The sequence below is a fragment of the Pseudonocardia sp. genome, from assembly GCF_029263155.1.
Classification (GTDB): Bacteria; Actinomycetota; Actinomycetes; order Mycobacteriales; family Pseudonocardiaceae; genus Pseudonocardia.
Genome location: NZ_JAJCYB010000120.1, coordinates 113356 through 168847, shown reverse-complemented (window position 1 = coordinate 168847; position 55492 = coordinate 113356). Strand labels below are relative to the sequence as shown.

Sequence of the window (55492 nt, the reverse complement as noted above, 5' to 3'; positions counted from 1 at the left end):
GCGCCCGGGACGAGTCCTTCTACGAGGGCAAGGTCGGTGTGGCCCGCTTCTTCGCGAAGACCGCGCTGCCCCTGCTCACCGCGCAGCGCGTGATCGTGGAGTCGGCCGACAACGCGCTGATGGACCTCCCCGAGGCCGCGTTCTGACCCGTGGGTTCGTGGCGGTGCTCCGGCACCGCGACGCTCCCACGGGCGCTAGCCCGCGATGTAGCTCTGCAGCTGCTCGCGCTCGCTCTCCAGCATGTCGATGCGGGCCTTCACCAGGTCTCCGATGCTGACGATCCCGGCGAGGGTGCCGTCGACCACCACCGGCAGGTGGCGGAACCGGCGTTGGGTCATGACTCCGGCGAGATCGGCCGCGTCGTCGGTGGGCCGGCAGGTGACCACGTCGGTGGTCATGATGTCGGCGACGGTCGCGGTGAGCACCGCCGCGCCGCCGGCGTGCAGGCGGCGTACCACGTCGCGCTCGGACACGATCCCGACCAGCTGCCCACCCCCGTCGACGACGGGCAGCGCACCCACGTTCCGCTCGGCGAGCGCGCCGATCAGGTCCGTCACGGAGGCGGTCGGGCCCATGGTCACCACGTCCGAGCCCTTGTTCCGCAGTACGTCCGAGATACGCATGGCCGTCCCCCGATCCGTCGACGACAGTGGCCTCCGAGGGTACGAAGTGTGGCCGCCATCACGGAAGACCCCGAGCGGATTACCCCTCGCAGACGACGATCGGTGATGGGTTGTAGCGCGTCGTCTCCGTCTCGGTGCGCACCTCACCGGTGTTGACGTCACGCAGCGTGCGGGTGTCGGTGATCGTGAACCCGCCCGAGCCCTGGCTGGGGCTGCAGGGCTCACCGGGCGGGATGGTCACGGTGTTGGGGCTGGTCGGGTTGGTCCGCGGTCCGAAGGCCCCGGTCACCTCGAAGCGCCGGGTGCCCAGCAGCCGCACGGTGACCGACGACGGCGTCCACTCGGTCTGGATGAGCACCGCGGTGGGGTTGTCGTTGCGGAACCGGTTGTCGATGGCCCCGGTGGCGATCGTGGCCTCGCGACCGGCCGGGTAGCGGCTGATGTAGAAGCTGTGGGCCCGGTGCTCGATGTCGGTCATGCCGGCGAAGTAGGCCGCGTTGTACAGCGTGGTGGACACCTGGGACACGCCGCCTGCGATGCCCCGGCCCGGGCGGCCGTCGTCGATGACGCCGGCCTCGATGTAGCCGTTGGCGGCCGTGCGGGGGCCGGTGGCGGCGTCGAGGGAGAACGTCTCGCCCGGCTCCACCACGATGCCGTTGATCAGCTCGGCCGCGCGCCGGATGTTCTGGCCGGAGTCGCGGGCGAACCCGCCGGTGGTGAACTCGCCGATCACCGAGGCCTGGCCGAGGCTCTCCAGGTCGGCGCTGGTCAGCTCGGCGGGCTGGTCGGCGTAGACCGCCGTGATCTCGCGCGGCCCGGTGCCGGTGAGGACGGTCAGCAGGTCGGTGAGCGTGGCCTCGTAGTCGACGCCGCGCCCGTCCTGCGAGGGCACGACCGACGGCGGGGAGGTCGAGAAGTCCAGCCGGGCGTCGACCGGCTCGCTCTCCGAACCCGCCAACTGGTCGGTGAGGGCGTCGGTGATCACGGTCGGGTTCAGCACGGGCGTGAGCCCGCCGTCGTCGCCGGGCTCGAACGTGAGCGCCTCGGCGATGGTCGCGGGCTCCAGCGTCCCGCGGGCGTCGCCCTCCCCGATCACGGTGATGGGGGCCGACACGGCCGGGACCGCGACCTCGTCGATGGCGGCGGCCACGTCGGCGGCGGTGGTCAGCGGCGGCAGCGGGGTCAGCGGGAGCGCGACCGGCACCCCGGACGCCCATTCCCGCTCCAGCACGCCGATGGCGGCCTGCTGGTCGAGCTGCTGGCCGGGCACCGGGTCGACGGGGACCGGCGTGGTGCCCTCGAAGCGGACCGTGCCCTCGGCCGGGAGCCGGTCGACGATCGGGCCCAGCTCGGCGATAGCGGGCCCGAGGGCCTCCCGGTCGACCGTGGTGGCCACCCCGATCTCGCGCTGGGTGAACAGCGAGGTGATCCGGGTGATCGGGTTGAGGGGCTGCTCGCCCGCCCGGGCCAGCGTGCCCGCCCAGTCGACGGCCAGGCCCGCGGTGGTCGGGTCGATCTGAGTGCTCACCTCGCCGACGGTGACTTCGACGGGCCGTGTGGAGCGCGGCTCGATCGCGGCACGCAGCTCCTGCTCGGCGTCGACGAGGTTGAGGCCGCCGACCGGGACGCCGGCGACCGTGACACCGCGCGGGACCGAGCCGGAGCTGAGCAGCAGGTCACCGACGTAGAGCAGCGCGAGCAGCGCGACCACGGCCGCCCCGACGAGCAGCGGAAGGCGCCGCCGCGGTCGGTCGGTCGACACCGTCTCCGAGCCGTCCGGCGGGGTGGGCGGCGGGGCGACGGCCGAGAGCGGGATGCGCTCGGTCGGCGGCTCGCCTGCCGGTGCGCCGGAGCCCGCCTGCACGGATGTGGCTCCGAGCGCCATGACCTGGGTCGTCTCGGCGTCGACGGAGCGCTGCCACGGAGGGGCGGCGGGCGACGGTGAGGCCGGCGGGGACGACACCGGCTGGGACGACACCGGCTGGGGCGACACCGGCTGGGGCGATGGCGGCTGGGGCGACGCGGGCCCGGGCTGGGGCCCCGCGGTGGGGGTCGGCGGGACCGGGACCGCGACCGTCGGGCTCTCCGCGGCGGGCGGCTCCGCGGTCGGGTCGGTGGGTCCGGGGTGGGGGGTCGGGCGGGTCGGGCTCTCCGCGGACGGCGTGGCCACCGGGGTGCGCGCCGGGCCCTCGGCTGCGGGCTTCTCCCCCGCGGGGGCCGGACGCGGGCGCGGGCGAGGGGACGCGGCAGGCCGGTCGGCGGGGGGCGGCTCGGGCAGGTCGGCAGCACCCAACGTCGGCGTGCCGGGATCGGCTGCCGCGCCCGACGGCTCGGCCGCGGGACCGTCCTCGGCGATGGCGACGGCGCGATCGGCGGTCATCGCGGGCTCGTCGCCGGAGGGCGCCTCGTCCCGGGGCTCGGCCGCGGCGGGCTCGGCGGCCGACGGCTCGGCCGCCACCTGCTCGGCGACCTGCTCCGCCACCGGGTCGGGTGCGGGCTCGGGGCGGGCGGGCGGAGAACCGCCGACCGCGCTGCCGTTGGCGGCCGAACCACCGTCGGGACGGCCGGCGCCGCCGTTCGTGGAACCGTCCGTCTCCGGACGTGCCGTCACCTCGCCGGGCGAGGACTGCCGCTCGGGCATGAAGTCCGACTTCCCCTCAAACATGTGACCGGGCCCCCACTGGCTCCGGTCGTCGCCGCCAGGTCGCGGCCTCGAACATGAGTGGCCTACAGGTACAGACCGGTTCCGTGTTCCGTCCGCTCGGTCGCGACGGCGTGCAGTTCCCGTTCCCGCAGCACGAGGTAGGTCGTGCCCTGGACCTCCACCTCGTACTGGTCGTCTCTGGCGAACAGCACGCGATCCCCCACCTTCACCGTGCGGACGTGGTTCCCGATGCCGAACACCTCTCCCCAGACCAGACGTCTGGCGACCGTCGCGGTTGCCGGGATGACGATCCCGGCGCTGCTGCGACGCTCGCCCGTGTCCTCTGCGTCCCGCACCATCACACGGTCGTGCAGCATCTGGATCTCGAGCTTGGGGTCCAGCACCGGCGTGATGCTACGGCCCGTGCCATGACGCGCTGCGCGGGCCCGGGACGAGGAAAACCTCGCGGTGCTGTCAGGTCGGGGGTCCGACAGCACCGCGAGGCTGTACTGGAATTCGGTCCCGGGACCCGATCCGTTAGCCCGCCGCCACCCGAGACCATGTTTTCACTCGTTCGGGCGAACGGGCTCACGCCTGCGCCAGCAGGTAGCGGCCGAAGTGGGGCACGGTGAAGGCGATCTGGCCGCGCTGGGCGGAGAACACCAGTCCCTTCTTGAGCAGGCTGTCGCGGGCAGGCGAGAGCGACGAGGCGCGTCGCTGCAGGTGTTCGGCGATGCCCGAGGTGCCCACCGGTTCGTCACGGCCCTCGGCGAGCTCGGCCATCGCCCGCAGGTACTCGCGCTCCGCCGGAGTGGCGCGCTCGAAGCGAGACCCGAAGAACCCGACCGCGAGCTCCGCCTCGGCGTCCGGAGCGGCCATCTTCACGTCCGCGGCGGAGATGGGGTCGCGCGGCGCGGCGTCCCATGCGGCCTTGCCGTAGGCCTGTACGAAGTAGGGGTAGCCGCCCGAGCGCTCGTAGAGCTCGTCGAGCGCGTCGGGGTCGAAGGAGGCGTTCTCGCGCTCGGCCGGGGCGAGCAGCGCGAAGTCGGCATCGGCGCGGTCGAGCTGACCGATGCGGGTGTAGCGGAACAGCCTCTCGGAGTAGGACTTGGATGCCGAGAGCACCGCGGGCAGGTGCGGCAGCCCCGCCCCGACGACGACGAGCGGGGCGCGCGACTGCGACAGCTCGTGGCAGGCGGCGCACAGGGCCGACACGTCGTCGGGGCTGAGGTCCTGCATCTCGTCGATCAGCAGCGCCACGCCCGTCTCCAGGTCCGCGGCGAGCGTGGCGACCTCGGTGAACAGCTCCACGAGGTCGATCTCGATGTCCCCGGAGTCGGCCTTCCCGGTGCGGACGGGCACGTCGATGCCGGGCTGCCAGCGCTCGCGCAGCTTCGCGCCCTCGGGGGCAGAACGCAGCGCGAAGGCCTTGAGCACGCCGAGCACCTCGGCGACCCGCTCGCCGTCGGGGTGACGCACGGCGAGATCGCGGATGGCGCGGTGCAGGGCCGCGGACAGGGGACGGCGCAGGTCGGCCTCGGGCCGGGCCTCGATCTTGCCCGCCCCCCAGCCGGCGCGGACCGCCATCGAGCGCAGCTCGCCCAGCAACACCGTCTTCCCGACCCCACGCAGCCCGGTGAGCACCAGGCTGCGCTCGGGTCGACCGCGGGCGACGCGTTCCAGCACGATCTCGAACGCGTCGACCTCGCGGTCGCGTCCGGCGAGCTCGGGCGGTCGCTGGCCTGCCCCGGGGGCGAACGGGTTGCGCACGGGATCCACGGATCGGACAGTATCCGGGTTTCTTCACCGAACCGTAGACATCGCTAGCGAACGCGATGGCGTGTCGTCGATCGGGCTCTATCGCCGTCTATGTCTGCTGCGGTAGAGATGCGTAGAGAACGCTACGCGCGCCGAGTGGCCGCGTCGGCCAGGCAGAACAGCCCGAACGCGCCGATCCCGGCGGCCACCAGCGTGAGAACCGCTGAGCCCGGTGCTGCCGACCCCAGCGCCCGCAGTGCCGCATCGAGACCACCGGCCCGCGCCGGGTCCCCGGTCAGTGCCGCGACACCGGTGAGCACCCCGACCACGGCCAGCACCAGGGCTCGTGACAGGTGCCCGGCCACACCCAGCCCGGCGATGACCGCACGGCCTGCGGCCGGTACGGCGTCGAGGTCGAGGTCGCCGAGGAACGTCCGCCGGACACCGGTGTAGGTCATCATCACCGCCAGCACCATGATCGTCACGGCTGCACCGCCGAGCAGCCACCGACCGGCCTGCTGCTCGAGCAGCGCCGCGGCGAGGCTGCGGGCGGCGCTGTCGCCACCGGGCCGGGCCGGGCCGAGCAGGTAGTCGACGGTGATCACGGCGAGCCCGCCGGTCGCGATCGACTTGGCGACGGCGCCGAACCGCTTGCGGACGCGCTCACCACCGTGCACCCACCGGAAGCCGACGGCGGCGGCGGCGAGCTGCCAGAGCGCGAAGGCCGTGAGCCCGGCCGCACCGACCGCCAGCGCGGCGAACCCACCGGGCAGGCGCGAGATCGCGCCGACCGCGCCCGCCGCGTCCGCGGGCGCGTCGGGCATCCGGAGCGCGAGCTGCAACGCCAGCCAGGCCACCATCAGGTGCACCAGCCCGTACCCGACGAGTCCGACCCTGCCGAGCGCGTCGACGACCCGGCCCGGGGAGTCGGAGGGGCCCCGCCGGACCAGCCGACGCAGGCGCTGGAGGGGACCGGGCACGGCCGAGTTCTACCCGGTCGGCACGGCCGCCACCGCCGGGGGCCGCGACCTGGTTGGCTGGCGCCATGACCGAGATCGTGACCGAGGGCAACGGTTGGCACGAACGACCCGGCGACCGCGCCGAACTCGACGTGGGCTTCACGGCCACTGGTCGCACCCGCGCGGGCGCCGTGGCCGCGCTCGGCGAGCGGGTGGCGGCCGCGGCGACCGCCCTCGACACCGACCGGCTCACGATCCGCCACCGCAGGCTGTGGGTGCACAACGAATGGCGCCGGGAGCGGGTGGTCGGCTGCCGGGCGGGCGAGGACATCGGCCTGCTGCTCACCGACGTCGGCGCGCTCGAGGAGATCCTGTCCGCGCTGATCGCGGCCGAGCCCACGGCGCTCACCGGGCCGCGCTGGACACTCGCCGATCCCGCCGGCGCCCGCCGGGAGGCCCAGCGCCGCGCGGTGACCGATGCCCGCGACCGTGCCGAGGGCTACGCCGCGGCCCTGGGCCGCACGCTCGGGCCGCTGCTGCGGCTGTCGGAGACCGGCGTCCCCGAGCACCACCCGGCGATGTTCGCCCGCACGGCTGCCGACGACTCGAACCGGCCCCCGGACGTCCGCGATCTGGGGCTGGAGCCCGAGCCGGTGCGCGTGACCGTCCGCTGCACCACTGCGTGGCGGCTCACGTAACGCCATCGGGTCGCGCGCGACATGCTGGATGTGGACGTACCACCCGCGGCCGCACCGCTGCGCCGACCCACCGCGCACGCCCGTCGCGCGCTCGTCGCGGCCCAGATCGGCCTCGCCTGCCTCGTCGTACTGGCCGCGGCCGCGGTCGGCGGCGCCGTGCAGGACCGGGTCGACGACCGCGCCGGCCTGCGGCCCGCACCGGTCGGGACGCAGCAGGCCGTCGTGCGGGACGAGTCCCGGCCCGCATCACGTACGGCCGGGCTGGATGACCCGCCGCGGGGCCGCGGTGCAGCGCCGGGCGAGATCGGTCGACCGGCGACCCGTGGCGGGAACGAGGGTCCGCTCGCGGCCCTCGGCACGCTGCTCGTCGGCTGGACGCTGACCGCAGCCGCCGGCACCGTGGGGCGCCGCCGGCTGGAGGAGTGGGAACACGACCGGTGGGCCGCCGAGTGGGCCGGTGTGGAGCCGGTGTGGAGCGGGCGGGTGTCGTAACGCCCGCTCAGCCGGCCTTCCGGTCGGGCGGGTCGACGATCGACCCCTCGATGACCGGTGGGGACCGGTCCGGTCGCCCGGTGTCCGGCCGTCCCGTGTCGGGTCGGACGTCCGGCCCGTCGACCACGGTGCCGTCGACGATCGGGCCGTCGGCCCGGATGCGGGCGGTGCGCAGGCCCGGAGCCCGGCGCTCCGCCGCGCCCACCAGCCGCCTGCGCACCAGCGACCGCGTGGGCGGCAGCACCAGCAGCAGCCCGGCGAGGTCGGTGACCAGGCCGGGGACGAACAGCAGCACCCCGCCTGCGGCCACCAGCAGGCCGTCGGTGACTTCGGCCGTCGCCACCCGCCTGCTGTTCATCGCCTCGGCGATGGCCTGGGCGGCGCGCACCCCCTCCCGGCGGGCGAGCCACAGCCCGAGCAGGGACCCGGCCAGCAGGACCACGAGCGTCCAGCCGAGTCCGATCACCGAGCCGAGCGCGACGAGCGCGACGATCTCGACCACGAGGTACAGGAGCACGAACGGCATGTACAAGTAACGCACGAGACGCCGCCCGTGCTCCCGTGACCGCATCACAACTCGGTGTCACCTCCCGGTCACCGGACCAGGGCGTGCCCGCAGGAGAACATGGTGGTGGGGTCGAGCCGGTGCTTGACGGCGAGCAGCCGGGCGCGGTCGGCGTCGTCCCACAGCCCGAGCACGCGGTCGGGGCCGGCCGCACCGAGGAAGTTCAGCAGCGCGCCGCCCGCCCACGGGGCCATCCGGTCTACCAGGGACTGCGTGATCGCGGGCATCGTCTCAGCGAGCGGCCCGGCCATCGGGCCCAACGCGAGCAGCGTGAACGCCGCGTCGCGCCCGGCCACCGCGTTGGGCACCCGCGCCGGGCGAGCGGCCGCCCCGCCCAGGTGCCGCACCTCGACCATGACCAGTGGCACGTCCACGTCCGGCCCCGCGACGGCGAGCAGCTCGTCCACGGCCTCGGCCGGCAGCGCGCGCAGCGTGGCACCCCGTTCCCACGCCGGCATCGGGTCGGTGGGGTCCATGTGGATGGAGTCGACCGCCGCATAGGGCATCTCGGCGACCAGGTCCATGACGGTGGGTGCCGCGGCGCGCATCGGGGCGAGCAGCGCGGCCCCTTCCTGCGGAGATCCGAGGTGCGCGTAGCGCAGGTGCACCACGAACTGCCCGCGCAGCGGTTCGGGCAGCTCGGGCAACGGCGGCATCCGCAGCAGTGCGATCGAGGTCGTCGTCTCCTCGGGCAGCGACTGCACCCAGGTGCGGTAGGTGTGCAGCACGTCGGCCGCCGCGGCACCGGGGAAGAAGATGCCGCCGCCGTACAGGCTCGTGACCGGCACCAGGTCGAACTCCAGCTCGGTGACGATCCCGAAGTTGCCCTTCCCGCCGCGCAGCGCCCAGAACAGCTCGGGATCGGTGGCCGCGTCGACCGACAGGATCTCGCCCCCGGCGCTCACGAGCTCGGCGCGGCGGACGTGGTCGGCGGCGAAGCCGTACCGACGCGCCATCGGGCCCAGACCGCCGCCGAGCGGGTAGCCGATGACGCCGACCCGGCTCGACGAGCCGTTCAGCGGCGCCAGGCCGAACGGCGCGGCGGCCTCGATCACCTGGGCCCAGCGGACGCCGGCGCCGACCCGGGCGGTGCGGGCCACCGGGTCGACGGCGACGGTGGACATCCGGCCCGTGGTGACGAGGACGGTGTCGGCCAGGTCGGAGAGCAGACCGTGGCCCGTGGACTGCACCGCCACGGCGCGGCCACGCGCGGCCGCCCAGCGCACCGCGGCGGCGACGTCGGCGGCGCAGGTCGCGCCGACCACGACCGCGGGGCGCGGCGTGTGCGTCGTGTTGAAGGCCGCGACCTCGTCCGCGGTCCGCGGGTCGTCGCCGGTCAGTACCGGCCCCGCCACCAGCGGCGCGAGGTCCTCGATCAGGTCGGGGGTGGAGAAGGTGGTCATCTCGGGTCTCCGGGAATCGGGGGCGGCCCGGGTCGGGCCGCCGTGGCGGGACCACGGTGCGGGGACCTGCTTGCGCGGCGCTGGCGCCGACTTGGGTCCCGCTACCCGTCGACTTGGGCCAGGGCGGCCCGGGCCCGCTCGGCCCACGGCCGGGCACCCAGCGCGGTGTCGATCCGGATCGCGTCCGCGAGGTGGGCACGTGCGGCCGCGACGTCGCCTCGCCGCGCGGCGAGGCGTGCCCGCACGCCGGGCACCGAACCCCCCCTGGCGTTCGCCGTGCCGGCCACGACCAGCTCGTCGGCCTGCGGCAGCAGGTCGCGGTAGAGCGCGGCGGGATCGGGGGAGCCGAGGGCCGCGGCCACCTCGCCCCATGCGCAGAGCAGGAAGTCGGTGCTCCAGTCGACCGGCAGGATCACCTCCGAGCGCTCCAGCAGCCGGCGCGCCGCGGGGAGGTCCCCGGACTCGGCGAGCGCGAGCACCGCGATCGGCCGCAGCCCCGCGAAGTCACCGACGGTGCCGTCCACGAGTTCGGACACGACCTCGTCGAGCCGGCCCCGGCCGCGACGCACGGTCATCCGCTGCACGAGCCGACACCACCGGGCGCCCCACAGGCCGGTCTGCTGCTGGAGCGCGAACGCCTCGTCGGCGTGCCGGTCGGCGAGGTCCCAGTCCCCGTGCAGGGTGGCGTGCCCGGCCTCCTGGTAGCTGACCTGCGCGCGCAGCTCGGCGAGTCCCAGGTCGGTGACCAGCCGTCGGGCCCGAGCGAGGTCGGCGCGCGAGAGTTCGAGCTCGGCGAACCGCATCGCCAGCGCGCCGCGGTGCAGCCGGGCCACCGCCTCGGTGTGCGCGGGCAGCCCGGCCAGCGCGAGGGACTCGTCGAGCAGCGCTCGCCGTTCGGGCTCTCCGCCCGGCACCCAGCCGGCGAGGTAGGCGTTGTTCAGGACCCGGCCGAGCAGCGGGACGTCGTCGATGCGGCGCGCGATCCGCGCGGCCTCCCGAGCCGCCTCCATCCCCTCCGGGCGCCGCCCGGTGTAGCAGAGCTCGCAGGCCAGCGTGCCCAGCAGCTCGGCGCGACGGCGCGGCGACCGCTGCCCGTCGGTCGCGGTGAGCAGCTCGTCGAGACGCTCGATCACGACCTCGTCGCTCGTGCCGTAGGGCCGCCAGTTCCACAGCGCGACCCCGCCGAACACGCCTGCCGCCTCGGCGGCCCGGTCGGGGTCGCCGAGCTCCCGGGCCAGCTCGATGGCCTGCGACAGCGCGGCCTGCGCACCGACCAGGTCACCGGCGGCCCGCCGGTCGCGGCCCAGAGCGACCAGCAGCTCCTGGGTGCGCGCGGTGTCCTGGCCGTCCGCCAGCTCGACGGCACGGGCGCCGTGCTCGGCCGCGGTGGCGAACGCGAAACGCTGGCGGGCGGACCCGGCGGCGGCCACGGCGTGCCGCAGGGCCGTGCCGGGGCCGGCGAACGGCCCGGCCAGGTAGGAATGGTGGGCCAGAGCGTCCAGGCGGGCCGCGCCGGGCAGGCCCTCGAGAGCGTGGGCGATCTGGCGGTGCATCCGGGCCCGCTGCGAGCGGGTGAGCCCGGCGACGATGGTCTCGCGCACGAGGTCGTGACTGAACCGCCACGCCCAACCCGTGCCCTGCTCCAGCACCACCCCGGTGATGACGGCCGCCTCCAGCAGCCCGACGATCTGCTCCCCGTCGACCTCCGCCGCGGCCTCGAGCACGTCGAGCGGGAACTCGCGGCCGACGACCGCGGCGAGGGTGAGCAGCGCCCGGGTGTCGGCGGGCAGCCGGCCCAGCCGACGCTCCAGCACGTCGCGGACCGAGGCCGGGATGTCGGCCGTCCCCGGGCGGGCGTCGAGGCGGCGCTCGCTGCGCAGCAGCTCGATCAGCTCCACCAGGAAGAACGGGTTGCCCTCGGTCCGCACCCGCAGCTCGTCTGCCAGTGTGGGGTCCGGCAGCCCCCGCGCCGCCAGCAGCTCCTGGACCTCCGCGGCGTGCAACCCGTCGAGGGCGACCCGGGTGACCGCACGCTCCCGGGCGAGGTCGGCGAGCGTGTGCACCAGAGCGTCGGTGCGTTCCTCGGCCGACTCGCGCAACGTGGCGATCACGAGCACCGGGACCGCGCCGATCCGGCCGACCAGGAAGCGCAGCAGGTGCAGCGACAGGGGATCCGCGCCGTGCAGGTCGTCGAGGACGACGAGCAGCGGCCCGCTCGCGGCCGCGGTGACGAGCGCCCCGCTGATCTGCTCGAACAGCTCGGTCCGGCGGGCGTCCGAATCGCCGGCGGTGCCCAGGGGCGGCTGGGTCCCGACCTCGGAGCCCAGCGCACGCAGCACCTGCGTCCACGGCCACAGCGCGGGTGCGGCCGCCTCGTCGGCGCACCTGCTCCACGCCACCCGGATCCCGCGTTGCGTCGCCACCGCGGCGACCTCCTCGGCGAGCCGGGTCTTGCCGATGCCCGCCTCCCCGCCGACCAGCACCACCGCCCCGGCTCCGGCCTCCGCGGCGGACAACCGGGCGGCGAGGGTGGACAGCTCGGCCCGGCGGCCGACGAACCCGCCACCCGTCGCGGCCGTCCCGGACGGCGCGGGGTGGGCACCCGAGGGGGCGACCGGGGCGCGCGGCCCCTCCACGGTGGGGTCCTGGGTGAGGATCGCCTGCTCCAGCCGGCGCAGTTCCGGGCCGGGATCGATACCCAGCTCCTCGCGCAGCAGCTCGCGGCAGCTGCCGAACGCCGCCAGCGCGTCGGCCTGCCGTCCGGTGCGGTAGAGCGCCAGCATCAACGAACCCCACAGCCGTTCCCGCAGGGGGTGTACGGCCACCAGGCGCTCCAGCTCGGCGACCGCGTCGTCGGGCCGTCCCGCGCCCAACATCGCCTCGACGTGCCGTTCCACCGCGACGGCCCGCAACTCCGCGAGCCGGGCCCGGTCGGCGTGCACCGCCGCGCCGCCGTCCCCGAGATCGGCGTAGGGCTCCCCGCGCCACAGGTCCAGCGCCGCGAGCAGTACGTCCTCGGCCTCCCGGTGCCGGCCGGTGGCGAGCAGCCGCTGACCGTCGGCCAGCAGGGCCTCGAAACGCGAGACGTCCAGCTCGTCGGCCTCGACGGCGATCAGGTAGCCGGGTGGCCGGGTCAGCAGCCGGGTCGGGGCAGCGCGCGGGGCTCGGTCGGGCTCGATCAACCGGCGCAGCTGGGAGACGTAGGACTGCAGGGTGCCCGTCGCAGTGGCGGGCGGCTCGGCGGCCCACAGCGTCTCGTTGATGCGGTCGAGCGGGACGACCCGGCCGTGGTCGGCGAGCAGCAGCGTGAGCAACGACCGCAGCTTCGGGCTACCGGGATCGATCGGCCTGCCGTCGGCCGTGGCGACCTCCAGCGGCCCCAGGACGCGGAACTGCACCCACAGAACACTAGGCACGCGCAGGACCTCGATCTAGAGCACGAGCTCCCACGTGTCGGCGTCGAGCCGGGCGTAGCCCAGGTCGACGAGCATGCGACGGCCCTGGTCGGTCCCCGGATCGGCGATCCGCGCGATCCGGCAGCCCTCCGCCCGCACCGCCGCCGTCACCTGCCGTGCGAGTCGCCGGCCGAACCCCTGGCCACGGTGCCGCTGCGGTACACCGCCACCGACGACCGTGGCGACGTCGCCCACCCGGCGCACCTCGATCACCGCCTTCGGGTCCTCGCCGGCGGGCCCTGCGACATCCTCCAGCGTGTACACGACCATCCCGCCCGGCCCGCGGCCCTGCCGCGGGCTGCGCCGCATGAGGTGCGACTCGGCCGCGGTCATGAGGACAGTGTGCCCGGGCGACTTGTGGCCGACTTGAGGCGTACCTGCGCCGGCGCGTGCAGCCGTCGGCAAGCGCCCGCCCGCACGCTCTGCGCCATGACCACCATCGACCCCGCCGCCGGCAACGACGTCCGGGGCTTCCTGCTCATGCACGACCAGATCCGCGCCGTCGTCCCGGAAGCGGCCCGCCATGTCCGCGCCCTGCGTCCCGGCGACCGCCGCGGCGCCCGCGCCCTCGTCCGATGGTGGGCCGTGTTCTCGCGGGCCCTGCACCACCACCACACCGCCGAGGACACCGAGCTGTGGCCGCGCGTGCTCGCCACCGCGCCCGAGGTCGCCGCCCAGGTGCGGCGCCTGGAGGCCGAGCACGCGCCGCTCGACGCCGACCTCGCCGACGTCACCGCCGGGCTGGAGGGTCTCGGCGCCCTGGCCGAGCCGGAGTTCACGCCCGCCGCCGCGCAGCTCGCCGCCGCCCTGTCCCGCCTGGACACCTACCTGCGCCGCCACCTCGCCGCGGAGGAGGACCTCCTGCTGCCCGTGATGCGGCACCGCATCCCCGCCGGCGACTGGGCGGCGCTGGAGGCCGCCCTGGCGAAGCAGGGCGGCTCCCGCGACACCGCGGTGCTCCTGCCGATGTTCCTGGCCTACTCCGAGCCCGACCGCGTCGCGTCCCTGCGCGAGCAGCTGCCGGCGCCCATCCGCGTGCTGCACGACCTCGTGCTCGGCCCGCGGTACCGGCGCCTGCTCGCCGCGCTGCCCGCCGGCGGGGGACCCACTACCAGGTGAGGGCCAGCCCCGGGTCGGTGAGCAGCGCCCCGACGTCGGCGAGGAAGCGCGACCCCTGCTCGCCGTCGACGAGGCGGTGGTCGAACGACAGAGCCAGCTGGCACACCGTGCGCACCGCCAGCTCGCCGTCGACCACCCATGGTGTCGGCTTGATCGCGCCGACGGCCAGGATGCCGGCCTCGCCGGGGTTGAGGATCGGTGTGCCGGTGTCGACCCCGAACACACCCACGTTGGTGATCGTGAACGTGCCGCCCGCCATGTCCGCGGGCGGCGTCCTCCCTGCCCGTGCCGTGGCCGTCAGCTCGCCGAGCGCGGCGGCCAGGTCGTGAAGGGTGAGCAGGTCGGCGTCGCGGATGTTGGGGACGATCAGCCCGCGCGGCGTCGCGGCGGCGATCCCCAGCTGCATACGGTCGTAGAAGACGATCTCGCCCGCGGCCTCGTCCCAGTGCGCGTTGACCGACGGCGTGCGCCGCGCGGCGAGGCACACCGCCTTCGCCACGAACGCCAGCGGTGTCAGCTTGACGTCGGTGTACTCGCGCGTGGCCCGGAGCCGGTCGCGCAGGGCCATCGTCTCGGTGACGTCGACGGCGAGGAACTCGGTGACGTGCGGCGCGGTGAACGCGCTGGACACCATCGCCGCGGCGGTGTGCTTGCGGACGCCCCGGATCGGCTCGCGACGCACCCCCGACCCGGTTGCAGCATGGCCACCTTCACGCAAGCCGGCTGCGGGAAGGTGGCCATCCTGCAACTCCGGCGGGGCCGCGGCGTGCGCCTGCACGTCCTCGCGCGTGATCACCCCGCCCGCGCCGGACGGTGTGACGGCGCGCAGGTCCACCCCGAGGTCGCGAGCGAGCTTGCGCACCGGCGGCTTGGCGAGCGGCACCGTGCTCCCGACGGCCGTGGGCTCCCGCTGCGGCTGTGACGGGGCGGCGGGCGCGGCGGGGGCAGGCGCGGCGGGGACGGGCTCGGCGGGGGTGGGCGCGGGGGCGGCCGGGGACGCCGCTCCGCGGCGGGGGCGGCGGGTGACCGAGCCGGGCCGGGGTCCGTAGCCGACGAGGTTGGCGATGCGCCCGTCCTTGCCCGGCTCGCCGATCTTCGCGCCCTCCTCCTCGTCCACCGGCTCGGGGGCGGGAGCGGCTTCGGCCGTCTCGATGCTGATGATCGGGGAACCGACGGTGACGGTCTGGCCGGGTTCCACCAGCAGCTTCCCGACGGTGCCCGCGTACGGGCTCGGCAGCTCGACGGCGGCCTTGGCCGTCTCGATCTCGCACAGGATCTGGTTGACGGTGACGACGTCGCCCGCGGCCACGTTCCACGTCACGACCTCGGCCTCGGTCAGTCCCTCGCCGACGTCGGGCATCGCGAACTCACGCAGCACGGGAGCTCACCAGCCCATCGAACGGTCGACGGCGTCCAGCACCCGGTCGAGGTCGGGGAGGTAGTCCTCCTCGCACTTCGACGGCGGGTAGGGGGTGTCGAACCCCGTGACCCGCAGCACCGGCGCCTCCAGCGAGTGGAAGCACTCCTGCTGCACGCGCGCGCAGACCTCGGCGGCCACCGACGTCTCCGACGGCGCCTCCGCGACCACGACGAGCCGCCCGGTGCGCCGCACCGAGTCGAACACCGGGTCCAGGTCGAGCGGGGACAGCGTCCGCAGGTCGATCACCTCGATGTCGTGGCCGTCGGTCTCGGCCGCGGTCGCCGCCTCCAGGCAGGTCTTGAGTACCGGCCCGTAGCCGGCGAGCGTGAGCGACGAGCCGGGCCGGGCTACGCGGGAGGAGTGCAGCGGTGCGGGGGTGGCGGACAGGTCCACCTCGGCCTTCTCCCAGTACCTCCGCTTCGGCTCGAAGAAGATCACCGGGTCGTCGCTGGCGATGGCCTGCTGGATCATCCAGTAGGCGTCGACCGGGTTGGAACAGGCGACCACCTTGAGCCCCGCGACGTGCGCGAACAGCGCCTCGGGCGACTCGCTGTGGTGCTCGACCGCGCCGATGCCGCCGCCGAACGGGATGCGCACCACCACCGGCATGGGTACGCGCCCCTGCGAGCGGAAGTGCAGCTTCGCGAGCTGGGAGACGATCTGGTCGTAACCGGGGAACACGAACCCGTCGAACTGGATCTCGCACACCGGCCGGAACCCGCGGATCGCCAGGCCCACCGCGGTGCCGATGATGCCGCTCTCGGCAAGCGGGGTGTCGAGCACGCGCTGCTCGCCGAAGTCCTTCTGCAGCCCGTCGGTGACGCGGAAGACGCCGCCGAGCTTGCCGACGTCCTCGCCCATCACGAGCACCTTCGGGTCGCGCTCCATCGCGGCACGCAGCCCGTCGTTGATCGCCTTCGCCATGGTCAGCACGGCCATCAGGAGACCCCCTCGAACGAGGCGTGGTAGGCCAGGAACGCCTCGCGCTGGGCGTCGACGGTGGGCGAGCCCTCGGCGTACACCTGCGAGAACATCCGGTCCGGAGGTGGTGGCGGCATGTCGACGCAGAACTGGCGGAACCGCGTGGCCAGCTCGTCGGCCTCGGTCGCCACCCGGTCGAAGAACGCCTGCTCGACGCCGTGGCCGCGCACCAGGTGCACCCGCACCCGCTCGATCGGGTCCTTGAGCTTCCACAGCTCCAGCTCGTCGGCGAGCCGGTAGCGGCTGGGGTCGTCGGAGGTGGTGTGGGCGTCCATCCGGTAGGTGAACGCCTCGACCAGGACCGGGCCGTTGCCGGTGCGGCACTCCTCCAGCGCCCAGCGGGTGACGGCGAGGCACGCGAGGACGTCATTGCCGTCCACGCGGATGCCGTCGAAGCCGTAGCCCTGGGCGCGCTTGTAGAGCGGCACGCGGGTCTGGCGTTCGGTGGGCTCGGAGATCGCCCACTGGTTGTTCTGGCAGTAGAACACGACCGGAGCGTCGTAGACGGCGGCCCACACGAAGCCCTCGTGCACGTCACCCTGGCTGGTGGCGCCGTCGCCGAAGAAGCAGATCGTGGCCTCGCCGTCGTCGCCGCCGACCCTGCCCTCGAACTTCTGGCCCATCGCGTAGCCGGTGGCGTTGAGGCACTGGTTGCCGATGACGATCGTGTAGAGGTGGAAGCCGAACGCCTTCGGGTCCCAGCTGCCGTGGTCGGTGCCGCGGAAGATGCCGAGCAGGTCGGTCGGGTCGATGCCACGCGCCCAGGCCACGCCGTGCTCGCGGTAGGACGGGAACGCCATGTCCTGTTTCTGCAGTGCCCGGCCCGCGCCGATCTGCGCGGCCTCCTGCCCCAGCAGCGGCACCCAGATCCCGAGCTGGCCCTGGCGCTGCAGCGCGTTGCCCTCCCGGTCGAACCTGCGCACCAACACGAGGTCGCGGTAGAGATTCTTGAGCGTCTCGACGTCGACGTCGGCGGCGTAGCGGTCGAACCGGGGGTCCGGGACGCGCTCGCCCTCGGGCGTCAGCAGCTGGACGAGGTCGGGCCCCCCGTCGTCGGTGCCGCGCAGGCCGGCGATCACATGGTCACGGCCGGGATGCGAAGCGGGCGCGTCGGACGTCGGTGGCGTCCAGTCGTGCGGAACGGACACGGGAGCTCCTCTGCTCGGGGCCCGCGTCCGGTTCGTGGCGGGCGCGGGTCGGCTCGACCGGGGCCCGCCGGCCCGGGGTGGGGGCCGCCGCGCGATCCGGCCTACCCCGCCATCGTGACGGGGCCGCGCCATCCTGACACGGCGGAGCGGGTGCGGGGGAGCCTGCGCCCGCACCCGCTCCGCGCTCAGGCGCCGTGCTCGCGCGGACCGGGCTGGGGCGCGCGGTAACCCGAGGTGCCGGGCTGCGGGTAGGCCTGGGTGGGCGCCTCGGATCCGTTGTAGCCGGGCGTGTGCCCGTTGCCGGCCGGGCCGTGTCCCGGAGCGGTCGGGATACCCGCCGCCCCCTTCGCCTTCTTCGCCACACCGTCGATCTGGGAGCGGTACTTGCCCTTGGTCTGCTTGTCGACGAACGCGGCGGCCTGGTCGAGGTACTTGCCCGCCTTGTCGGGGTTGCTCTTCGCGTACCGGCGCGCCGCCTCCGCGGCCGTGGCCAGCGTGGCCAGCTTCCTGAACAGGGGCATGTCGTCCTCCAGTTGTCGTGCCGTCACGCGGACAACGCACGCGCGGTGCCGCCGGGTTCCTGGACTACCCACCCTAGACCCGGCATCACGCATGCCCGCTGTTCGCGCCGCCGGGGTCCTCGGGGGTCCCGGGTGGGAGTTGCCGGTGAACATCCGCGCGCGGGTACGGCGTGCAGGTCCCCGGAGGGGTCGACCCGGTTGCGGCGCGACACGCCGTCGATCCGACCAGTTCGGTGGCGATCGTGGAACGCGCGACCGCCGGACGACGATGGAGAAAGATGTACCGCCACCTCCCGGCTCTCGTGGCCATGGTGTGCGCGGCCGCGGTGCTGTCCACCGCCTGCGGCTCCGCCCGCGACGCCACGTCCGCCCTCACCCTGACATCCACGCCGGTTCCGACGGCTCGGCCGTCGGTGATCGCCGCGCCCACCACCACCGTGCCGCCGACCACCACAGTGCCGCCGACCACCACCGCGACGCCCCCGCCACCGGTCACCACGGAAAGGGTCACCGTCGAGCCGACCACGACCGAGCCGGTCGTGGTCGAGCCGGCCGAGGTCGAGCCCGAGCCGGCCCCGGAGGGGCAGCGGTCTCCGGACCCGGAGCCGACCCCCGCAACGGACGACCCGGGCGAGCAGGACGCCGCAGGCTGCAACGTCAACTACGACCCGTGCGTGCCCGACGACCCGAAGGACGTCGACTGCGCGGGCGGGTCCGGCAACGGGCCGTCCTACGTGCGCGGACCGGTGCAGGTCACCGGCGAGGACGTCTACGGCCTCGACGCCGACGACGACGGCACCGGCTGCGAGTAGTCAGCGCGGCAGGCGGCCCATCAGGAAGAACTCCGGGTTCGGGCGCAGTGCCGTCAGGTGCGCGAGGCGGTTGGACATCGCGAACAGGGCCGTGATCGCCCCGATGTCCCAGATCTCGTCCTCCGAGAGCCCGGCCAGGCGCGCGTCGTCGATCTCGGCCTCGGTGAGGGACGCCGAGTCCGTGGCGACGAGCAGCGCCAGATCCACGATCGCGCGCTCGCGCGGGCTGAGCTCGGCTCCGTAGGGGTTGGTCGCGACGCGGTCGGCGACCTCGGCGTCCTTCGTCCGCACCCGCAGGATCGCCCCGTGGGCCACGACGCAGTAGGTGCAGTGGTTGGCGCCCGACGTGGCGACGACGATCAGCTCGCGCTCCGCCTTGCTCAGCCCGTCGGAGCTCTCCATCAGCGCGTCGTGGTAGTCCAGGAACGCGCGCAGCTCGGCGGGCCGGCGGGCCAGCGCCCGGAAGACGTTGGGCACGAAGCCCGACTTCTCGGCGATCGCGCCGATGCGCTCGCGCAGGTCCTCGGGCATGTCCTCCAGCTCGACGTGTCCGAACCGGCTCACCTCATGCATGTGTCCCATAGCGCTCGACCGTAGCGCCCCGAGCGGGGACCATTCGGGCATGGCCGTTTCCGAGGAGACCCGCCACCGCCTGTCGGAGTGGTGTGCCGCACGCATTCCCGACGCGGAGCGCGCGCATCGCCAGATCGGATACACGATCCAGGGGTCGGAGGTCACGATCACCGACCGGCGGGCGCCGAGCCGTCCCGAACTCGGCGGCGGGTGGACGACCACGCCGCTGGCCCGGCTGCACCTCGACGACGCGGGCGGCTGGTCGCTGCTCCGCTCGCGCGCCGACGACCGGTGGGAACGCATCGCGGACGGGGACGACCCGATCGCGTTGCTGGCGACCGTGAGCGAGGACCCTCAGGCCCCGGCCTGACCCACCGCGGACACCCCGGCGGCGGCCCGGGCCGACGCGAGCCGGACGACCCGCCCCGACGTCCGCGCGGCCTGGCCGCGGATCACCAGCGCCGACGCCCGGTGCAGCACGCTGAGCAGGCTGGGGGAGGTCTCGGCCTCCCCGGCCGGGTCGACCGTGGCGATCATGCGAGGAGCCACGGAGGCGAGCAGCAGCCGCTCCACACCCAGGCGGGCGGCCCCGACGACGACCACCACGTCCGCGCTGTCCGGCGGCGGCACGGCGGACAGGAGGGCGCCGGTGTGCATGAAGCACACGAACCCGAAGGCGGCGCTGCCGTGCTCGGGCGAGGAGTCCCAGGCCTGGGCCAGTACCGGTGAGCTGGTCCGCAGCCGGTCCAGCAGCTCGGCGCGGCGTGCCCCGTCGCGCTGTTCGCGGCGGGCGGCGCCCATGGCCTCGACCGCGGCCGCGTACCGGGCGGCGTCGTGCTCGCGCAACGCCTGGACCGCCATGGCGTGCTCGGGTGCGGTGGCCGCGACCGGGGCGAGGGCCGCGAGGCCCGCGGCGACCGCGGCGAGTCGCCGGGCCGCCTCGTCGGCCGAACCGTGCTCGGCGTAGTCGAGGATGGCGGCGGCCACGTCGGCGGCGGACCCGACATCGGGCACGGAGAGCGGCGAGTCGGCGGCCAGGAACAGCACGTCGTGGCGCAGCGCCCCGACCGAGCGTGCCGCGGCGGCGACCCGGCCCAGGCCCTCCGCCAGGTCGGCGAGGTGCTCGGGGCCCCGCGGGGTGGGGATGCGCATCTCCCGGCAGCCGGCGTCGATGCGGAGCAGGCGCTCCCCGAGCTCGAGGTGGTCGAGCACGCGCAGCAGGTCGGTCTCGCCTGCGGGCTCGCGGTCACCCACCCGGATCAGCCGCAGCAGCGGCTGCACCTCCCGCTGCAGCGACGGCCGGAAGTAGGTCCGGGCGCGGCCACCGCCCTTGAGGAACCGGTGGTAGCTGATCAGGAGCTCGACGCCCTCGCTCGGGATGGCCCCGACGAGCGTGACCGGCTCCGACCGGCGGCGCGCCGCCACGATGGCCGCGGCCTGGACGGTGTCCTCCAGCGTGCGGTCGAAGGCGGCCCGGTGCCGGGTGTGGATGAGGTGCCCGAGCAGCTCCCACTCCCAGCCGTGCTCGCGGCGGGAGCCGAGCGCGTCCAACCGCGCGACGACGCACCGCGCGATGGCGGTGACCGCCTCGCGGCGTTCCTCCTCGACGCCCCCGAGCAGCGTGGGGATCATCGAGACGGCCGTGACGGCGGGAGCGTGATCGGCCTGCGCGCACAGCCGCTCGACATCGGCCACCGAGGGCAGCGCCTCGTCGGGGGGCAGCTGCTGGTCGACGCGGGCCCGCGCCGACGCCGTGGTGGTGGCCAGCAGCCTGCGCAGCTCGCGCAGCTCGGCGGCGGGCAGGCCCGGCAGGGCGTCGGCGACCCGTCCGGTCGACACCCGGCTGCGGACCTCGGCCAGCTCGTCGTCGGTCTCGGCGGTGACGAGCACGCGCCTGCCGTCGGCGACGAGGGCGGCGATCGCCTGGGCCACCACGGACGGGCCGGCCTCGTCGAGGACGACGAGGGCGTTGGCCTGCATGGCCGGGACGACGGACGTGGGGTCGTCGACGGGATGCCGGGGCGCGGGCGGGGCGTCGGTCACGGAGGCGGCGAGGGCCTCGGCCAGCCGGCGCAGGCCGGGAGGCTGCGTCCCGGCCCGGATGGCGCGGCCGATCTGTTCGCGGGCCACCATCGTGGCGCGCTCGCCCTGACCGGCTGCGGCGAGGCGCTCGACGAAGACGAGGAGGTCCTCGGCGTCCTCTCCGGCACAACCGTGCTCCCGCACGCTCACCGGCCCGACGTCCATCACCTGGTCACCTCCACCCGTCGACGCCGGTGCGGCGACGACCACCCTTCGTATCGCAGGGTTTCACAGGATGTTGCACTCCCGTCGGGTGGCGCGGCAATCCGACGACGGCGAAAGGTCACTCTCAGCGCTGTTCGGCCACTCGATCGAGTGAACGGTCCATGAACAGCGTCCATCCGTCACAACGACCTCCGCGCGCGCCGTGCGGTCGACCGGACGGGTCGACCGGTCGCCGGCGGCGCGCGGCCGGGCCGCGCGCCGCCGTGGGTCCGTGCGGTCGATCAGGCGCCGAGACGGAGCTTGAGGGCCTCCAGCTCGTCGCGCATGGACGTGGGGAGCCCGTCGCCGATCTTGTCGAACCACTCCTCGATGAGCGGGATCTCGGCCTTCCACTCCTCGACGTCGACGGCGAGCGCGGCGTCGATGTCGGCCACGGCGGCGTCGAGGCCGTCGAGGTCCATCTGGTCGGAGGTCGGGACGTAGCCGATCGCGGTCTCGGTGGCCGCGGCCGTGCCCTCCATGCGCTCGATGCACCACTTGAGGACGCGGCTGTTCTCGCCGAACCCGGGCCACAGGAACTGGCCCTCGTCGCCCCGGCGGAACCAGTTGACGTAGAAGATCCTGGGCAGCTTGTCCGCGTCCGCCCCCTTGCCGACGTCGACCCAGTGCTGGAAGTACTCGCCCGCGTTGTAGCCGAGGAACGGCAGCATCGCCATCGGGTCGCGACGGACCTCGCCGAGCCCGCCCGTGGCCGCCGCGGTCTTCTCGCTCGACATGGTGGCGCCCATGAACGTGCCGTGCTGCCAGTCACGCGCCTCGGTGACCAGCGGGACCGTGGTCTTGCGCCGCCCGCCGAACAGGATCGCCGAGATCGGGACACCCTGCGGGTCCTCCCACTCCGGCGCCACGACCGGGCACTGCGCGATCGGCGTCGTGTAGCGGGAGTTGGGGTGGGCGGCAGGTGTGGCGGAGTCCGGCGTCCACTCCTCGCCGGTCCACGACGTCAGGTGCGCGGGCTCACCCTCCAGGCCCTCCCACCACACGTCGCCGTCGTCGGTGAGCGCGACGTTCGTGAACAGCGAGTTGCCCTTCTCGATCGTCCTCATCGCGTTCGGGTTCGTCTTCCAGTTGGTGCCCGGCGCGACGCCGAAGAACCCGTACTCCGGGTTGACCGCGTAGAGCCGGCCGTCCTCGCCGAAGCGCATCCAGGCGATGTCGTCGCCGACGGTCTCGGCGCGCCAGCCCGGGATGGTGGGCTGCAGCATCGCGAGGTTGGTCTTGCCGCAGGCCGACGGGAACGCCGCCGCCACGTAGTAGGCCTTGTCCTCGGGTGAGATCAGCTTGAGGATCAGCATGTGCTCGGCGAGCCAGCCCTCGTCGTGGGCGATGGCCGAGGCGATGCGCAGCGCGTAGCACTTCTTGCCGAGCAGGGCGTTGCCGCCGTAGCCGGATCCGAAGCTCCAGATCTCGCGGGTCTCCGGGAAGTGGGAGATGTACTTGGTCTCGTTGCACGGCCACGGGACGTCGGCCTGGCCGGGCTCCAGCGGCGCGCCGACGGAGTGCAGGCACCTGACGAAGGTGTCACCGCGCTCGGCGAACAGCGGCAGGACGGACGCGCCCATCCGCGTCATGATCTTCATCGAGGCCACGACGTACTCGGAGTCGGTGATCTCCACGCCGAGCATCGGCGGGGTGGCGTCGAGCGGCCCCATGCAGAACGGGATCACATACATCGTGCGTCCGCGCATGCTGCCGCGGTACAGCTGCGACATCGTCGACTTCATCTCGGCGGGGTCGACCCAGTTGTTCGTCGGTCCGGCACCGTCCTCCTGTGCCGTGCAGATGAAGGTGCGCTCCTCGACACGGGCGACGTCTTCGGGATCCGAGACGGCCCAGAACGAATTCGGCTTCTTCGACAGGCGGGTGAACGTGCCGGCCTCGACGAGCGCGGTCGTCGTGCGCTCCCACTCCTCGTCGGAGCCATCCACCCAGACGACCCGGTCGGGCGTGGTGAGTTCGGCCACCTCACGGACCCAGGACAGCAGGGACGTGTTGTCGGTCGGCGTCTCGTCGAGCCCTGGCACGGTCGCTGCTGTCATGTCGTCCTGTCTCCTCGCCGGCGCACCGGAGTTCTGCGGGAATGCTGCCGCACACCCGAGCCGAACAACGCGGGTGTGCCACTGGAAGATGAATGACGACGGTACCGGCGGTGTCCGCCTTTCCCCACCGTCGATCACTGTCGATTCACTCACAGGACCGATCATGTAATCGATTCAGAACAGTCCGTGGGGCGAATTCCCGCCGCGGTGTGTGAAGCGGCACGTGGAGGGGTACCCCCCTTCCGGCCCCTGGACCGGTACAGGCCCCCGCGCGTACCGTTTCGACCGTATTCGCGGACCGGGAGCCGCGGAGGGACGAGGGAGCTGGATGAGCGACACCGGCATGTACATCACGCTTCTGGTCGTCGCGATCGCGCTCACGTTCCTCGTGGGACGACTGCTGGTGACGGCGGGTGAGCCGTTCCTGCAGGAGGTCTTCCAGGACCGGTCGGTGACCCGGTCGGTCAACCTGCTGCTCTCGGTGCTGTTCCATCTGATCACCCTCGGCGTGCTGGCGATCATCTCGGTCGTCGAGATCGGCGACCAGCCGCCCCTCCAGCAGTTCGTGGTCAAGCTCGGGATCGTGCTGCTCGTGCTGGGCATCGCCTACGGCGTCTCGATGCTGGTGCTGATCCGCGTGCGGGAGCGGCGGCGCGCGTCGCAGATCTCCGAGCAGGTCCAGGAGCGGCTGGCCGAGCGCGCGGCCCCCGCCCCGCAGCCCGCGCCCCAGATCAGCACCCAGCCGGTGATCCCCAAGCAACTCTGAGCCCGGTGCGCCGGCTCTCGGCGCCCGGGATGGCGCCGGTGATCGCCGCCCTCTCCTGACCGCCGCCGACCCGCGGCTACACCCGCACCGGTCGTAGCCCCATCACCACCGCCACCGCGACGGCCACGAGCACGGCCGCGCCGACCGACGCCGTGACGCCCACGCCCCCGGTGAAGGCGTCCCGCGCCGAGGCCAGCAGCGCCCGCCCGTCGACCCCGCCGACGCGTGAGGCCGCGCCGACCGCGCCGCCGAGCGTCTCGCGGGCCGCGGCGGCACAGGTCGGGCCGATGCTGGTGGGCACGGCGACCGCGCCCCGGTACACGGCGGCCAGGACACTGCCCAGCACCGCGGTGCCCAGCACGGCGCCGATCTCGTAGGCCGTCTCGGAGACCGCGGCCGCGGACCCGGCCCGGTCCGGGGGCGCCGCGGCCAGGATGGCGTCGTTCGTGATCGTCTCGGAGAGCCCGATGCCCCCTCCGACGAGCACCGCCGCGACCGCGAGCAGCCCCACCTCGGAACCTCCGTCGAGCAGTGCGGCGAGCCCGAACCCGGCCGCGGCGAGCAGCAACCCGGCCGGCACGAGTGCGCGCAACGGGAAGCGGCGGGCGAGCCGGGTGGCCGCCAGTCCCGCGACGACGGTCAGCGCGAAGCCCGGGAGGAGCACCATCCCGGCGTCGAGCGGGGCCATTCCCACCACGAGCAGCAGGTACTGCGCGGAGAAGAACAGCAGCCCGGTCAGCGCGAACATCGTGGTCGCGTTGGCCAACGCCGAGAGCCGCAACACGGGCGAGGCGAACAGCGTGACGTCGAGCAGCGGCTCCTCGCCCGCGGCGATCCGGGCCCGCGCGCGCCGCACGAACAGCACCGCGGCCCCGACCCCGATCCCGAACGACAGCGCGACGGCGCCGGTGATCCCGTCGTGCGCCACGGTCTTCACGGCGAACACGGTCGGTCCCATCGCCAGCAGGGACAGCAGCACGCCGTAGGGATCGAGCCGCCCGGGCCGCTCCATCCTCGACTCCGGCAGCACGAGGGCGCCGGCCACCAGGATCACGACCATCACCGGCACGTTGACCAGGAACACCGAGCCCCACCAGAAGTGCTCCAGCAGCAGGCCACCCACGATCGGTCCGAGCGCCGCACCCGCGGCGAACCCGGTGGCCCAGACCGCGACCGCCAGCCGTCGCTGGGTCCGGTCCAGGAACAGGGTGCGCAGCAGCGCCAGCGTCGCGGGCATCAGCATCGCGCCGAAGAACCCGAGCAGTGCCCGCGCCGCGACCAGGTGCGCAGGGTCGGTCGCGAACGTCGCCGCCAGCGAGACGGCCCCGAACCCGGACACGCCGATCAGCAGGATGCGGCGGCGCCCGATCCGGTCGCCCAGCGTGCCCATCGTGACCAGCAGGCCGGCCAGCACGAGGGGGTAGGCGTCGACGATCCACAGCTGCTGGGTGGCCGAGGGGGCCAGTGCGGTGCTGATCGCGGGCAGCGCGAAGCCGAGGACGGTGTTGTCGATCGCCACGAGCAGGGTCGGCAGGAACAGCACGGCGAGCCCGAACCACTCGCGGCGACCCGCGCGGGGGGCGGTCGAGGACGGACGGTGGACGGCGACGGTCATGGCGGGATCCTCACAGGTTTGTATACCGTCCAGACGGTACAGTGGTCCCGGAAATTCCCGATCACGGTGCGTCGTCGGCCCCGTCACCCCGCCCGCTCCTAGACTCGGCCGATGACAGGCGCCCGGGACCGCGTGCTGGACGCGTACGAGACGCTGCTCATCGGCCACGGCCCCGGCTCGGCCACCCTCGACGCCGTCGCCGCGGCCGCCGAGGTGTCCAAGGGCGGGCTGCTCTACCACTTCGCATCGAAGGACGCGCTGGTCACGGGCCTGCTGGACCGGCTGCGCGAGCGCAGCGCCGCCGACGCCGACGCCATCCGCACCGCCCCGGACGGAGCCGTGGACTACTACATCCGCACGTCGGCCCCGGGCGGCGGGCAGCCCGGGGGCGTCACCCGTACCTACCTCGCCGTCCTGCGCATCGCCGACGGCAGCGAGACCGGCCAGGCCGTGCGCGAGGCACTGGCGGTGGTGCACGCCGAGGAGTACGACGCCCTGCACGCCGAGCTCGCCGACCCCGTGCTGGCCTGGATCGCCCAGCTCGTCGGCGACGGGCTCTACCTGCGCACGCTCACCGGAACGCCGCTGCCCACCGAGCTGACGGTCGACGCGCTGCTCGCCCGCATGCGCCGCTACCTGCCCGATACCCCGGCCGGCGGACGCGGCCTACCCGAAGATCCAGCGTGACGTCGGGCGCGTGTCCTGCTCGTGCGCCACGACCACGACCGGAGCGCGGGCGATCGCGGGCACGGGGATGGGCAGGCGGTGCGTGGTGACGTTCCAGTAGCGGCTCTCCGGGTCGCCGTCGCGCCAGGCGTTGGCCAGTCGAGCCGTCGCCTCGGCGTCCGCGCGGCGGCGCGGTCGGGGGCGCATGTTGCACCGCTCGCGCACGGCGCGGTCCAGCGCCCGCCAGGCGTCGTCCGCGGTCGTGTGCACGCTCACCGTCGGCTCACCGTCGGTCTGCCCCACCAGCAGGGTGTAGGCACTGACCATCTCGTAGGACACGGGCAGGCCCTCTCTCTAGAACCAGGTTCCCCGCGACGTCCTCGGCGCGTTCGCACAGTCAACGGCATGCACCCCGGTCGGGTGCGCACCGCCGCGCCCGGGTTCGCCCGACGGTGTGTATCACGCGGCGTATGCGACCGATCACTCCACCTGCACCACCCATCCCGGTGGTCCCGCGCGCGGAACCGCGCTCCGCGCGCTGCCGGCGGCGCGCGAAGCCCGAGCGGGCGCGCAGACGCCGGCGGGCCCGAGACACTGCCGCCCGAACCGGCCGACCGGGTCCGGACGGTCGTCTCCGGTCACCGCCCCAGCGACACCGACGACATCGTGAACTCCGGCACGCGGACCGGCGGCATCGCGGCGCGGGTGAACCAGTCCTTCCACTCCCGCGGCAGGGTGCGCTGCGTGGCGCCGACCTCGGTGGTCTGGCGCAGCACGTCGAACGGGGAGTGGTTGAACCGGAAGTTGTGGTCGACCTCGCCGACGATCTCGCCGCCCTCCACCAGGTAGACGCCGTCGCGGGTGAGGCCGGTGAGCAACAGGGTGGCCGGGTCGACCAGCCGGATGTACCACAGGCAGGTCAGCAGCAGGCCCCGCTCGGTGCGGGCGACCATCTCCTCGATCGGCACGGTGCTGCCGCCGGTGAGCAGCAGGTTGTCGCCCGGCGGGGTGAACGCCGTGCCGAACTCGGCGGCCTCGGCGCGGGAGTAGCCGAGCTCGGCGAGCACGCCGTCGCGGACCCACTCGGTGCGTCCGTGCTCGGCGCCGTTGTCGAACACGCTGACGCCCTCGCCGGATCGGGTGGTCGCCAGGAACGGCCCGTAGGCGAGCCCGGGAGCGGCCGGGTCGCAGGCCAGCGTCAGCGGGAGGTCGGACAGCCGCTCGCCGACGCGCGGCCCGTGCGGCCCGGCGAGCGCGCTGCGCCCCTCCTGTGCGGGTCGTCCCTCCATCGACCAGGCCAGGTAGATCATCAGATCGGCGACGGCCGACGGGGGCAGCAGCGTCTCGTAGCGCCCGGCCCGCAGCTCGACGCGGCGCGTGCCCCAGTCCAGGCGGCGGGCGGCCTCCGACGCGAGCGCGACGACGTCGACGTCGGCGAAGTCGGCGGTGGACGCCCCGACCCAGGCGGAGCCCGAGAGGTCCGGCGTCTTCGCGTTCAGCTCCACCGACCCGGTCGGCTGCACCCACCGGCGGCGCACCCCGGCGGACGTGCCGAGCCACACCGTGGCGAGCTCGTGCGTGGCGAAACCGTACTGGCGCTGCGGGCCGCGCAGCACCTCGGCCAGGCCCTCGGCGAGCGGCCCGAACACCCCGATCGAGGTCTCGGCGGCGCCCTCGTCCCAGGCCGGGTCGCTGGTCACCGGGGTCGGCAGCGGCATCGCGTCCTGCGCCGGGCCGGCGTCGCGGGCGGAGGCCTCGGCGGCGCGCACCAGGTCGGCGAGCTGCGCCGCGTCGGCGACGACCACGCTGGAGCTGACGACCCCCGCCGCCGTGCCGCCCTCGACGGCGACCAGCGCGATCACGGCGACCTCGCCGGACGTGGTGTGCCCGTTGGTGGTCATCGTGGAGTTGGCCCAGCGCAGCACGGCCTCGCTCGACTCGCGGACGAGCACGACGCACCCGTGCAGGTGCGCGGCCGCCGCGAGGGTGCGCTCGACGATCTCCTGCGGTCGCATCAGGCGCTCTCCTCCTGCGTGTTGAGCACGTTCACCCCGCGGAAGCGCGCCGACGGGCAGCCGTGGCTCACCGCCGCGACCTGCCCGGGCTGGGCCTTGCCGCAGTTCATCGCTCCGTGCAGCACCCACGTGGACGGCCCGCCGACGGCGTCGAGCGAGCGCCAGAAGTCGGTGGTGGTGGCCTGGTAGGCGATGTCGCGCAGCTGCCCGGCCAGCTCGCCGTTCTCGATCCGGAAGAACCGCTGCCCGGTGAACTGGAAGTTGTAGCGCTGCATGTCGATCGACCAGGACTTGTCACCGACGACGTAGATCCCGCGCTCGACGCCTGCGATCAGCTCCGCGGTGGAGGTGTCGCGCGCCGGGTCCGGTTGCAGCGACACGTTCGCCATCCGCTGGATGGGCACGTGGTGCGGGGAGTCGGCGTACGCGCACCCGTTGGAGCGCTCCAGGCCCAGCCGCGGCGCGAACGTGCGGTCGAGCTGGTAGCCGACGAGGGTGCCGTCGCGGACGAGGTCCCACTCGGTGGTCCGCACGCCGTCGTCGTCGTAGCCGACGGTGGCCAGCCCGTGCGGCACGGTGCGGTCGCCGGTGACGTGCATGTGCTCGGAGCCGTAGCGCAGGGTGCCCAGGAGATCCGGCGTGGCGAAGCTGGACCCCGCGTACGCGGCCTCGTAGCCGATGGCGCGGTCGTACTCGGTGGCGTGCCCGACCGACTCGTGGATCGTGAGCCACAGGTTGGTGGGGTCGATGACCAGGTCGTACGCCCCCGCGGTGACGCTCGGCGCCCTCGTCTTCTCGGCCAGCAGCCCGGGCACCTGCGCGAGCTCGGCGTCCCAGTCCCAGCCGGTGCCCGTCAGGTACTCCCACCCGCGGCCGGCGGGCGGGGCCAGCGAGCTCATCGTCTCGAACCCACCTGCGGCGCGGTCCACGGCGGTCGCGGTGAACGACGGCGCGATCCGCACGCGCTGCTGGGTGGTGGAGGTGCCGGTGAGGTCGGCGTAGAACTTGTTCTCCCGGACCTGCGCGACGCCCGCCTGTACGTGGTCGACGCCGTCGGAGGCCAGCAGCCGCCGCGACCACTCGGCGAGCAGCTCCACCTTCTCCCGCGTGGGCACCGCGAACGGGTCGACGTCGTATGCGGAGATCCACTCGACGCCCGCGTGCACCGGCTCGTCCGCGCGCTCCACGCGCTCGATCGCCACCGGCGCGAGCGTGCGCGCCACCTGCACGGCCCGCTCGGCGGTGGCGACGGCGCGCACGGTGGTCAGCTCGCCGTGCGAGGCGAAGCCCCACACCCCGTCGACGATCACGCGTACCGCGAGCCCGACGGTGACGTCGTCGGAGACGCCGGTGACCGAACCGTCCCGCAGGGAGATCGACTGCGTGACGATGCGCTCCACGCGCAGGTCGGCGTGCTGCGCGCCCAGCTCACGGGCGCGCCCGAGGGCGGCATCGGCGAGCGCGGCGAGCGGCAGGGCCCGGAACTCCGGATCGAGCGGCATGATCCCCAACCTACGTGGACGGCGGGCCGACGGAGCAGGGCCGGGTCAGGACCAGCCGCGCCACCAGCGGCTCAGCAGCGCGACCAGCGTCGGCGGCTCGGCGCAGGCCTCGACCTCGACGGACGTGCCGCCGTCGGGCCCGATCCGCAGGATCTGGTCGCCGAGACCGTCGTCGTCGAGGTCGGTGTGCAGCAGCAGGTCCTCCCCGTCGTCGGCGAACACCGAGTCGGGGGTGCCGTCGGCGTCGCTGTCGAGACCCGCGGTGACGTCGGGACCGGCGCAGTCGGGCACGTCGGCGGGGCGGCGGGCCCGGTCAGGCGGGAGCACCGGACACCTCCCGGGGCGCGAGCAGCGCCAGCTCGGCGCGGACGTCGGCCCGGCGGCGGGCGGCCGCGGCCTCCAGTACCGGACCCACGTCGGCGGCGAGCGCGGCGGTGCGCCTGCCGAGTTCCGCGTCGATCCGGGCCTGCAGCGCCACGAGCAGCTCGGCGGACCAGCTCCGCATCCGGGCGCGGCGCAGGGCGGCCCGCCGGGCGCCCAGCACCGTCGCGAGCACCAGCACCCCGGCACCGAGGGCCGGGAGCAGCACCGCGGGCCCCGCCGGGCCGGTGAGCGGGGCCACCGCGACGGGAAGCACGGCCAGCCGCCAGGCGCCGGCGTCGGCCACGACGTCGAGCACCCGGACCGGCGGCGGTGGCTGCGGGAGGGCCCTACCGGGAGGCTCGACCGCGACCGGCCACTGCACCGGCAACTCCCGGTGCAGCGCGACCCGTAGCACCGCCTCGCCGGCCGCCGCCGCCCACCGCGCGTACGCCCGTACCTCGACCGCGCGGGCCGCGTCCACGACGAGCGCGGGGTCGTGCCGGACGTCGATCTGGTGGCGCAGGTCGGTGAGATCGGCGGCCGTCGCGGCCGCGGCCCCGGCCCGGGCGAGCACCAGGGCGTCGCGCAGCTCGGCGCGCAGCCCGGGTCCGAGCAGCCGTTCCCGGCCGCGCAGTTCGGCGCGGCGGGCGGCCACCGCCTCGGCGTATCGATCCCGCATGGGACACACGGTGGCAGGCGGGAGCCGGTCCGCGGGGCCGAACGGGAAAACCCGCTGCGTAACCTGTGGTGTCGTGAGCGCCACCATCCCGACGTTCGTGCACCACCGCAGCCGGCTGACCGAGGGCCAGCAGCGGGCATGGGACCGGCTCTGGCCGGTGCACGGGCGGGACGTGGCCGACGTCGTCGCCGGGGAGTACGACCCGGTCGTGTGGTTCGGCCGGGAGGCGCCGCTGGTGCTGGAGATCGGGTCCGGGATGGGCGAGTCGACGGCGGCGCTCGCCCTCGCCGCCCCCGAGCACGACCACCTGGCCGTGGAGGTGTTCGAGCCGGGCCTCGCCCAGCTGCTCATGCGCATCGAGGACGCCGGGCTGACCAACCTGGCGTTGCTGCGGGGCGACGCCGTGACGCTGCTGCGCGAACGGGTTCCCGCCGGCTCGCTGGCCGTCGTACGGATCTTCTTCCCGGACCCCTGGCCCAAGCGCCGGCACCGCAAGCGCCGCCTGGTGCAGCCCGAGACCGTGGCGCTCGTGGCGTCGCGGATCGCGCCGGGAGGAACCCTGCACCTGGCCACCGACTGGGCCGACTACGCCACCCAGATGCGGACCGTGTGCGACGCCGATCCCCGGCTGGAGGGGGGTGTGGTCGCGCGGCCACCGTGGCGTCCGGTCACCAAGTTCGAGGAGCGCGCCCGCATCGAGGGCCGTGACGTGCACGATCTCCTCTACCACCTCCGTGGCGACGGGCCACCTTCCGATCTCTCACAGTGACCGGGTAGTAATGTCCGGGGCCCCGTCGGGGTGGCCTGCGGAGTGACGAGCAAGGAGCGTGTGTGACGGCACTGGTGGATCCTGACACCGTCGTACCGGCACCGCGCACCTGTCCGGTGAGCCACGCGCCCACGACGGCCCCGCCGCGTGGCGAGGTCGACCGCGCCGCGGCGGAGGCGTTCCTCGTGCAGTTCCACTCCGAGACGACACCGGCGCAGACGCTGGCGGCCCGGCTCGCCGAGGTGGACCGCGAGATCGAGGCCGGCGGCACCTACGTGCACACGCTCGACGAGCTGCGCTTCGGGGCCCGCGTGGCCTGGCGCAACGCCGCACGCTGCATCGGGCGGCTCTACTGGAACAGCCTGCACGTGCGTGACCGGCGCACCGTGGCCGCGCCCGGCGAGGTCGCCGCCGAGTGCGTCGAGCACCTGCGCGTCGCCACCCGCGGCGGCCGGATCAGGTCCGCGATCACGATCTTCGCCCCGGACCGGCCCGGCGACCCGGGTCCGGTCATCCACAACGACCAGCTCGTCCGCTACGCCGGTCACCGCACGGCGAGCGGGCACGTGCGCGGCGACGGCCGCTACGTGGACTTCACCGACCGCGTCGTCGGCATGGGATGGCAGCGACCCGACCCGCCCGGACGCTTCGACGTCCTGCCACTGGTCGTCTCCCGCGGGGACGCCGCCCCGGAGATGTACGACGTGCCGCCCGACGCGGTGCTGGAGGTGCCGCTGTCGCACCCCGACCTGCCGTGGTTCGCCGAGCTGCGGCTGCGCTGGCACGCCGTGCCCGCGATCAGCAACATGCCGCTGGAGATCGGCGGCATCACCTACCCGGCCGCTCCGTTCAACGGCTGGTACATGGGCACCGAGATCGGCGCCCGCAACCTCGCCGACGCCGACCGCTACGACCTGCTCCCGGTGATCGGCCGGCGGCTCGGCCTCGACACCAGTTCCGAGCGCACGATGTGGCGCGACCGGGCGCTGGTGGAGATGGTGCGCGCGGTGCAGCACTCGTTCGACGCCGCCGGCGTCACCATGGCCGACCACCACAGCGAGTCCCAGCGCTTCCTCACCCACGTCGAGCGCGAGGAGAGTGCGGGGCGCAGCTGCCCGGCGGACTGGAGCTGGATCGTGCCCCCGGTCTCCGGCGGACTCACACCGGTCTACCACCGCTACTACGCCGAGCCGGACCCGGCCACGCGCCCGGCCTACCTGCCGCCGCAGGCCTGAGGCCCTCGACGCCCGACGACGACCCGGGGCGGGGGCCGATGAGGCCGTGATCGTCGTCTCGGAACGCGCAGGCGTGCCGGAGCCCGCTGCGCGTCCCGAAATGGTGATCACCCCGGCGCCTGCCGGAGCGGGGGTCGGGTCAGGTCAGGTCAGCTTCTGGCCCGTCGACCGGAGGTTCTCGCAGGCCAGAGTGACGCGCTCGGCCATGTTCAGCTCGGCGGCCTTGAGGTACGAGCGGGGGTCGTAGGCCTTCTTGTTGCCGACCTCGCCGTCCACCTTCAGCACGCCGTCGTAGTTGCCGAACATGTGCCCGGCGATCGGGCGGGTGAAGGCGTACTGCGTGTCGGTGTCGACGTTCATCTTCACCACGCCGTAGTCGAGCGCCTCGTGGATCTCCTCGATCAGCGAGCCCGACCCGCCGTGGAAGACCAGGTCGAACGGCTTGGCGTCGGCCGCGAGCCCGAGCTTGGAGATGGCGACCTCCTGACCCTGCTTGAGGATCTCCGGACGCAGCTTCACGTTGCCCGGCTTGTAGACGCCGTGCACGTTGCCGAACGTGGCGGCCAGCAGGTAGCGCCCCTTCTCGCCGACACCGAGCGCGTCGATCGTGGCCTCGTAGTCGCCGGGGGCGGTGTAGAGCTTGTCGTTGATGTCGTTGGCGACCCCGTCCTCCTCGCCGCCGACGACCCCGATCTCGACCTCGAGGATGATCTTCGCAGCCACGGCCAGCTCCAGCAGCTCCGAGGCGATCTTCAGGTTCTCGTGCAGCTCCGTGGCCGAGCCGTCCCACATGTGGCTCTGGAACAGCGGATTCTCCCCGCGGTCCACCCGCTCCTGGCTGATCGCGATCAGCGGGCGGACGAAACCGTCCAGCTTGTCCTTGGGGCAGTGGTCGGTGTGCAGCGCGACGTTGACCGGGTACTGCTTCGCGACGACGTGGGCGAACTCGGCCAGCGCCGTCGAGCCCACGACCATGTCCTTGACCCGCGTGCCGGACAGGAACTCCGCCCCGCCGGTGGAGACCTGGATGATGCCGTCGCTCTCCGCTTCCGCGAAGCCACGCAGGGCTGCGTTGAGCGTCTCGCTGCTCGTCACGTTGATGGCGGGGTAGGCGAACTGGCCGCTCTTGGCGTTGTCCAGCATCTGGTTGTAGATCTCGGGCGTGGCGATAGGCACGGGTGAGGCCTCCTCAGCGGTCGCGGTTCCGGTGGCAGTATCCCGCACCGGGGCGGGTGCGCGGGGCACTAACATGGTCCCGTGGTCGCCGACGGTATCGAGCGCGCCGTCGAGCAGACACTGAGCCGGCTGCGCCGCCTCGACGCGCGCCCGCCCGAACCCGGCCCGGTCGACGCGCCGCGTACGCTGGCCGATCTGTACCGCGACCACCGGATGCGGTTCGTCCGCCTGGCCGTGCTGCTCGTCGACGACCCGGCCACCGCCGAGGACGTGGTGCAGGAGGCGTTCGCCGGGCTGCACCGGCACTGGGCCGGGCTGCGCGACGAGGCCGCGGCCGTCGGCTACCTGCGCACGGCGGTCGTCAACGGGTCGCGGTCGGTGCTGCGCCGCCGCCGCACCGCGCGCGAGTACGTGCCGCCGCACCAGGTCACCGCCCGCTCGGCGGAGTCGCTGGCGATGCTGTCCGCCGAGCACCAGGCCGTCGTCGACGCACTCTCGACGCTGCCGCCGCGCCAGCGCGAGGTGCTGGTGCTGCGCTACTACGGTGGGCTGTCGGAGGCCGAGATCGCCGACGCCACCGGCATCAGCCGCGGCACCGTGAAGTCGACGGCGAGCCGCGCGCTCGACGCGGTGTCCCACGTGCTGCGCCCCGCAGGAGGAACGGTATGACCGCCGATCCGGAACGTCGCCTGTCCGAGGCACTGCGGGCCCAGGCCCGTGGGGGCGGCCGGTCGGCCGCGCCGATGCGCGATGGACCGGCCCGATCGTCGGCGACGTCGGTACGCACCGCGCTGGTGATCGCTCTGCTCGGCGGCGCGGTGCTCGGGACGGCACTCGCCCTGCTGTCGCTGCTGACACCGGGTCTGCTGCCCACGCTCGGCTGATCCACCTACCCGGTACCGTCTCGCCCCGTGCCCGTGACGACGCTCAGGCACGTGGTCCGCACTCAGGAGTTCTTCGACAGGTACGGCGCCCGGGCCATCGTCCTGGGCCGCTTCGTGCCGATCGTCCGCACGTTCATCACGGTGATGGCAGGCGTCAGCTGGATGGACGCCCGCCGCGACTTCACCTACTCCCTCGTCGGCGGCGTCCTGTGGGCCGCGGGGGTCACGCTGCTCGGGCTCTGGCTCGGCCGGTTCGCGTTCGTCCGCGACGACATCGAGCTGATGCTGATCCTGATCGTCTTCGTGTCGCTCCTGCCGATCGTCGTGGAGATCGTCCGGTCCCGGCGCAGCAGCGGCGGGGCGCCCGCCGCGCGCTGACGCGCGACCCGCGCCGGCCGTGGCCGAATCCGTGGGATACCCGTCGTTGACGCCACGGCGCGGCCGCGCGACCGTGGACGCGTGCCCGTCCACCGCGTCGTCCTCCCCCTCTTCGACGGGTTCCAGCCGCTCGACGTCACCGGGCCGCACGACGTCCTGACCAGCGCTTGCGGCGCGGAGAACGGCGTCCGCTACGAGGTCACGCTCGTCGCACGCGAGCCCGGGCCCGTCCGGTCCGCGGGCGGGCTGCAGATCGTCGCCACCGCCGGGCTCCCGGAGACCGGGACGATCGGCACGCTGCTCGTGCCCGGCGGCCCCGGCAGCCGCACCGCCGTGGGCGACCCGGATCTCGTCGCCTGGCTGGGCCGCGCCGCCCGCCGGGCGCAGCGCGTGGCGTCGGTGTGCACCGGCGCGTTCCTGCTCGCAGCCGCGGGGTTGCTGGACGGCGTGCCGACCGCCACCCACTGGCGCTGGGCGGACGCGCTGCAACGGCGCTTCCCCGCCGTCGACGTCCGGCCCGACCCCATCCACGTGCGCTGTGGTCGCATCTGGACCTCGGCGGGCGTCACGGCCGGCATCGACCTCGCGCTCGCGCTCCTGGAGGCCGACCACGGACCGGAGGTCGCGCAGCTCGTGGCCCGCGAGATGGTCGTGTTCCTGCGCAGGGCGGGCGGGCAGAGCCAGTTCGCGGCGCCGGTCTGGGCCGATCCCGCGCCGCGGCCGTCGGTCCGTGCCGCACAGGACCTCATCCATGCCGACCCCGCCGCAGACCTGCGTATTCCCGTCCTGGCCGCGCACGTCGGGATGAGCGAGCGGCACTTCGGCCGCGAGTTCACCCGCCTGCTCGGCTGCCCGCCCGGCGACTACGTCGAGCAGGTCCGCGTCGACACCGCCCGGCGGCTGCTGGAGTCCGAGCCGCTGCTCGTCGGCGTCGCCGCGGCGCGGGCCGGATTCGGCTCCGCCGAGACGATGCGGCGCGCGTTCCTGCGCCGGCTCGGCGTGCCCCCCGACCACTACCGGCGGCACTTCGCCGCCACCACAACCCGAGAGGACGACTCATGCAGGTCGCCATCCCGATCTTCCCGCGCCTGACTGCGCTCGACGCCATCGGGCCCTACGAGGTGCTGCAGCGCATCCCGTCCATCGACGTCACGTTCGTCGGCGAGCGGCGCGGCGAGGTGCGCACCGAGAACGGCTTCCTCGGGCTCAGCGTCGACGCCACGTTCGACGAGGTGCCCGCGCCCGACGTCGTCGTCGTGCCCGGCGGGGTCGGCACCCGCGTCCTGCTCGACCGCGACAACCCGATCGTCGCCTGGGTCCGCGCCGCGCATCCGGGCACCCGGTTCACGACGTCGGTGTGCAGTGGATCGCTGGTGCTCGCGGCGGCGGGGCTGCTCGACGGGCTCACGGCGACCACCCACTGGGGCGGGGCCATGACGGCGCTGGGCGGGCTCGGCGGCGCCGTACCCGTGACCCAACGGGTGGTGGAGCACCTGCCCGAACGGATCATCACCGCGGCCGGGGTGTCGTCGGGCATCGACATGGCGATCCGGCTCGTCGAGCTGCTCGTCGACGACGTGGCGGCGCAGGCCGCGCAGACCTACATCGAGTACGACCCGCAGCCGCCGTTCCCGGCCGGGCACCCGAGCAAGGTGGGCCCCGAGGTCATGGCTCGGATCGCCGAGTACACCGCGGTGCGGTCCTGACCGCACCGATCGTGGACGGATAGTGACCGGGGCCGACCGCGCACCTGGTGAGCCGATTCTGTCGGTGCCCGGGCCTACCGTGCCGCCATGGACAGCCCCGAACGCTTCACCCACCAGGTCGACCAGTACGACGCCTGGCAGCGCGAGACGATCCGCCGCCACGGCTGGGCCCTGCAGGCCGTGAGCGGCGACGACGAGTCACCACCGTTCGTCTACACCGTCGGACTCACCGGGTTCGGCCATCCGGAACTCATCCTGTTCGCCACCTCGCAGGCCACGGCGGCCACGGTGCTCAACGATCTCGGCGAGCTGGTGCGGGCCGGTCACGTGCTGACCCCCGGGCAACGGGTGCCGGTGCGCAGCGGCGACGTGCACCTGCTCTCGTTCCCCGAGTCGGCCGACTGGCTCTACGTGGCCAACGGTCTCTACCGGGCCCCGGGCGCGGCGCCGGTCCCGGCGCTGCTGGTGGTGCCCGCCGACGAGCTGGCCGTCACGCCCGGGGAGGACCGGCCGTGCGCCTGCTGCGGATGACCGTCACCAGGCACGGCTCAGGTCCGCGTGCTGGCGGATCCAGGCGTGCATCGCGACGCCCGCGGCCACCCCCGCGTTGATCGAGCGCGTGGAGCCGAACTGCGCGATCGACACCGTCATGGCCGCGGCGTCCCGGGCGTCGCGGGTCACTCCTGGGCCCTCCTGCCCGAACAGCAGCAGGCACTCGCGCGGCAGCTGCGCGGTCTCCAGCCGCTCGGCGTCGGCGGCGTTGTCCACGGCCACGATCGCGAGTCCCCGCTCCCGCGCGAACGCCACCAGCGCGGCCACGTCGGCGTGGTGGCGCACGTCGAGGTAGCGGTCGGTCACCATCGCGCCGCGGCGGTTCCAGCGTCTACGTCCCACGATGTGCACCCCGGCGGCCGCGAAGGCGTTGGCGGTGCGCACCACCGTCCCGATGTTGTGGTCGTGCCCGAAGTTCTCGATCGCCACGTGGAACGGGTGCGCCCGCGCGGCGAGGTCGGCGGCGACCGCGTCCCGTCGCCAGTACCGGTAGGCGTCCACCACGTTGCGGGTGTCGCCGGCGTCGAGCAGGTCGGGGTCGTACCGGGCGTCGTCGGGGCGTTCACCCGGCCACGGCCCCACACCCACCTGCCCCGGCACCGCCCACTCGCTGGGCCCGACCGGCTCGTCCATGTGGTCACACCGTCCGGAAGTACTTGACGGTGGGCAGCGCCGTGAAGCCCGCGCGCTCGTAGGTCGCCCTCGCCGGGGCGTGGCCCGGGTCGCCGCCGGTCTCGACCATCGCCGTCGTCATGCCCCGGTCGGCGATCCACCGCACCGCGAACGACGTGAGCGCCGACGCGACGCCCCGGCGCTGGTGCGAGGGGTCCACGGCGAGCATGTGGATCTCCCCCATGCGGTCGGGCTCGTGGAGCTGCATGGCGGTGAAGCCCGCGACGGTGTCCTCGACGTCGGCGACCCACACGTGCACGTGCTCGGCCCCGCAGGCCCGCTCCACCGCCTCCCGCTGGGTGTGCCGCCAGTCCGGGTGCTGGGCCTCGTACACCCCCGAGCCGCGCAGCACGTCGGCCACCGAGGCGAAGACGGGTTCCCAGGCGCGCAGTGACAGATCGACTACGGCATCGAGATTCCGCGTGGCGAACGGGCGGATCGTCGGTTCCATGCCTGGATACTGGCAGCAGCACCGTCCCGCTCCGAAGGTACGGGGCGCACCGACGGCGTGTCAGAGCAGCGGCGACCGTGGGCCGCTGATGCAGCACTTCGACGGGATCTGGCACTTCGACGGGATCTGGCATCCGGCCGCCCACCGGGCCCGTGTCGAGATCGAGGTGCGGCAGGAGCGCGCGGCGCCGACCCCCGCACGGGGGCGATCGACTCGTCTGAGGTCCCGCCGCGGGCCCGGCCCGCCGTCGTGTCCCGGCCCGGGTACGTCAGCGGGGGCGCCTACGCTGGCGCGATGGCGGTCAACCGGAGCCGCAGGGCGAGGGCGGCCCGCAGGCGCACCGTGCGCATGGCCCGCGTCGAGTACGACCTCAGCGACGAACAGTGGGTGGCGCTCCAGGTGGCCTGGGGCGGGTGTGCGTACTGCGGCGCGGTCGACCGGCCGCTGCAGCGGGACTGCGTGCTGGCGCTGTCGCGTGGTGGGCGCTACACCCTCGACAACATCGCCCCGGCCTGCGCCTCCTGCAACGCCAGCAAGTGCAACCACGAGGTCACCGGCTGGCTGCGACGCAAGCGCTACGACGAGCGCGCGTTCCTCGAGCGACACGTCGCGATCCGGGCGAGGCTCGCCCGCCGGTTCCCGGCGGCGGGCACCGGCGCGCCCGTCGACGTGTGACCTGCTGCATCCACGCGTCCTTGCCCCCGGATCCACGGGAAGAAGCCCCCATGAACGGCGTATCGGGCAGGCGGGACTTGACACGGGGTGGACGATAAAAAATCGGCGTGCTCTCCGTGGAATTGTTGGAGAACCGCCGAACCTGGACTCAGAGTAGATGCTGTGAGGGGCCTGTGTCAACTCAGGGGTACGACGAGGAATTGCGGTCCGAGCGGAGCCATGTGGCCGGGCTCTACGTGCGGCTCGATGCCGAGCGCGCGCGGGTCCGGGGCGAGTACGACGCGACGTTGCGCAGCCACGACGGGACGCCCGTGGAGCGTGACGTGCGGGTGCGGTGGACGGCCAGGGAGATCAAGCGGCTGGCCGTCGCCGACAACGGGCTGTGTTTCGGGCGGCTGGACACTGTTTCCGGGGACCATTCGTACATCGGCCGCATCGGGCTGTTCGACGAGGAGAACGGCTACGAGCCGCTGCTGCTGGATTGGCGGGCACCGGCGTCGCGGGCGTTCTACGTCGCCACCGCCGCGCACCCGGAGAACACGCGCAGGCGCCGCCAGTTCCATACGCGCGGCCGTCAGGTGGTCGATTTCACCGACGAGGTGTTCGGTGGGGACCCTCCCGGTGACGGGCGTGGGGACGCGGCGCTGCTCGCCGCGGTCGACGCGCCGCGCGGCGACGGGATGCGCGACATCGTCGCCACGATCCAGGCCGAGCAGGACGAGATCATCCGCCTGGACCACCCGGGCGTGCTGGTGATCGAGGGCGGTCCGGGCACCGGGAAGACCGTGGTGGCGCTGCACCGCGTCGCCTACCTGCTCTACACCCAGCGGGAGCGGATCGAGCGGGGTGGAGTGCTCGTGGTCGGGCCGAACCCGGGCTTCCTGCACCACATCGGCCGCGTGCTGCCCTCGCTGGGCGAGTCCGAGGTGGTGTTCATGACCACCGGCGACCTCGTGCCCGGCCTGCGGGTCACCGCGGAGGACACGCCGGAGGCCGCCCGGCTCAAGGGGTCGCTGGGCGTCCTCGACGTGCTCGCCGCAGCCGTCGCCGACCGGCAGCGGCGGCCCGAGCGCCCGCTGCCGATCGACCTGGCGGACGTCACGGTGCGGATCGACGCCGAGACCGTCGAGTGGGCCGCCGAGGAGGCGCGTGGGAGCGGGCTGCCCCACAACGAGGCCCGCGCGGTGTTCACCGAGATCGTCACGTACGTGCTCACCGAGCGGGCGGCGGGCCGGATCGGGCGGGGCTGGCTGACCCGAGCGGACCGCGCAGGTTGGGAGCAGCTGCGGACGGAGCTGCGGGCGGAGCTCGCCGAGCACGAGGCGTTCGCCGCGGCGCTCGACGAGCTGTGGCCGGTGCTCACGCCGGAGTCGCTGCTGGGGCCGCTGTACTCCTCTCCCGAGCGGCTGCGGGCGGCCGGCGCGGACCCGGCGTTGTACCGCGCCGACGGCGCGGCCTGGACGGTGGCGGACGTGCCGCTGCTCGACGAGCTGGTGGACCTCCTGGGCCGCGACCCGGCGTCCGACCGGGCCGCCGAGCGCGCGAACCGGCAGGAGCAACGCGCCGAGGCCGAGTACGCGGCCGGTGTGATGGACATCCTCGCGCTGGACCGTGAGGAGATGGACGAGGACGTCATGCTGGCCGCCCACAACCTGCTCTACGCCGAGGACCTGGCGGATCGCTTCGTCGAGCTCGACACCCGGGAGCTCGTCGAACGCGCCGCCGCGGACCGGGACTGGACCTATCGGCACGTCGTGGTCGACGAGGCCCAGGAGCTGTCCGAGATGGAGTGGCGGGTGCTGATGCGGCGCTGCCCGAGCCGGTCGTTCACCGTGGTCGGCGACCTCGCCCAGCGCCGGTCGCCGGCCGGTACGACGTCGTGGGAGGCGATGCTGGAGCCCTACGTGCCCGGCCGTTGGGTGTACCGCCCGCTGTCGGTGAACTACCGCACGCCGGCCGAGATCATGACCGTGGCCGCGGCACTGCTCGCCGACTTCGCACCGGAGGTGCGGCCACCGGACTCGGTCCGTGCCTGCGGCGTCCGGCCGTGGTCCCGGTCGGTCACCGCGGACGAACTGCCTGCGGCCGTCGAGGAGTTCGTGCGGGACGAGTCCGGGCGCGAGGGCACCAGCGTCGTGATCGGGCCGCCGGGAGTGCCCGGCGCGGTGGCGCCGTCGGACACGAAGGGCCTGGAGTTCGACGCCGTGCTGGTCGTGGAGCCGGAACGGATCCTCGCCGAGGGTCCACGCGGCGCGGCCGATCTCTACGTCGCGCTCACCCGCGCCACCCAACGCCTCGGCGTGCTGCACCGGGGCCCGCTGCCGCAGGCCCTGACCGGCCTTGCCGTCAGCCGGGAAGATCGATCGGCGGTGTCTCGCGGAGGACCGGTGTAGCGCCGACCGGGTCGAGGGCGGAGGCCGTGCTGACGAGGCAGAGCATCGGGTGGCCGACGAGCGCTGCGTACTGGGCCTGGCGCGCGATGATGTCGAGGATCATGTCGGCGAGCCGTGGGTGACCGATGGCGCGGACGCGGTCGTATCCGTCGATCATGATGGCGGTGCCGGTCGAGGCGGGGTCGCTGCCCCGCTCGAAGTGGGCGACGTCGGCGAGGCAGTCGTTCAGCGCGTCCAGGTTGCGGCCGTAGGTACGGGGGAAGTCGAGGGCCGCGGCGACGGCGTCGTGCAGATCGGCTTCCGTGCTCCAGTCCCGCGCCTCCAGCTGGTGCACGAGGTAGCCGAGGTCGCGGAGCAACGTGGAGGCGCGTCGCAGGGCGGCGCTGTCGTCGACACGGTGCATCGGGCCGTTCTGCAGGAGCCGGTAGTCGTAGCGCTGCCACCGGACGACGAACTCCGGGCCGGTGGCGGGGTCGAAGAGCAGACGGCGCGCCATCGCGTCATGCTCTCCTGCTCCCGTGCGGACTGTACGCCGGTTCGGTGCTGCAGGCCGCTTGCGCCGGCGCAGGTCCCGCAACCTGCCCCTCGTACCGGCCGCACTCCGGCGACACGCGCGCTACGAGCCGACCGCCGGCGATGTCCGCCGGACACAGCCGGACACCACAAGATCGCCCGCTGGCCACGTATCTGCTGGTCAGCGGGCGATTCTGCGGGGTGCGGGTGGGTGCCCCCGGTGGGGTTCGAACCCACACTGGGACCCTTTTAAGGGGCCTGCCTCTGCCGGTTGGGCTACGGGGGCGCGGGCCCAGGGTATTGCTCCGCACCCGGTCCGGTGTCGGTACTGGCTCGCCGCGCAGGCCACCAGCACTGGCGGCGCGGCCGCGCCGGGCGGATCAGGCCGAGCGGGACGTCGCGATCGGGAACTCCGGCTCGGCGGCCGGTGCGGCCGGCGGGCCGCCCGCGACGCGGGTGAAGTCGGCGCGGGGGTCGTTGATCTGTCCCAGCGCCACGACCTCGCGGCCGAAGAACAGTGCGGAGGTCCAGTCCACGACGATGCGGATGCGCCGGTTCCAGGTGGGCATCCGGCTGACGTGGTACGTCCGGTGCATGAACCAGGCGACGACGCCGCGCAGCTTGATGCCGTAGATCTCCGCCACGCCCTTGTACAGCCCCAGGCTCGCGACGGAGCCCGCGTAGCTGTGCTTGTAGTCCGTGAGCGGCCGGTCCCGCAGGTGCGCGACGACGTTGTCGGCCAGCTGCTTGGCCTGCCGCACCGCGTGCTGCGCGGACGGGCTGGTCTTGGCCTCGGGGTCGTCCTTGGACAGGTCGGGCACCGAGGCGCAGTCGCCCGCGCTGAACACGTCGGGCATGCCCATGACCTGCAGCGCTGCGCTGCACTCGATCCGCCCGCGGGAGTCGCGTGGCAGGTCGGTGTGCTCCAGCATCGGGTTCGGCTTGACGCCTGCGGTCCAGACGATGGTGTCGGTGTCGAACTCGGTGTCGTCGTCGAGGACGACGTGGCCGCCCTCCATCGTCCGCACCCGGGTGTCGAGGAAGACCTCGATGCCCGCGTCCATCAGCCGCTCGACGGTGTAGCGGCCCATCGTCGGACCGACCTCGGGCATGATCCGCCCGGCCGCCTCGACGAGCACCCAGCGCATGTCGTCGGGCTCGATCGTCGGGTAGTAGCGGGTGGCGTAGCGGGCCATGTCCTGCAGCTCGGCCAGGGCCTCGACCCCGGCGTAGCCGCCGCCGACCACGCAGAAGGTGAGCAGCCGGCGCCGCAGGCCCGGGTCGATGCTGGTGGCGGCGGCGTCGAGCCGCGACAGCACGTGGTTGCGCAGGTAGATGGCCTCGCCGACGGTCTTGAACGCGATGCCGCACTCGGCCAGTCCGGGGATGGGCAGCGTGCGCGCGACCGAGCCGGGGGCGACGACCAGCACGTCGTAGCCCAGCGTGGTGACGTGGCCGGCCGCGACCTCGACGGTGACCTCGCGGGAGGCGTGGCTGATCGCCGCGACCCGCCCGGTGAGGTGGTGGCACTTCTTGAGCACCTTCCGCAGCGGCACCACGACGTGCCGAGGCTCGATGGAGCCGGCCGCCGCCTCCGGGAGGAACGGCTGGTAGGTCATGTGGGACTGGGGGTCGATGACGGTGATCTCGGCCTCGGAGCGGCGCAGCTTCTTCTGCAGCCGCAGGGCCGTGTACATCCCGACGTACCCGCCGCCGACCACGACGATCCTCGTGTTGCGCGCCATGTCCTCATGCTTCCACTCCCACACCGATCTGACGCCTTTCCGACAGGTGACGCCTGATACGCTTTACCCATGACCGTCGAAGTAAAGCGGGGGCGGACGACGAAGGTGAGCCGCAAGAACCAGATCACGCTGCCCGTCGCCGCGCTCCGGGCGGCGAACGTCGGGCCCGGTGACGTGCTGCGCGTCGAGGTGGTCGAGGACGGGGTGTTCCGGCTGGTCCGCGAGCGGGACCCGTGGTGGGAGCTGTTCGAGGAGACCGCCGGCTCCATGCCGTGGGTGGGCACCCGCCAGGAGCTCGACGAGATGAGGGACGAGTGGGAGCGGTAGTCGTCGATGCCAGCGTGGTCCTCGCCTTCCTCAATCCGCGGGACACGATGGGCGCAGCCGTCCGCCGCGTCCTGGGCGCCTGCCGCGAGCGAGCGGACACCTTCGTCCTCCCGGCATCGGTGCTGGCCGAGTCGCTCGTGTGGACCGCTCGCGACCGGCCCGACCGGCTCGCCGACATGGTGTCCCGGCTGACGTCGCTGTTCGGCCCGGGACGGGTCGTGGATCGGGACGTCGCCGTGGCGGCAGCCCGGCTGCGAGCCGGACACCGGTCCCTCCGCCTCCCCGACGCCCTGATGCTCGCCGTGGGCGTCATCGAGAACGCCACCGTCCTGACCTGCGACACGCGACTGCGGGCCGTCGATCCGCGGGTTCAGGTCGTCGGCGCGTAGAGCCCCGCCGCGGTCGCCGCGGCCCGCAGCACGTCCTCCAGCATCGCCGGCGTGAGCCGGCCGGTGAATGTGTTCTGCTGGCTGACGTGGTAGCTGCCGAACAGGTGCAGCGGCCCCGGCCCGGCCAGCTCGACATGGGCGCCGTGCCCGAACCGCGGCCGCGGGCGCGGCACCGTCCAGCCCGCCCCGGCGAGCACCGGCAGCAGCGCCTGCCAGCCGAACGCCCCGAGCACGACGACCGCGCGCGGGGCGAGCAGCGCCAGCTCGGCGCGCAGCCAGGCGGCGCAGGTGTCGCGCTCGGCCGGGGTCGGCTTGTTCTCCGGCGGCGCGCAGTGCACGGGCGCGGTGATGCGCACGCCGTACAGCTCCAGGCCGTCGTCGCGGTGCACGGCCGTGGGCTGGTTGGTCAGGCCGACGGCGTGCAGGGCGGCGAACAGGACGTCGCCGGACCGGTCCCCGGTGAACATCCGGCCCGTCCGGTTGCCGCCGTGCGCGGCCGGGGCCAGCCCGACGACCAGCAGGCGGGCGTCCGCAGGCCCGATCCCGGGCACGGGGCGGCCCCAGTACTCCTCGTCCCGGTAGGCCGCCCGCTTCTCCCGCGCGACGGCCTCCCGCCAGTCCACCAGCCGCGGGCAGGCGCGGCAGTCCACCAGTGCGGCGTCGAGAGCGCCTACCGTGCGGAAGGTGAGCGACGACAAGCCCCCCGAGCCGGACACGTCCCCCGCGAAGCCCCCCGAGAAACCGTCCGACGACCTCGTCACCACGCGGCACACGCTACGCACCCCGTCCGGCGAGCTCGCCTACACCGCGACGGCGGGCCGAACCGTGCTGCGTCACGAGAAGCACACCGACGGCGTGTTCGACGGTCACGAGCCGCACGCGGAGATCTTCACCGTGGCCTACACCCTCGACGACGCCGACCCGGCGACCCGTCCGGTGACCTTCGCCTTCAACGGCGGGCCCGGGTCGTCGAGCGTGTGGCTGCACCTGGGGCTGCTCGGGCCGCGGCGGGTGGCGATGGGCGACGCGGGCGTGCTCACCGGCCCGCCGTGGGGGCTTGTGGACAACGCCGAGTCCCTGCTCGCCCACTCCGACCTGGTGTTCGTCGACCCCGTCTCCACCGGCTACTCGCGGGCGACGGCGGGTGGGCGGCCCGCGGACTTCCACGGCTACGCGCCCGACGTCGAGTCGATCGGGGAGCTGATCCGGCTCTGGACCTCCCGCCACGGGCGCTGGGGCTCCCCCAAGTACCTGGCCGGTGAGTCCTACGGCACGCTGCGCGCCGTCGCGCTGGCCGAGCACCTGCAGGACCGGCACGGGATGTTCCCCAACGGGCTGATGCTCATCTCCTCCGTGCTGGACATGGGCACGATCCGCTTCCACGAGGGCAACGACCTGCCCTACCCGCTGTTCGTGCCCACCTACGCCGCGATCGCCCACCACCACGGCCGGCACGGCGACCGCCCCCTGGCCGACGTGCTCGCCGAGGCCGAGGGGTTCGCCACCGGTGACTACGCGTGGGCGCTGGCCCGCGGCTCGCGGCTGGCCCAGGGCGACCGCGACCGCGTCGCCGCCACCCTGGCCCGGCTGACCGGGCTGTCGGAGGCCTACGTCCGCCGTGCCCGGCTGCGCATCGAGCACCTGCGGTTCTTCCGCGAGCTGTTGCGCGACGAGGGGCGCACGGTCGGCCGGATCGACGGCCGCTTCACCGGGTGGGAGCCCGACGACACGGGGGAGAGCGTCGGCCACGACCCGTCGATCGCCGCCGTGATGGGCCCGTACACCGCGGCCATCAACGCCTACTTGCGCGGCGAGTTGGGCTACTCCTGCGACCTGCCCTACGAGGGCCTGTCCGACCGTGTGCACCCGTGGTCGTACAAGGACTTCGAGGGTCGCGCCGTGAGCGTCGTCGGGAAGCTGTCGGCGGCGATGCGCACCAACCCGCACCTGCGCGTGCACGTCGCCAGCGGCTACCACGACGGTGCCACCCCGTGGCTGGCCACCGAGCACACGCTCGCCGCCCTGCCCGTGCCCGACGAGCTGCGGGCCAACATCGAGGTCAGCTACTTCGAGGCCGGACACATGATGTACGTGCACGAGCCCAGCCGGGTGCGCCAGTCCGCCGAGCTGGCGGCCTTCGTGACCCCCTGACCCGCGAGTCGGGGCGTCCGTGTGCGCGAGTCGGGGTGTCCGTGCGCGCGAGTCGGGGCGTCAACGTGCGCGACGGCGGGAGGGTCAGGCGATCGAGCGGGCGATGCCGTCGAGGATGTCGTGCTCGCTGACGACCAGCTCGGCGATCCCGGCCCGCTCGCGCAGCTCGCGCGCCAGGACGTCGACGATCAGCGCGCCCCCGCCGATGACGTCGATGCGGCCCGGGTGGATCGCGCCGTGCTTCGACCGGTCCTCCCGGGACAGCCCGAGCAGCTCCTCGGCGGTGCGGTGCAGGTCCGCGCCGGTGAGCCGGGACAGGTGCACGGCGGCCGGGTCGTACTCCGGCAGCCCCTGGGCCACGGCCGAGAGCGTGGTGATCGTGCCGGCGACGCCCACCCAGGTGCGGACGGCGTCCACCGCCACGGCCGCGAACGCCTCGTCGAGGATCCCGGCGGTGACCTTCCGGGCCTCCGCGACCTCCTCGGCGGTGGGCGGGTCGCCGTGCAGGCAGCGCTCGGTGATACGCACCGACCCGACGTTCACCGAGCGCGCGGCGGTGACGGTGGCGCCGCCCGCGGTCAGCTCGCCGACGACGAGCTCGGTGGAGCCGCCGCCCACGTCGACGACGACGAACGGGCCGTCGTCGGTATCGAGGTCGCCCACCGCCCCGACGAACGACAGCTGGGCCTCCTCGTCGCCGGAGATCACCTCGGCGTCGACGCCGAGGGTGTCGCGGACCATGCCGAAGAAGTCCTCGCGGTTGGCCGCGTCACGGGTGGCCGACGTGGCGACCATCCGGACCGTCTCCACGCCCTTGCGGCGCAGCACCGCGGTGTAGTCGGCCAGCGCGACGCGGGTGCGCTCCAGCGCCTCGGGCGCCAGCACACCGCTCGCGTCGACCCCCTGCCCGAGCCGGACGATGCGCATCTCGCGGTGCACGTCACGGAACCCGGGAGTGCCGTCGGCGCCGGTGGTGACGTCGGCGACGAGCAGGCGGATCGAGTTCGTCCCGCAGTCGATGGCGGCCACGCGCGACATGCGCACTCCTCGGGTTCGGTCGGGATCGGTGCCCCGCCACCGTACTGGGCGGCGACGCGCCGGGATCTTCTCCGGCCGCGAAGGGGTTCGCGACGAGGCCGCCGCGGCTACCCTCGGGTCGTGGCGACGGGTCGGGAGAGCGTGCGCAGGTCGAGGGCGGCCCCGAGGAGCCCCGCGCCCGAGCGGCCGGCCCCGGCCACCGCAGCACGGGCCGCCGGGCCCGCTTCCGCCGGTTCCGATTCCGCCGGTTCCGATTCCGCCGGGCCCGATTCCGCGGCCCAGGCGCCCCCCGAGATCCCTGTGCAGCTCGCCCGGGCTGCCGACCGCCCGGTGCCGTCCCCTCGGGCCGGATCCGAGGCGCCGGGTTCGGCCACGCACCGGGTCGAGAACCAGCCGCCGTCCCTCGCCGGCTTCGACGCGCTGGCCTGCGATCCGGCGCTGACCGACGCCCTGCGTCGGGAGGGTGCCGGGGAAGCGCTGGCGAGTCTGGCGGCGGTCGCCACGCTCGTCGCGTCGCCGGAGGCCCGCGAGCACGCCCGGCTCGCCGACGCCCACCCGCCCGTCCTGCGCAGCCACGACCGCTACGGCCACCGCATCGACGAGGTCGAGTACCACCCGTCGTGGCACTGGTTGATGGGTCGCTCGGTCGGGTGCGGGCTGCACGGGACCCCGTGGGTGGCCGAGCCCGGCTCCGGTGCGCACGTGGCCCGGGCGGCCGGCTTCTACCTGATGAGCCAGCTGGAGGCGGGTCACTGCTGCCCGATCTCGATGACCTACGCGGCGGTGCCCGCCCTGCGGCAGAACGCCGACCTCGCCGCGGCCTACGAGCCGGGGCTGCGCTCGCAGACCTACGCGTTCGGGCTCGCCGAGCCGTCGACGAAGGCGGGCCTGCTGGCCGGCATGTCGATGACCGAGAAGCAGGGGGGCTCCGACGTCCGGGCCGGGTCGACCCGGGCCGCCCCGGTCGCGGACGGCACCTACCGGCTGGTGGGGCACAAGTGGTTCACCTCGGCGCCGATGAACGACCTGTTCCTGACCCTCGCGCAGGCGCCCGGCGGTCTGACGTGCTTCGTCCTGCCCCGGGTGTTGCCCGACGGCACCCGCAACGCGATCCGGCTGGAGCGACTCAAGGACAAGCTCGGCAACCGGTCCAACGCCTCCGCCGAACTGGAGTACACCGGCGCCACCGGCTGGCGGCTCGGCGAGGAGGGCCGTGGCGTCGCCGCGATCATCGAGATGGTGTCGATGACGCGCCTGGACTGCGTGCTCGGCTCGGCCGCGATCGTCCGGGCGGCGCTGAGCGAGGCCGCGCACCACGCGGCGCACCGCAGCGCGTTCGGGTCCGTGCTGGCGGGGACGGCGCTGATGCAGAACGTGATCGCCGACCTGGCGCTGGAGTCCGAGGCGGCCACCGCCCTCGCGATGCGCCTCGCGGGTGCCGTCGACCGCGGGGAGCGCGACTTCCTGCGCCTCGCCCTGCCCGCGTCGAAGTACCTGGTGTGCAAGCGTGCACCGACGGCCGTCGCGGAGGCGCTGGAGTGCCTGGGCGGCAACGGCTACGTCGAGGAGTCGGGGATGCCGCGCCTCTACCGGGAGGCCCCGCTGAACTCGATCTGGGAGGGCTCGGGCAACGTCACCGCGCTCGACGTGCTGCGCGCGGTCACCCGCGAACCGGACTCGGTGGAGGCGGTGCTGGCCGAGGTCGACCTGGCCGGGGGGTCCGACACGTGGTTCGACCGCGGCGTCCGCGAGCTGCGCACCGAGCTGCGCAGCCGCGAGGAGCGCCGGGCGCGCCGGCTGGCCGAGATGCTGGCCCTGTGCCTGCAGGGAAGCCTGCTGCTGCGCCACGCCCCCGAGGAGGTGTCGCGCGCGTTCGTGGCGAGCCGGTTCCTGCCCGACGGTCCGTGGCGCACCGCAGGCACCCTCCCCGCCGAGGCCCACACCGAGGCCCTCCTCCAGCGAGTCACCCCGCACTGACCCCCGCGAGTCGGGGCCTGCGTGCGTGCGAGTCGGGGTGTGCGTGCGTGCGAGTCGGGGTGTGCGTGCGCGCGAGTCGGGGTCTGCGTGTGCGCGAGTCGGGGTCTGCGTGTGCGCGAGTCGGGGTCTGCGAGACCGATCTGACGGCGTCAGCGTTTGACCCGGCCGGTCCACGTGTCCGCTCGGGCCACCTGCGGTCAGGGGGTGGCGGGTCCCGCGCAGGGGCCGGGGGCCCACCACTCACCCAGCTCGGCCAGGGCCTCGTCGCCGAACGGGTTGACGCCGGGGCCGGCCGCGAGCGCGTGGGCGACGTGGACGTGCAGGCACTTCACGCGGTCGGGCATGCCGCCTGCGCTGACGCCCGTGCCGAGCGACTCGATCGCGTCGCGCTCGGCGAGGTAGGCCTCGTGGGCGCGCCGGTACGCGCCCGCGAGCTCCGGATCGTCGGCGAGGCGATCGGTCATCTCCCGCATCCGGCCCTCGGCCTCCAGGCTTCCGATGCGCGAGTTCAGCCGCGAGCACGTGAGGTAGTACAGGGTGGGGAACGGCGTACCGTCGTCGAGGCGGGGGGCGGTCTGCACGACCGAGGGTAGGGTGCACGGGCAGCGGTGGGCCACGTCGCGGACGGCGCGGGGGCTGCGGCCCAGCTGCGCCGTGACCGCGGCGGCGTCGGAATCGGAGATCACGGTGGGCCTTCCGAGACGTCGCGCCACAGGCGGCGGTACCAGGGTTCGGTGAGGAACGGGTCCTCGACGGTCTCCGCGTCGGGTGGCTCGGGCAGTTGCACGACGTACGGGGTCTCCCCGGGTGCGACGTAGCCCAGCCGGGACCGGGCCTCCGCCGCGATCACCGCCGGATCGGCGAGGCGGGTGCGCTCGCGCCTGAGCTCGTCGACCTCGGCGGCGAGCGCTTCCTGCTGCTCCGAGACGGCCGCGAGCTCCTGCTGCTGGGCCACGTAGTTGCGCAGCGGCACGACCACGGTGAGCGCGAGGGCGCAGACGACGATCGCGAGCACCGCGGCCCGGCGCGTCGACGACACACCGAGCATGCCCGTGGTGGCCGCGACGACGCTGCCGGCCCGCGAACGGGTGCGCTCCAGCTGCGGCTCGCGGACCCGACGCCGGGACGCGCCGGTGCCGGTCGGCCGCGCGGTCCGGCGGGCCCGCTTGCCGCGCATGCGCTCCTCCGCCACGACTCAGCCGACCGTCCGGATCAGCCGGCTCCTGCGCGTCCACACCCCGACTCGCGCGCGCGCAGAGCCCGACTCGCGCGCGCGCACACCCCGACTCGCGCGCACGCAGAGCCCGACTCGCGGGGGTGGGCGGCATGTCAGCCGGCGCTCGGGCCCGCGGACGGGGCCGTGTAGCGGGGGAAGGCCAGGTCGCCGGCGTAGCGGGCGGCGTCGCCCAGCAACTCCTCGATGCGCAGCAGCTGGTTGTACTTGGCGACGCGCTCCGAGCGGGCCGGGGCACCGGTCTTGATCTGGCCGCAGCTCGTGGCGACGGCGAGATCGGCGATCGTGGTGTCCTCGGTCTCACCCGACCGGTGGCTCATCATGCAGCGGTAGCCCGACATGTGCGCCATCGCGACGGCGTCGAGCGTCTCGGAGAGCGTGCCGATCTGGTTGACCTTGACCAGCAACGCGTTGGCCGCGCCCCGGGCGATGCCGTCCTCCAGGCGCTCCGGGTTGGTGACGAACAGGTCGTCGCCGACGATCTGCACCTTGCTCCCGAGCGCGTCGGTGAGCGCGACCCAGCCGTCCCAGTCGTCCTCGGACAGCGGATCCTCGATGGAGACCAGCGGGTAGGCCCCCACCAGCTCGGCGTAGACCTCCGACAGCTGCGCCGACGAGAGCGTGCGGCCCTCGTAGGAGTAGACGCCGTCGGAGTGGAACTCGGTGGCGGCGACGTCGAGCGCGAGCACGATGTCGCGGCCCAGCGTGTAACCGGTCTTCTCGACAGCGGTGGCGATCAGGTCCAGCGCCGCACGGGTGCCGGGCAGGTCGGGGGCGAAGCCGCCCTCGTCGCCCAGCCCGGTGGCCAGGCCCTTGCTCTTGAGCACGGACTTCAGCGACTGGTACACCTCGGCGCCCCAGCGCAGCGCCTCGCGGAACGACTCCGCACCCACCGGCGCGATCATGAACTCCTGCACGTCCACGGAGCTGTCGGCGTGGGCGCCGCCGTTGATGATGTTCATCATCGGGACCGGCATGACGTGCGCGCCCGCACCGCCGACGTAGCGGAACAGCTCCAGCCCCGACGACTCGGCCGCGGCCTTCGCCACGGCCAGCGACACGCCGAGGATCGCGTTGGCGCCCAGCTTGGACTTGTCCGGCGTGCCGTCCAGGTCCACGAGCACCTGGTCGACGAGGCGCTGGTCGACGGCGTCCATGTCGCGCAGCTCCGGACCGATGACGTCGAGCACCGCCTTCACGGCCTTCTCGACGCCCTTGCCGCCGAAGCGCAGCGGGTCGCCGTCACGCAGCTCCACGGCCTCGTGTTCACCCGTGGACGCGCCGGACGGCACGGCCGCACGGGCCAGCGTCCCGTCGTCGAGGGCGACCTCCACCTCGACGGTGGGGTTGCCCCGCGAATCGAGGATCTCGCGCGCGCCGACCTGCTCGATGACCGCCACCAGGACTCCTGTTCGTGGGCGTGATCCGGTTCCGCCGCCAGGGTAGCCGCGCGGGCGGGTGAACCCGCGCAGGTGTCGACGGGCGGGTCATCGGGCCCTAACCTTGGAGCGACCATGACGGCCGTCGATCTGTTCGCCTCGTTCCGTCGCGCGGAGATGCTGGTGGCCCGCAGCCGCCCGCTCGACGCGCTGCAGGCACTGGCCCCCGTCCTCGACAGCCGGCCGAACGACGTCTCCGTGCAGCTCCTCGCCGGCCGCGCCTACCTCAACTCCGCGCAGCTCCAGCGCGCCGAGGAGGCCTTCGTGCGGGTGCTCGACCTCGATCCGGCCGACCACTACGCGCGCTTCGCGCTCGGCAAGGCGCTGCAGCGGCAGGGTCGGCTGACCGATGCCCACGCGCAGCTGAAGATGGCCGCCGCGATGGACCCGCGACCCGAGTACCAGGAGGCGCTGGGCGAGGTGCGGGCCCGGATGGCGTTGGAGGACGACTAGCCACATTCGCGCCGGAATCGCCTCCGGCGACCCATCGCCGACCAACCGGACTTACCCGAGAAGTCGCCGCTGACCTGCGGAAACTTGGCCTTCCGTCTGCCCGTTCAGCAAGTTGGCCTCCCCCTGCCTCGTCGCGTTCCTGGTGCGTACCGACCGGCGGGAGGCACTGCCGAAGGTCTGGCTCGGGGTCGGGATCGCCGTGGCGATCAGCGTGGGGGTGACGTTCGTCCTGACGCTCACGCAGCAGGCGCTGACCTTCGAGGCGCAGGAGACGTTCGGCGGCGTGCTGTCGATCGTCGCTGTGGGCTTCGTCACCTGGATGATCTTCTGGATGCGCGGGGCCCGCCCGGTCGATCTCCGCAGAGCTACGCGGGCGCATGGAGGGCGCGCTGACGGTGGGCTCGGACGCCGTCGTCGTCATCATGGCGGCGCTGGCCGTCGGCCGCGAGGGACTGGCATGGTCGGCGACGGCATCCGTTCCCCGTTCACGGTGACCGGCTCCGCGCAGCGCTCGGTCGACACCGACACCCGCCTCGCCGAAGCCACCGCGGGCTACGCCCGGTACGTGGACTCCCAGGTGGAGGCGCTGCTCCCGTCGAGGCAGGAGTTCGTCGACGCGGTCGAGGCGGGCGACGTGGAGGGCGCCAGGGCACTGTTCCCGATCTCGCGCACCTACTGGGAGCGGATCGGGCCCGTCGCGGAGTCCTTCGGCGACCTCGACCCCCGCATCGACGGCCGCGAGGACGACGAGCGCGACCCGGGCGTGGCGTTCACCGGCTACCACCGCCTGGAGAAGGACCTGTGGGTCGACGGCATCCAGCCCGACTCGGCCGCGATCGGGGACCAGCTGATGGCCGACCTGCAGGAGCTCGCCGACCGCGTGCCCACCGTCGAGCTCACGCCCGTCGGGCTGGCGAACGGGGCGAAGGAGCTGCTCGACGAGGTGGCCACCGGCAAGATCACCGGTGAGGAGGACCGCTACTCGCACACCGACCTGTGGGACTTCCGGGCCAACGTCGAGGGCTCGCAGGGCGCCGTCGCGGCCCTGCGTCCGGTGCTCGACGAGCGTGACCCGGAGCTGGGGCCGCTGCTGGACGAGCGGTTCGCCGCCGTCACCGACCTGCTGGAGACCACGACGTCCTGATGGAGTACATCGAGCACACCGGCTCGGCGGTGTTCGCCCGCCCGGCGGGGCTGGGCGAGAGCGGGTACTGGGGCCAACACCTGTTGGAGGCCTGACGTACGCAGGCCCCGACTCGCGCGCACGCAGGCCCCGACTCGCGCGCACGCAGGGCCCGACTCGCGCGCACGCAGGGCCCGACTCGCGCGCACGCAGGGCCCGACTCGCGCGCACGCAGGGCCCGACTCGCGCGCGGGTCGGGGGCCCGGTGCGGTCGTGTCGGGGTCAGGGTGCGGTCGCGGCGGCGGTGGCGTAGCGGTCGGCCGCGGCCCAGACCAGGCGGGCGTAGGCGCCGGAGCGGTTGTAGGCCAGCACGCCCTCCCACCAGCCGGCGCCGTCGGCGGTGTCCCGGTCACCCGCGCAGAGGTAGGCGGCGGCGGCGCGCGCCGCGTCGTCGATCTGGTGTGGGTCGCGCACGCCGTCCCCGTTGCCGTCGGCGCCGAAGCGCTCCCAGGTGGTGGGCAGGAACTGCATCGGGCCGACGGCGCGGTCGTACACGGTGTCGCCGTCGAGCCGGCCGCCGTCGGTGTCGCGGATCTCCCGGACGCCCTCGGACCCGTCGAGGGGGACGCCGACGATGCGTGGTCGCGGCAGGCCGTCGGCGTCGAGGTCGGAGCGGCCGAGCGTGCCGTGGTCGGACTCGACGCGGCCGATGCCGGCGAGCGTGGTCCACGACAGGCGGCACGCCGGGGTGAGGCCGCGCTGGGCGACCTCGGCGGCCCCGTAGGCGGCGAGCGCGCGGGCGGGGACGTCCACGAGGTCCGCGGTGTCCCGCGCCCAGCCGGTGAGGTCGAGTCCGGGAGCCAGCGGGGCGCCCTGCGCCACCGGGGTGTCCCGCTCCACGTCGGCGGGGACGAGCGCGTCCTCGCGGGCGGGCGGGGCCCACGGCACCGTGAGCAGCACGGCGATCACGAGGCCGATGCCGACGACGGCGGCGAGCAGGGCGCGGAGCACCCCGCCCAGACTAGCCGCCGGGGATCACGCGATGCTCGCGTCCCGGCGAGGGGTCAGCGCGGCCAGAAGCGCAACCAC

General features: G+C 73.9%; 58 protein-coding genes and 1 tRNA gene (2 of these 59 running past the window's edge). 24 read left to right on the top strand and 35 right to left on the bottom strand.

Translation table 11 applies throughout. The features are described 5' to 3' along the window. Positions 1-146 carry the 3' portion of an acyl-CoA dehydrogenase gene (locus Q1K26_RS25805; protein WP_300018405.1) on the top strand. It extends 1699 nt beyond the left edge of the window, so 146 of the gene's 1845 nt are visible here — the last part of the coding sequence; its start codon lies off the left edge, out of view; the stop codon is at positions 144-146. Between the two features lie 48 nt (positions 147-194). Here the strand turns inward: Q1K26_RS25805 and Q1K26_RS25800 are convergent, their stop codons facing one another. From Q1K26_RS25800 to Q1K26_RS25780, 5 genes are all read right to left on the bottom strand, one after another. Continuing rightward, complete coding sequence (locus Q1K26_RS25800) at positions 195-623, bottom strand: CBS domain-containing protein (RefSeq protein WP_300018402.1); 429 nt, start codon at positions 621-623, stop codon at positions 195-197. A 79-nt stretch (positions 624-702) separates the two neighbouring features. Next, positions 703-3264: a VanW family protein gene (locus Q1K26_RS25795; RefSeq protein ID WP_300018399.1), complete on the bottom strand. Its 2562-nt coding sequence runs from the start codon at positions 3262-3264 to the stop codon at positions 703-705. Between the two features lie 86 nt (positions 3265-3350). Then, positions 3351-3671, bottom strand: a complete 321-nt coding sequence (locus Q1K26_RS25790; RefSeq protein WP_300018396.1) for a co-chaperone GroES — start codon at positions 3669-3671, stop codon at positions 3351-3353. Between the two features lie 184 nt (positions 3672-3855). Continuing rightward, positions 3856-5046 carry an ATP-binding protein gene (locus Q1K26_RS25785; RefSeq protein WP_300018393.1) on the bottom strand — a complete coding sequence of 397 codons (1191 nt, stop codon included), beginning with the start codon at positions 5044-5046 and terminating at the stop codon, positions 3856-3858. 122 nt (positions 5047-5168) lie between these two features. Then, positions 5169-6005, bottom strand: coding sequence for a DUF1206 domain-containing protein (locus tag Q1K26_RS25780; RefSeq protein ID WP_300018390.1), 837 nt, complete (start codon positions 6003-6005; stop codon positions 5169-5171). Positions 6006-6070: 65 nt separating this feature from the next. On the opposite strand from Q1K26_RS25780, the gene Q1K26_RS25775 reads away from it, so the two are divergent. Continuing rightward, positions 6071-6682 carry an SIMPL domain-containing protein gene (locus tag Q1K26_RS25775; RefSeq protein ID WP_300018388.1) on the top strand — a complete coding sequence of 204 codons (612 nt, stop codon included), beginning with the start codon at positions 6071-6073 and terminating at the stop codon, positions 6680-6682. A gap of 30 nt (positions 6683-6712) precedes the next feature. Then, on the top strand, positions 6713-7174 hold the full coding sequence (locus Q1K26_RS25770; protein ID WP_300018385.1) for a hypothetical protein: 462 nt from the start codon (positions 6713-6715) through the stop codon (positions 7172-7174). A gap of 7 nt (positions 7175-7181) precedes the next feature. On the opposite strand, the gene Q1K26_RS25765 is transcribed toward Q1K26_RS25770, so the two are convergent. The 4 genes from Q1K26_RS25765 to Q1K26_RS25750 all read right to left on the bottom strand — a co-directional run bounded on the left by Q1K26_RS25765 (position 7182) and on the right by Q1K26_RS25750 (position 12930). Then, positions 7182-7700 (bottom strand): FxsA family protein, encoded by a 519-nt coding sequence (locus Q1K26_RS25765; RefSeq protein WP_300018382.1) that lies wholly within the window; start codon positions 7698-7700, stop codon positions 7182-7184. A 68-nt stretch (positions 7701-7768) separates the two neighbouring features. After that, a complete protein-coding gene (locus Q1K26_RS25760) occupies positions 7769-9142 on the bottom strand; it encodes an FAD-binding protein (RefSeq protein WP_300018379.1) in 1374 nt (457 codons plus the stop codon). A 101-nt stretch (positions 9143-9243) separates the two neighbouring features. After that, positions 9244-12540 (bottom strand): BTAD domain-containing putative transcriptional regulator, encoded by a 3297-nt coding sequence (locus Q1K26_RS25755; RefSeq protein WP_300018376.1) that lies wholly within the window; start codon positions 12538-12540, stop codon positions 9244-9246. Positions 12541-12573: 33 nt separating this feature from the next. Further along, positions 12574-12930: a GNAT family N-acetyltransferase gene (locus Q1K26_RS25750; RefSeq protein WP_300018373.1), complete on the bottom strand. Its 357-nt coding sequence runs from the start codon at positions 12928-12930 to the stop codon at positions 12574-12576. A gap of 96 nt (positions 12931-13026) precedes the next feature. Between Q1K26_RS25750 and Q1K26_RS25745 the strand changes: the two genes are divergently transcribed. Next, positions 13027-13716, top strand: a complete 690-nt coding sequence (locus tag Q1K26_RS25745; RefSeq protein ID WP_300018370.1) for a hemerythrin domain-containing protein — start codon at positions 13027-13029, stop codon at positions 13714-13716. Here the strand turns inward: Q1K26_RS25745 and Q1K26_RS25740 are convergent. From Q1K26_RS25740 to Q1K26_RS28920, 4 genes are all read right to left on the bottom strand, one after another. After that, positions 13706-15076 carry a dihydrolipoamide acetyltransferase family protein gene (locus Q1K26_RS25740; RefSeq protein ID WP_300018461.1) on the bottom strand — a complete coding sequence of 457 codons (1371 nt, stop codon included), beginning with the start codon at positions 15074-15076 and terminating at the stop codon, positions 13706-13708. The genes Q1K26_RS25745 and Q1K26_RS25740 overlap by 11 nt on opposite strands. Positions 15077-15100: 24 nt before the next feature. After that, positions 15101-16075, bottom strand: coding sequence for an alpha-ketoacid dehydrogenase subunit beta (locus Q1K26_RS25735; protein ID WP_300018367.1), 975 nt, complete (start codon positions 16073-16075; stop codon positions 15101-15103). Further along, entirely contained in the window at positions 16075-17265 is a 1191-nt protein-coding gene (pdhA, locus tag Q1K26_RS25730; protein WP_300018364.1) for a pyruvate dehydrogenase (acetyl-transferring) E1 component subunit alpha, read from the bottom strand. Before pdhA ends, Q1K26_RS25735 begins: the two co-directional genes overlap by 1 nt. 185 nt (positions 17266-17450) lie before the next feature. Then, complete coding sequence (locus Q1K26_RS28920) at positions 17451-17813, bottom strand: antitoxin (RefSeq protein WP_363320543.1); 363 nt, start codon at positions 17811-17813, stop codon at positions 17451-17453. A gap of 251 nt (positions 17814-18064) precedes the next feature. Here Q1K26_RS28920 and Q1K26_RS25720 point away from each other — a divergent pair, with 251 nt between their 5' ends. Then, entirely contained in the window at positions 18065-18598 is a 534-nt protein-coding gene (locus Q1K26_RS25720) for a hypothetical protein (protein WP_300018361.1), read from the top strand. Here the strand turns inward: Q1K26_RS25720 and Q1K26_RS25715 are convergent, their stop codons facing one another. Beyond that, complete coding sequence (locus Q1K26_RS25715; RefSeq protein ID WP_300018459.1) at positions 18599-19171, bottom strand: peroxidase-related enzyme; 573 nt, start codon at positions 19169-19171, stop codon at positions 18599-18601. A 49-nt stretch (positions 19172-19220) separates the two neighbouring features. Here Q1K26_RS25715 and Q1K26_RS25710 point away from each other — a divergent pair, with 49 nt between their 5' ends. Further along, positions 19221-19541: a hypothetical protein gene (locus Q1K26_RS25710; protein WP_300018358.1), complete on the top strand. Its 321-nt coding sequence runs from the start codon at positions 19221-19223 to the stop codon at positions 19539-19541. Here the strand turns inward: Q1K26_RS25710 and Q1K26_RS25705 are convergent. Together Q1K26_RS25705 and Q1K26_RS25700 are read right to left on the bottom strand one after the other, a co-directional pair. After that, positions 19526-21421 carry a hypothetical protein gene (locus Q1K26_RS25705; RefSeq protein ID WP_300018355.1) on the bottom strand — a complete coding sequence of 632 codons (1896 nt, stop codon included), beginning with the start codon at positions 21419-21421 and terminating at the stop codon, positions 19526-19528. The two genes, Q1K26_RS25710 and Q1K26_RS25705, sit on opposite strands and share 16 nt — an antisense overlap. Before the next feature lie 278 nt (positions 21422-21699). Further along, positions 21700-23517 carry a phosphoenolpyruvate carboxykinase (GTP) gene (locus Q1K26_RS25700; RefSeq protein WP_300018352.1) on the bottom strand — a complete coding sequence of 606 codons (1818 nt, stop codon included), beginning with the start codon at positions 23515-23517 and terminating at the stop codon, positions 21700-21702. 328 nt (positions 23518-23845) lie between these two features. Here Q1K26_RS25700 and Q1K26_RS25695 point away from each other — a divergent pair, with 328 nt between their 5' ends. After that, positions 23846-24283 (top strand): hypothetical protein, encoded by a 438-nt coding sequence (locus Q1K26_RS25695; RefSeq protein WP_300018349.1) that lies wholly within the window; start codon positions 23846-23848, stop codon positions 24281-24283. Between the two features lie 76 nt (positions 24284-24359). Here the strand turns inward: Q1K26_RS25695 and Q1K26_RS25690 are convergent, their stop codons facing one another. Beyond that, the gene (locus Q1K26_RS25690; protein ID WP_300018346.1) at positions 24360-25898 is read right to left on the bottom strand and encodes an MFS transporter; all 1539 of its coding nucleotides are present in this window, start codon (positions 25896-25898) and stop codon (positions 24360-24362) included. A gap of 111 nt (positions 25899-26009) precedes the next feature. Between Q1K26_RS25690 and Q1K26_RS25685 the strand changes: the two genes are divergently transcribed. Further along, positions 26010-26585, top strand: coding sequence for a TetR/AcrR family transcriptional regulator (locus tag Q1K26_RS25685; protein ID WP_300018343.1), 576 nt, complete (start codon positions 26010-26012; stop codon positions 26583-26585). Here Q1K26_RS25685 and Q1K26_RS25680 read toward each other — a convergent pair. The 5 genes from Q1K26_RS25680 to Q1K26_RS25660 all read right to left on the bottom strand — a co-directional run bounded on the left by Q1K26_RS25680 (position 26565) and on the right by Q1K26_RS25660 (position 31123). Then, complete coding sequence (locus tag Q1K26_RS25680; protein ID WP_300018340.1) at positions 26565-26903, bottom strand: hypothetical protein; 339 nt, start codon at positions 26901-26903, stop codon at positions 26565-26567. The genes Q1K26_RS25685 and Q1K26_RS25680 overlap by 21 nt on opposite strands. Positions 26904-27202: 299 nt before the next feature. After that, positions 27203-28579: a metallopeptidase TldD-related protein gene (locus tag Q1K26_RS25675; RefSeq protein WP_300018337.1), complete on the bottom strand. Its 1377-nt coding sequence runs from the start codon at positions 28577-28579 to the stop codon at positions 27203-27205. Beyond that, positions 28579-30081, bottom strand: coding sequence for a TldD/PmbA family protein (locus Q1K26_RS25670; RefSeq protein ID WP_300018333.1), 1503 nt, complete (start codon positions 30079-30081; stop codon positions 28579-28581). Before Q1K26_RS25670 ends, Q1K26_RS25675 begins: the two co-directional genes overlap by 1 nt. A gap of 45 nt (positions 30082-30126) precedes the next feature. Next, positions 30127-30408 (bottom strand): hypothetical protein, encoded by a 282-nt coding sequence (locus tag Q1K26_RS25665; RefSeq protein WP_300018330.1) that lies wholly within the window; start codon positions 30406-30408, stop codon positions 30127-30129. Continuing rightward, complete coding sequence (locus Q1K26_RS25660) at positions 30395-31123, bottom strand: hypothetical protein (RefSeq protein ID WP_300018327.1); 729 nt, start codon at positions 31121-31123, stop codon at positions 30395-30397. Before Q1K26_RS25660 ends, Q1K26_RS25665 begins: the two co-directional genes overlap by 14 nt. A gap of 73 nt (positions 31124-31196) precedes the next feature. Here Q1K26_RS25660 and trmB point away from each other — a divergent pair, with 73 nt between their 5' ends. Together trmB and Q1K26_RS25650 are read left to right on the top strand one after the other, a co-directional pair. Further along, entirely contained in the window at positions 31197-31892 is a 696-nt protein-coding gene (trmB, locus tag Q1K26_RS25655) for a tRNA (guanosine(46)-N7)-methyltransferase TrmB (protein ID WP_300018324.1), read from the top strand. A gap of 116 nt (positions 31893-32008) precedes the next feature. Next, positions 32009-33127, top strand: coding sequence for a nitric oxide synthase oxygenase (locus Q1K26_RS25650; protein ID WP_300018456.1), 1119 nt, complete (start codon positions 32009-32011; stop codon positions 33125-33127). A gap of 144 nt (positions 33128-33271) precedes the next feature. Here the strand turns inward: Q1K26_RS25650 and fbaA are convergent, their stop codons facing one another. Then, positions 33272-34303, bottom strand: coding sequence for a class II fructose-bisphosphate aldolase (gene fbaA, locus Q1K26_RS25645; protein WP_300018321.1), 1032 nt, complete (start codon positions 34301-34303; stop codon positions 33272-33274). Between the two features lie 81 nt (positions 34304-34384). On the opposite strand from fbaA, the gene Q1K26_RS25640 reads away from it, so the two are divergent. The 6 genes from Q1K26_RS25640 (at position 34385) to Q1K26_RS25615 (ending at position 37802) form a co-directional block, all read left to right on the top strand. Next, complete coding sequence (locus Q1K26_RS25640; RefSeq protein ID WP_300018319.1) at positions 34385-34972, top strand: SigE family RNA polymerase sigma factor; 588 nt, start codon at positions 34385-34387, stop codon at positions 34970-34972. Continuing rightward, a complete protein-coding gene (locus Q1K26_RS25635; protein ID WP_300018316.1) occupies positions 34969-35187 on the top strand; it encodes a hypothetical protein in 219 nt (72 codons plus the stop codon). The genes Q1K26_RS25640 and Q1K26_RS25635 overlap by 4 nt, the downstream gene beginning before the upstream one ends. Positions 35188-35220: 33 nt before the next feature. Next, entirely contained in the window at positions 35221-35565 is a 345-nt protein-coding gene (locus Q1K26_RS25630) for a VTT domain-containing protein (protein WP_300018313.1), read from the top strand. 81 nt (positions 35566-35646) lie between these two features. Continuing rightward, the gene (locus tag Q1K26_RS25625; protein WP_300018310.1) at positions 35647-36657 is read left to right on the top strand and encodes a DJ-1/PfpI family protein; all 1011 of its coding nucleotides are present in this window, start codon (positions 35647-35649) and stop codon (positions 36655-36657) included. Next, on the top strand, positions 36624-37271 hold the full coding sequence (locus tag Q1K26_RS25620; protein ID WP_300018307.1) for a DJ-1/PfpI family protein: 648 nt from the start codon (positions 36624-36626) through the stop codon (positions 37269-37271). The genes Q1K26_RS25625 and Q1K26_RS25620 overlap by 34 nt, the downstream gene beginning before the upstream one ends. Before the next feature lie 87 nt (positions 37272-37358). Further along, positions 37359-37802: a DUF4262 domain-containing protein gene (locus Q1K26_RS25615; RefSeq protein ID WP_300018304.1), complete on the top strand. Its 444-nt coding sequence runs from the start codon at positions 37359-37361 to the stop codon at positions 37800-37802. Positions 37803-37805: 3 nt separating this feature from the next. Here Q1K26_RS25615 and Q1K26_RS25610 read toward each other — a convergent pair whose 3' ends face one another. Further along, positions 37806-38456 carry an RNA methyltransferase gene (locus tag Q1K26_RS25610; protein WP_300018301.1) on the bottom strand — a complete coding sequence of 217 codons (651 nt, stop codon included), beginning with the start codon at positions 38454-38456 and terminating at the stop codon, positions 37806-37808. A gap of 4 nt (positions 38457-38460) precedes the next feature. Next, positions 38461-38946, bottom strand: coding sequence for a GNAT family N-acetyltransferase (locus Q1K26_RS25605; RefSeq protein WP_300018298.1), 486 nt, complete (start codon positions 38944-38946; stop codon positions 38461-38463). Between the two features lie 294 nt (positions 38947-39240). On the opposite strand from Q1K26_RS25605, the gene Q1K26_RS25600 reads away from it, so the two are divergent. Continuing rightward, a complete protein-coding gene (locus tag Q1K26_RS25600; protein WP_300018295.1) occupies positions 39241-39621 on the top strand; it encodes an HNH endonuclease signature motif containing protein in 381 nt (126 codons plus the stop codon). Positions 39622-39794: 173 nt separating this feature from the next. Next, positions 39795-42014 carry an RNA polymerase recycling motor ATPase HelR gene (helR, locus tag Q1K26_RS25595; RefSeq protein ID WP_300018292.1) on the top strand — a complete coding sequence of 740 codons (2220 nt, stop codon included), beginning with the start codon at positions 39795-39797 and terminating at the stop codon, positions 42012-42014. On the opposite strand, the gene Q1K26_RS25590 is transcribed toward helR, so the two are convergent. The 3 genes from Q1K26_RS25590 to Q1K26_RS25580 all read right to left on the bottom strand — a co-directional run bounded on the left by Q1K26_RS25590 (position 41968) and on the right by Q1K26_RS25580 (position 44272). Then, the gene (locus Q1K26_RS25590) at positions 41968-42510 is read right to left on the bottom strand and encodes a barstar family protein (protein WP_300018267.1); all 543 of its coding nucleotides are present in this window, start codon (positions 42508-42510) and stop codon (positions 41968-41970) included. The genes helR and Q1K26_RS25590 overlap by 47 nt on opposite strands. 229 nt (positions 42511-42739) lie before the next feature. Beyond that, positions 42740-42813: transfer RNA gene (locus tag Q1K26_RS25585), tRNA-Leu, on the bottom strand. A 94-nt stretch (positions 42814-42907) separates the two neighbouring features. Further along, positions 42908-44272 (bottom strand): FAD-dependent oxidoreductase, encoded by a 1365-nt coding sequence (locus Q1K26_RS25580; protein WP_300018264.1) that lies wholly within the window; start codon positions 44270-44272, stop codon positions 42908-42910. Between the two features lie 69 nt (positions 44273-44341). On the opposite strand from Q1K26_RS25580, the gene Q1K26_RS25575 reads away from it, so the two are divergent. Both Q1K26_RS25575 and Q1K26_RS25570 read left to right on the top strand, forming a co-directional pair. Further along, positions 44342-44599, top strand: a complete 258-nt coding sequence (locus Q1K26_RS25575) for an AbrB/MazE/SpoVT family DNA-binding domain-containing protein (RefSeq protein ID WP_300018261.1) — start codon at positions 44342-44344, stop codon at positions 44597-44599. Beyond that, positions 44587-44988: a PIN domain-containing protein gene (locus tag Q1K26_RS25570; RefSeq protein ID WP_300018258.1), complete on the top strand. Its 402-nt coding sequence runs from the start codon at positions 44587-44589 to the stop codon at positions 44986-44988. The genes Q1K26_RS25575 and Q1K26_RS25570 overlap by 13 nt, the downstream gene beginning before the upstream one ends. On the opposite strand, the gene Q1K26_RS25565 is transcribed toward Q1K26_RS25570, so the two are convergent. Then, positions 44970-45686 (bottom strand): uracil-DNA glycosylase, encoded by a 717-nt coding sequence (locus Q1K26_RS25565; protein ID WP_300018255.1) that lies wholly within the window; start codon positions 45684-45686, stop codon positions 44970-44972. The genes Q1K26_RS25570 and Q1K26_RS25565 overlap by 19 nt on opposite strands. Here Q1K26_RS25565 and Q1K26_RS25560 point away from each other — a divergent pair. After that, positions 45673-47139: a peptidase S10 gene (locus tag Q1K26_RS25560; protein WP_300018252.1), complete on the top strand. Its 1467-nt coding sequence runs from the start codon at positions 45673-45675 to the stop codon at positions 47137-47139. The two genes, Q1K26_RS25565 and Q1K26_RS25560, sit on opposite strands and share 14 nt — an antisense overlap. Positions 47140-47223: 84 nt before the next feature. Here Q1K26_RS25560 and Q1K26_RS25555 read toward each other — a convergent pair whose 3' ends face one another. After that, the gene (locus Q1K26_RS25555) at positions 47224-48177 is read right to left on the bottom strand and encodes a Ppx/GppA phosphatase family protein (protein ID WP_300018249.1); all 954 of its coding nucleotides are present in this window, start codon (positions 48175-48177) and stop codon (positions 47224-47226) included. 330 nt (positions 48178-48507) lie between these two features. Here Q1K26_RS25555 and Q1K26_RS25550 point away from each other — a divergent pair, with 330 nt between their 5' ends. Continuing rightward, entirely contained in the window at positions 48508-50154 is a 1647-nt protein-coding gene (locus tag Q1K26_RS25550; protein ID WP_300018246.1) for an acyl-CoA dehydrogenase family protein, read from the top strand. A gap of 197 nt (positions 50155-50351) precedes the next feature. On the opposite strand, the gene Q1K26_RS25545 is transcribed toward Q1K26_RS25550, so the two are convergent. From Q1K26_RS25545 to eno, 3 genes are all read right to left on the bottom strand, one after another. Further along, positions 50352-50837, bottom strand: coding sequence for a DUF501 domain-containing protein (locus Q1K26_RS25545; RefSeq protein ID WP_300018453.1), 486 nt, complete (start codon positions 50835-50837; stop codon positions 50352-50354). Further along, on the bottom strand, positions 50837-51346 hold the full coding sequence (locus tag Q1K26_RS25540) for a septum formation initiator family protein (protein ID WP_300018243.1): 510 nt from the start codon (positions 51344-51346) through the stop codon (positions 50837-50839). Before Q1K26_RS25540 ends, Q1K26_RS25545 begins: the two co-directional genes overlap by 1 nt. A gap of 137 nt (positions 51347-51483) precedes the next feature. Beyond that, positions 51484-52788, bottom strand: a complete 1305-nt coding sequence (eno, locus tag Q1K26_RS25535) for a phosphopyruvate hydratase (RefSeq protein WP_300018240.1) — start codon at positions 52786-52788, stop codon at positions 51484-51486. A 114-nt stretch (positions 52789-52902) separates the two neighbouring features. Between eno and Q1K26_RS25530 the strand changes: the two genes are divergently transcribed. Together Q1K26_RS25530 and efeO are read left to right on the top strand one after the other, a co-directional pair. Then, the gene (locus Q1K26_RS25530; protein ID WP_300018237.1) at positions 52903-53280 is read left to right on the top strand and encodes a tetratricopeptide repeat protein; all 378 of its coding nucleotides are present in this window, start codon (positions 52903-52905) and stop codon (positions 53278-53280) included. A gap of 112 nt (positions 53281-53392) precedes the next feature. After that, positions 53393-54424, top strand: coding sequence for an iron uptake system protein EfeO (efeO, locus tag Q1K26_RS25525; RefSeq protein ID WP_300018234.1), 1032 nt, complete (start codon positions 53393-53395; stop codon positions 54422-54424). Positions 54425-54685: 261 nt separating this feature from the next. Here the strand turns inward: efeO and Q1K26_RS25520 are convergent, their stop codons facing one another. Together Q1K26_RS25520 and Q1K26_RS25515 are read right to left on the bottom strand one after the other, a co-directional pair. Continuing rightward, positions 54686-55414 (bottom strand): lytic murein transglycosylase, encoded by a 729-nt coding sequence (locus tag Q1K26_RS25520; protein WP_300018231.1) that lies wholly within the window; start codon positions 55412-55414, stop codon positions 54686-54688. 53 nt (positions 55415-55467) lie between these two features. Then, on the bottom strand, positions 55468-55492 hold the final stretch of the coding sequence (locus tag Q1K26_RS25515) for a MazG family protein (RefSeq protein ID WP_300018228.1). It continues 908 nt past the right edge of the window; the window shows 25 of its 933 coding nt (coding positions 909-933); its start codon lies beyond the right edge, outside the window; it ends in the stop codon at positions 55468-55470.

Excerpts from the sequence above, each read along its gene's own strand:
- Q1K26_RS25575 (WP_300018261.1), top strand. The coding sequence starts at position 44,342 with ATGACCGTCGAAGTAAAGCGGGGGCGGACGACGAAGGTGAGCCGCAAG.
- Q1K26_RS25735 (WP_300018367.1), bottom strand. The coding sequence starts at position 16,075 with ATGGCCGTGCTGACCATGGCGAAGGCGATCAACGACGGGCTGCGTGCC.
- Q1K26_RS25715 (WP_300018459.1), bottom strand. The coding sequence starts at position 19,171 with ATGCATGAGGTGAGCCGGTTCGGACACGTCGAGCTGGAGGACATGCCC.
- Q1K26_RS25765 (WP_300018382.1), bottom strand. The coding sequence starts at position 7,700 with ATGCCGTTCGTGCTCCTGTACCTCGTGGTCGAGATCGTCGCGCTCGTC.
- Q1K26_RS25695 (WP_300018349.1), top strand. The coding sequence starts at position 23,846 with ATGAGCGACACCGGCATGTACATCACGCTTCTGGTCGTCGCGATCGCG.
- Q1K26_RS25710 (WP_300018358.1), top strand. The coding sequence starts at position 19,221 with ATGGCCGTTTCCGAGGAGACCCGCCACCGCCTGTCGGAGTGGTGTGCC.
- Q1K26_RS25580 (WP_300018264.1), bottom strand. The coding sequence starts at position 44,272 with ATGGCGCGCAACACGAGGATCGTCGTGGTCGGCGGCGGGTACGTCGGG.
- Q1K26_RS25530 (WP_300018237.1), top strand. The coding sequence starts at position 52,903 with ATGACGGCCGTCGATCTGTTCGCCTCGTTCCGTCGCGCGGAGATGCTG.
- Q1K26_RS25745 (WP_300018370.1), top strand. The coding sequence starts at position 13,027 with ATGACCACCATCGACCCCGCCGCCGGCAACGACGTCCGGGGCTTCCTG.
- Q1K26_RS25590 (WP_300018267.1), bottom strand. The coding sequence starts at position 42,510 with ATGGCGCGCCGTCTGCTCTTCGACCCCGCCACCGGCCCGGAGTTCGTC.
- Q1K26_RS25600 (WP_300018295.1), top strand. The coding sequence starts at position 39,241 with ATGGCGGTCAACCGGAGCCGCAGGGCGAGGGCGGCCCGCAGGCGCACC.
- Q1K26_RS25720 (WP_300018361.1), top strand. The coding sequence starts at position 18,065 with ATGTACCGCCACCTCCCGGCTCTCGTGGCCATGGTGTGCGCGGCCGCG.
- Q1K26_RS25615 (WP_300018304.1), top strand. The coding sequence starts at position 37,359 with ATGGACAGCCCCGAACGCTTCACCCACCAGGTCGACCAGTACGACGCC.
- Q1K26_RS25700 (WP_300018352.1), bottom strand. The coding sequence starts at position 23,517 with ATGACAGCAGCGACCGTGCCAGGGCTCGACGAGACGCCGACCGACAAC.
- Q1K26_RS25775 (WP_300018388.1), top strand. The coding sequence starts at position 6,071 with ATGACCGAGATCGTGACCGAGGGCAACGGTTGGCACGAACGACCCGGC.
- Q1K26_RS25740 (WP_300018461.1), bottom strand. The coding sequence starts at position 15,076 with ATGCCCGACGTCGGCGAGGGACTGACCGAGGCCGAGGTCGTGACGTGG.
- Q1K26_RS25635 (WP_300018316.1), top strand. The coding sequence starts at position 34,969 with ATGACCGCCGATCCGGAACGTCGCCTGTCCGAGGCACTGCGGGCCCAG.
- Q1K26_RS25685 (WP_300018343.1), top strand. The coding sequence starts at position 26,010 with ATGACAGGCGCCCGGGACCGCGTGCTGGACGCGTACGAGACGCTGCTC.
- Q1K26_RS25605 (WP_300018298.1), bottom strand. The coding sequence starts at position 38,946 with ATGGAACCGACGATCCGCCCGTTCGCCACGCGGAATCTCGATGCCGTA.
- Q1K26_RS25610 (WP_300018301.1), bottom strand. The coding sequence starts at position 38,456 with ATGGACGAGCCGGTCGGGCCCAGCGAGTGGGCGGTGCCGGGGCAGGTG.
- Q1K26_RS25795 (WP_300018399.1), bottom strand. The coding sequence starts at position 3,264 with ATGCCCGAGCGGCAGTCCTCGCCCGGCGAGGTGACGGCACGTCCGGAG.
- Q1K26_RS25760 (WP_300018379.1), bottom strand. The coding sequence starts at position 9,142 with ATGACCACCTTCTCCACCCCCGACCTGATCGAGGACCTCGCGCCGCTG.
- Q1K26_RS25660 (WP_300018327.1), bottom strand. The coding sequence starts at position 31,123 with ATGCGGGATCGATACGCCGAGGCGGTGGCCGCCCGCCGCGCCGAACTG.
- Q1K26_RS25670 (WP_300018333.1), bottom strand. The coding sequence starts at position 30,081 with ATGCCGCTCGATCCGGAGTTCCGGGCCCTGCCGCTCGCCGCGCTCGCC.
- Q1K26_RS25750 (WP_300018373.1), bottom strand. The coding sequence starts at position 12,930 with ATGACCGCGGCCGAGTCGCACCTCATGCGGCGCAGCCCGCGGCAGGGC.
- Q1K26_RS25690 (WP_300018346.1), bottom strand. The coding sequence starts at position 25,898 with ATGACCGTCGCCGTCCACCGTCCGTCCTCGACCGCCCCCCGCGCGGGT.
- Q1K26_RS25800 (WP_300018402.1), bottom strand. The coding sequence starts at position 623 with ATGCGTATCTCGGACGTACTGCGGAACAAGGGCTCGGACGTGGTGACC.
- Q1K26_RS25675 (WP_300018337.1), bottom strand. The coding sequence starts at position 28,579 with ATGCGACCGCAGGAGATCGTCGAGCGCACCCTCGCGGCGGCCGCGCAC.
- Q1K26_RS25620 (WP_300018307.1), top strand. The coding sequence starts at position 36,624 with ATGCAGGTCGCCATCCCGATCTTCCCGCGCCTGACTGCGCTCGACGCC.
- Q1K26_RS25555 (WP_300018249.1), bottom strand. The coding sequence starts at position 48,177 with ATGTCGCGCGTGGCCGCCATCGACTGCGGGACGAACTCGATCCGCCTG.